Annotated in this window: 53 protein-coding genes and 1 pseudogene (1 of these 54 only partly in view); 37 read left to right on the top strand and 17 right to left on the bottom strand. The window is 62.4% G+C overall.

Annotated features, from left to right (window positions below; translation table 11 throughout):
* The first annotated feature begins 31 nt into the window (after positions 1-31).
* The 7 genes from INT12_RS10765 to INT12_RS10795 all read left to right on the top strand — a co-directional run bounded on the left by INT12_RS10765 (position 32) and on the right by INT12_RS10795 (position 7184).
* Positions 32-652 carry a DUF1120 domain-containing protein gene (locus tag INT12_RS10765; RefSeq protein WP_102618658.1) on the top strand — a complete coding sequence of 207 codons (621 nt, stop codon included), beginning with the start codon at positions 32-34 and terminating at the stop codon, positions 650-652.
* Positions 653-715: 63 nt separating this feature from the next.
* On the top strand, positions 716-1342 hold the full coding sequence (locus INT12_RS10770; protein ID WP_046384612.1) for a DUF1120 domain-containing protein: 627 nt from the start codon (positions 716-718) through the stop codon (positions 1340-1342).
* A 56-nt stretch (positions 1343-1398) separates the two neighbouring features.
* Positions 1399-2025 (top strand): DUF1120 domain-containing protein, encoded by a 627-nt coding sequence (locus tag INT12_RS10775; RefSeq protein ID WP_017848661.1) that lies wholly within the window; start codon positions 1399-1401, stop codon positions 2023-2025.
* Between the two features lie 79 nt (positions 2026-2104).
* A complete protein-coding gene (locus tag INT12_RS10780) occupies positions 2105-2827 on the top strand; it encodes a fimbria/pilus chaperone family protein (protein ID WP_017848660.1) in 723 nt (240 codons plus the stop codon).
* Between the two features lie 124 nt (positions 2828-2951).
* On the top strand, positions 2952-5390 hold the full coding sequence (locus INT12_RS10785) for a fimbria/pilus outer membrane usher protein (RefSeq protein ID WP_193040086.1): 2439 nt from the start codon (positions 2952-2954) through the stop codon (positions 5388-5390).
* A gap of 10 nt (positions 5391-5400) precedes the next feature.
* Positions 5401-6525 carry a DUF1120 domain-containing protein gene (locus tag INT12_RS10790; protein WP_193040087.1) on the top strand — a complete coding sequence of 375 codons (1125 nt, stop codon included), beginning with the start codon at positions 5401-5403 and terminating at the stop codon, positions 6523-6525.
* Positions 6526-6542: 17 nt separating this feature from the next.
* Positions 6543-7184, top strand: coding sequence for a DUF1120 domain-containing protein (locus INT12_RS10795; protein WP_193040088.1), 642 nt, complete (start codon positions 6543-6545; stop codon positions 7182-7184).
* On the opposite strand, the gene INT12_RS10800 is transcribed toward INT12_RS10795, so the two are convergent.
* A complete protein-coding gene (locus INT12_RS10800; RefSeq protein WP_102618654.1) occupies positions 7181-8446 on the bottom strand; it encodes a CynX/NimT family MFS transporter in 1266 nt (421 codons plus the stop codon). The genes INT12_RS10795 and INT12_RS10800 overlap by 4 nt on opposite strands.
* The gene (locus tag INT12_RS10805; RefSeq protein WP_017848655.1) at positions 8436-9095 is read right to left on the bottom strand and encodes a FadR/GntR family transcriptional regulator; all 660 of its coding nucleotides are present in this window, start codon (positions 9093-9095) and stop codon (positions 8436-8438) included. The genes INT12_RS10800 and INT12_RS10805 overlap by 11 nt, the downstream gene beginning before the upstream one ends.
* 159 nt (positions 9096-9254) lie before the next feature.
* Here INT12_RS10805 and INT12_RS10810 point away from each other — a divergent pair, with 159 nt between their 5' ends.
* Both INT12_RS10810 and INT12_RS10815 read left to right on the top strand, forming a co-directional pair.
* A complete protein-coding gene (locus INT12_RS10810; RefSeq protein WP_046488644.1) occupies positions 9255-9566 on the top strand; it encodes a type II toxin-antitoxin system MqsR family toxin in 312 nt (103 codons plus the stop codon).
* Positions 9563-10051 carry a type II toxin-antitoxin system MqsA family antitoxin gene (locus INT12_RS10815; protein ID WP_017848653.1) on the top strand — a complete coding sequence of 163 codons (489 nt, stop codon included), beginning with the start codon at positions 9563-9565 and terminating at the stop codon, positions 10049-10051. Before INT12_RS10810 ends, INT12_RS10815 begins: the two co-directional genes overlap by 4 nt.
* 64 nt (positions 10052-10115) lie before the next feature.
* Here INT12_RS10815 and INT12_RS10820 read toward each other — a convergent pair whose 3' ends face one another.
* The 4 genes from INT12_RS10820 to INT12_RS10835 form a co-directional block, all read right to left on the bottom strand.
* The gene (locus INT12_RS10820) at positions 10116-10880 is read right to left on the bottom strand and encodes an amino acid ABC transporter ATP-binding protein (RefSeq protein WP_003171943.1); all 765 of its coding nucleotides are present in this window, start codon (positions 10878-10880) and stop codon (positions 10116-10118) included.
* A gap of 11 nt (positions 10881-10891) precedes the next feature.
* Complete coding sequence (locus tag INT12_RS10825; RefSeq protein WP_017848652.1) at positions 10892-11989, bottom strand: amino acid ABC transporter permease; 1098 nt, start codon at positions 11987-11989, stop codon at positions 10892-10894.
* 10 nt (positions 11990-11999) lie between these two features.
* Positions 12000-13181 carry an amino acid ABC transporter permease gene (locus tag INT12_RS10830; protein ID WP_169886023.1) on the bottom strand — a complete coding sequence of 394 codons (1182 nt, stop codon included), beginning with the start codon at positions 13179-13181 and terminating at the stop codon, positions 12000-12002.
* A gap of 72 nt (positions 13182-13253) precedes the next feature.
* Entirely contained in the window at positions 13254-14285 is a 1032-nt protein-coding gene (locus INT12_RS10835; protein WP_017848650.1) for an amino acid ABC transporter substrate-binding protein, read from the bottom strand.
* Between the two features lie 345 nt (positions 14286-14630).
* On the opposite strand from INT12_RS10835, the gene INT12_RS10840 reads away from it, so the two are divergent.
* Both INT12_RS10840 and rhlB read left to right on the top strand, forming a co-directional pair.
* Entirely contained in the window at positions 14631-15287 is a 657-nt protein-coding gene (locus INT12_RS10840) for an alpha/beta hydrolase (RefSeq protein ID WP_017848649.1), read from the top strand.
* A gap of 96 nt (positions 15288-15383) precedes the next feature.
* The gene (gene rhlB / locus INT12_RS10845; RefSeq protein ID WP_193040091.1) at positions 15384-16859 is read left to right on the top strand and encodes an ATP-dependent RNA helicase RhlB; all 1476 of its coding nucleotides are present in this window, start codon (positions 15384-15386) and stop codon (positions 16857-16859) included.
* A 147-nt stretch (positions 16860-17006) separates the two neighbouring features.
* Here the strand turns inward: rhlB and moaE are convergent, their stop codons facing one another.
* The 5 genes from moaE to INT12_RS10870 form a co-directional block, all read right to left on the bottom strand.
* On the bottom strand, positions 17007-17456 hold the full coding sequence (moaE, locus tag INT12_RS10850; RefSeq protein WP_017848647.1) for a molybdopterin synthase catalytic subunit MoaE: 450 nt from the start codon (positions 17454-17456) through the stop codon (positions 17007-17009).
* Positions 17457-17458: 2 nt separating this feature from the next.
* Positions 17459-17701, bottom strand: a complete 243-nt coding sequence (gene moaD / locus INT12_RS10855) for a molybdopterin converting factor subunit 1 (protein ID WP_017848646.1) — start codon at positions 17699-17701, stop codon at positions 17459-17461.
* Complete coding sequence (gene moaC, locus INT12_RS10860) at positions 17698-18171, bottom strand: cyclic pyranopterin monophosphate synthase MoaC (protein ID WP_017848645.1); 474 nt, start codon at positions 18169-18171, stop codon at positions 17698-17700. Before moaC ends, moaD begins: the two co-directional genes overlap by 4 nt.
* Positions 18172-18318: 147 nt before the next feature.
* Positions 18319-19713 (bottom strand): PhoH family protein, encoded by a 1395-nt coding sequence (locus tag INT12_RS10865; protein WP_017848644.1) that lies wholly within the window; start codon positions 19711-19713, stop codon positions 18319-18321.
* A 349-nt stretch (positions 19714-20062) separates the two neighbouring features.
* Positions 20063-21187, bottom strand: coding sequence for a polysaccharide deacetylase family protein (locus INT12_RS10870; protein WP_193040089.1), 1125 nt, complete (start codon positions 21185-21187; stop codon positions 20063-20065).
* A 131-nt stretch (positions 21188-21318) separates the two neighbouring features.
* Between INT12_RS10870 and yaaA the strand changes: the two genes are divergently transcribed.
* From yaaA to INT12_RS10970, 20 genes and pseudogenes are all read left to right on the top strand, one after another.
* On the top strand, positions 21319-22098 hold the full coding sequence (gene yaaA / locus INT12_RS10875; protein WP_017848642.1) for a peroxide stress protein YaaA: 780 nt from the start codon (positions 21319-21321) through the stop codon (positions 22096-22098).
* An 885-nt stretch (positions 22099-22983) separates the two neighbouring features.
* Complete coding sequence (locus INT12_RS10880) at positions 22984-24300, top strand: nucleotide sugar dehydrogenase (RefSeq protein WP_017848641.1); 1317 nt, start codon at positions 22984-22986, stop codon at positions 24298-24300.
* Positions 24301-24383: 83 nt separating this feature from the next.
* Positions 24384-25865, top strand: coding sequence for a mannuronan synthase (gene alg8, locus INT12_RS10885; RefSeq protein ID WP_017848640.1), 1482 nt, complete (start codon positions 24384-24386; stop codon positions 25863-25865).
* A 38-nt stretch (positions 25866-25903) separates the two neighbouring features.
* Positions 25904-27070 carry an alginate biosynthesis protein Alg44 gene (locus tag INT12_RS10890; RefSeq protein WP_017848639.1) on the top strand — a complete coding sequence of 389 codons (1167 nt, stop codon included), beginning with the start codon at positions 25904-25906 and terminating at the stop codon, positions 27068-27070.
* Positions 27071-27078: 8 nt separating this feature from the next.
* On the top strand, positions 27079-28581 hold the full coding sequence (gene algK / locus INT12_RS10895; RefSeq protein WP_226926131.1) for an alginate biosynthesis TPR repeat lipoprotein AlgK: 1503 nt from the start codon (positions 27079-27081) through the stop codon (positions 28579-28581).
* Positions 28578-30065, top strand: coding sequence for an alginate export family protein (locus INT12_RS10900; protein ID WP_193040926.1), 1488 nt, complete (start codon positions 28578-28580; stop codon positions 30063-30065). The genes algK and INT12_RS10900 overlap by 4 nt, the downstream gene beginning before the upstream one ends.
* Entirely contained in the window at positions 30065-31654 is a 1590-nt protein-coding gene (gene algG / locus INT12_RS10905; protein ID WP_193040927.1) for a mannuronan 5-epimerase AlgG, read from the top strand. Before INT12_RS10900 ends, algG begins: the two co-directional genes overlap by 1 nt.
* Before the next feature lie 11 nt (positions 31655-31665).
* Entirely contained in the window at positions 31666-33114 is a 1449-nt protein-coding gene (locus INT12_RS10910; RefSeq protein WP_046385355.1) for an alginate O-acetyltransferase, read from the top strand.
* 8 nt (positions 33115-33122) lie between these two features.
* Entirely contained in the window at positions 33123-34232 is a 1110-nt protein-coding gene (locus tag INT12_RS10915; RefSeq protein WP_102618724.1) for a mannuronate-specific alginate lyase, read from the top strand.
* Between the two features lie 196 nt (positions 34233-34428).
* The gene (locus INT12_RS10920; protein WP_046384629.1) at positions 34429-35961 is read left to right on the top strand and encodes an MBOAT family O-acyltransferase; all 1533 of its coding nucleotides are present in this window, start codon (positions 34429-34431) and stop codon (positions 35959-35961) included.
* Positions 35962-35972: 11 nt separating this feature from the next.
* Positions 35973-37157 carry an alginate O-acetyltransferase gene (locus INT12_RS10925; RefSeq protein WP_104903880.1) on the top strand — a complete coding sequence of 395 codons (1185 nt, stop codon included), beginning with the start codon at positions 35973-35975 and terminating at the stop codon, positions 37155-37157.
* Between the two features lie 16 nt (positions 37158-37173).
* Entirely contained in the window at positions 37174-37830 is a 657-nt protein-coding gene (locus INT12_RS10930; RefSeq protein ID WP_104903881.1) for an alginate O-acetyltransferase AlgF, read from the top strand.
* 221 nt (positions 37831-38051) lie between these two features.
* On the top strand, positions 38052-39503 hold the full coding sequence (locus INT12_RS10935) for a mannose-1-phosphate guanylyltransferase/mannose-6-phosphate isomerase (protein ID WP_046384632.1): 1452 nt from the start codon (positions 38052-38054) through the stop codon (positions 39501-39503).
* 359 nt (positions 39504-39862) lie between these two features.
* The gene (locus tag INT12_RS10940) at positions 39863-40327 is read left to right on the top strand and encodes a hypothetical protein (RefSeq protein WP_017845897.1); all 465 of its coding nucleotides are present in this window, start codon (positions 39863-39865) and stop codon (positions 40325-40327) included.
* Positions 40328-40341: 14 nt separating this feature from the next.
* Positions 40342-41154, top strand: coding sequence for an SDR family oxidoreductase (locus INT12_RS10945; protein WP_193058847.1), 813 nt, complete (start codon positions 40342-40344; stop codon positions 41152-41154).
* The gene (locus INT12_RS10950) at positions 41155-41556 is read left to right on the top strand and encodes a hypothetical protein (RefSeq protein WP_017845899.1); all 402 of its coding nucleotides are present in this window, start codon (positions 41155-41157) and stop codon (positions 41554-41556) included.
* Positions 41557-41866: 310 nt separating this feature from the next.
* Complete coding sequence (locus tag INT12_RS10955) at positions 41867-43213, top strand: efflux transporter outer membrane subunit (RefSeq protein WP_319017434.1); 1347 nt, start codon at positions 41867-41869, stop codon at positions 43211-43213.
* Positions 43213-44343, top strand: a complete 1131-nt coding sequence (locus INT12_RS10960) for an ABC transporter permease (RefSeq protein WP_046484561.1) — start codon at positions 43213-43215, stop codon at positions 44341-44343. The genes INT12_RS10955 and INT12_RS10960 overlap by 1 nt, the downstream gene beginning before the upstream one ends.
* Positions 44344-44452: 109 nt before the next feature.
* Positions 44453-45103: pseudogene (locus tag INT12_RS10965) on the top strand (ABC transporter ATP-binding protein); the annotation flags it as partial.
* Positions 45100-46002: an HlyD family secretion protein gene (locus INT12_RS10970; protein WP_193040883.1), complete on the top strand. Its 903-nt coding sequence runs from the start codon at positions 45100-45102 to the stop codon at positions 46000-46002. The pseudogene INT12_RS10965 and the gene INT12_RS10970, both read left to right, overlap by 4 nt.
* Before the next feature lie 34 nt (positions 46003-46036).
* On the opposite strand, the gene INT12_RS10975 is transcribed toward INT12_RS10970, so the two are convergent.
* The 4 genes from INT12_RS10975 to INT12_RS10990 are packed head-to-tail and all read right to left on the bottom strand — an operon-like array spanning position 46037 to position 50821.
* A complete protein-coding gene (locus tag INT12_RS10975) occupies positions 46037-46897 on the bottom strand; it encodes an HlyD family secretion protein (protein ID WP_046484565.1) in 861 nt (286 codons plus the stop codon).
* Between the two features lie 10 nt (positions 46898-46907).
* Positions 46908-47108: a DUF1656 domain-containing protein gene (locus tag INT12_RS10980; RefSeq protein ID WP_017845905.1), complete on the bottom strand. Its 201-nt coding sequence runs from the start codon at positions 47106-47108 to the stop codon at positions 46908-46910.
* On the bottom strand, positions 47098-49299 hold the full coding sequence (locus tag INT12_RS10985) for an FUSC family protein (RefSeq protein WP_046484570.1): 2202 nt from the start codon (positions 49297-49299) through the stop codon (positions 47098-47100). Before INT12_RS10985 ends, INT12_RS10980 begins: the two co-directional genes overlap by 11 nt.
* 10 nt (positions 49300-49309) lie before the next feature.
* Complete coding sequence (locus INT12_RS10990; RefSeq protein WP_017845907.1) at positions 49310-50821, bottom strand: efflux transporter outer membrane subunit; 1512 nt, start codon at positions 50819-50821, stop codon at positions 49310-49312.
* A gap of 182 nt (positions 50822-51003) precedes the next feature.
* Here INT12_RS10990 and INT12_RS10995 point away from each other — a divergent pair, with 182 nt between their 5' ends.
* From INT12_RS10995 to INT12_RS11015, 5 genes are all read left to right on the top strand, one after another.
* Positions 51004-51972 (top strand): LysR family transcriptional regulator, encoded by a 969-nt coding sequence (locus INT12_RS10995; protein ID WP_017845908.1) that lies wholly within the window; start codon positions 51004-51006, stop codon positions 51970-51972.
* 753 nt (positions 51973-52725) lie between these two features.
* Positions 52726-53700, top strand: coding sequence for a 2-hydroxyacid dehydrogenase (locus INT12_RS11000; protein ID WP_046384642.1), 975 nt, complete (start codon positions 52726-52728; stop codon positions 53698-53700).
* Between the two features lie 96 nt (positions 53701-53796).
* Positions 53797-54699 (top strand): chemotaxis protein, encoded by a 903-nt coding sequence (locus tag INT12_RS11005; protein WP_193039978.1) that lies wholly within the window; start codon positions 53797-53799, stop codon positions 54697-54699.
* Positions 54700-54702: 3 nt separating this feature from the next.
* Complete coding sequence (locus INT12_RS11010; protein WP_079442883.1) at positions 54703-55185, top strand: GNAT family N-acetyltransferase; 483 nt, start codon at positions 54703-54705, stop codon at positions 55183-55185.
* Positions 55186-55293: 108 nt separating this feature from the next.
* Positions 55294-56037 carry a YkgJ family cysteine cluster protein gene (locus tag INT12_RS11015; RefSeq protein WP_104903889.1) on the top strand — a complete coding sequence of 248 codons (744 nt, stop codon included), beginning with the start codon at positions 55294-55296 and terminating at the stop codon, positions 56035-56037.
* Here INT12_RS11015 and INT12_RS11020 read toward each other — a convergent pair.
* Together INT12_RS11020 and INT12_RS11025 are read right to left on the bottom strand one after the other, a co-directional pair.
* Positions 56034-56822, bottom strand: a complete 789-nt coding sequence (locus INT12_RS11020; RefSeq protein WP_046484581.1) for a transporter substrate-binding domain-containing protein — start codon at positions 56820-56822, stop codon at positions 56034-56036. The two genes, INT12_RS11015 and INT12_RS11020, sit on opposite strands and share 4 nt — an antisense overlap.
* Before the next feature lie 168 nt (positions 56823-56990).
* Entirely contained in the window at positions 56991-57224 is a 234-nt protein-coding gene (locus INT12_RS11025) for a hypothetical protein (protein WP_017845915.1), read from the bottom strand.
* A 215-nt stretch (positions 57225-57439) separates the two neighbouring features.
* Between INT12_RS11025 and INT12_RS11030 the strand changes: the two genes are divergently transcribed.
* On the top strand, positions 57440-57671 hold the beginning of the coding sequence (locus INT12_RS11030) for an efflux RND transporter periplasmic adaptor subunit (protein WP_046384646.1). Its footprint extends 935 nt past the window's final position; 232 of the gene's 1167 nt are visible here — the first part of the coding sequence; the start codon lies at positions 57440-57442; the stop codon falls past the right edge of the window.

The raw sequence follows: 57671 nt of genomic DNA on the forward strand, positions 1-57671 counted from the left end.
CAGGGCATTGCCCAGAGAGGTTGTTCATTTCATGGATAAATATTTCCCCGCATTGTTGGCGAGTCTGCTGCTGGCGAACGTGCCCAGCGCTTTAGCCAGCAGCCAGGCCGAGCTGAGCGTGAGCGGCGTAATTACGCCCAAAGCCTGCACGCCGGGCTTGGCTGAGGGCGGCACCATCGACCACGGAAAGGTGACCGTGCGCGACCTCAACCAAGACCGAGACACGTTGCTGCCGCGCAACACCCTGCACCTGAACGTGCGGTGCGAAGGCTCGACGCTCTTCGCCATGACCACCATCGACAACCGCCACGGCACATCGGTGATCCCCAACCACCACGGCCTGGGCACGACCCCCAACGACGAGAAACTGGGCAGCGTTTCGCTGAGTTTGAGCAACCCCATGGCGGACACCATGGCCGTGCGAACCATCGTGTCGCTGGATGGCGGCACCACGTGGACCCCCGGTACGCAGTTGGGCCACCTCAACCTGCTCGCGGTTGCCGCAATGGACAACCCCACTCAGCCAATGGCCGTGACGATCTTCGAAGCAGACATTGTGCTCTACACCCGAATTGCCCGTGCCGATGGCCTGACCCTCACCGACGAAGTCCTCGTCGACGGGCACACGACTCTTGAGATGAAGTACCTGTAACAGCGTAACCCCCTGTCCCCCTGGACCCCTGTATTCCTATCCATCCCTGGAGCTTCACCCGTCATGAAAAAGCTACTGCGTACCAGCGTTACCGGCGTACTGATCGGCTGCGCTTTCCCGGTGCTCGCCGCCTCCACCGTTGACCTGACCGTCAAGGGCCTGATTGTGCCCTCGGCGTGCATGCCGAGCCTGTCGGCCGAGACCATCGACGTCGGCCGGGTCTCGGTCAAGGACCTTAACCTGGACACCCGGACCCAACTCACCCCGGTCACCCTGCAAATGGGCATCGACTGCGAAGCCTCGACCCTGTTTGCCCTGACGGCCACCGACAACCGCACCGACTCGGCAAACAGCATCATCGAATATGGCATCGGTAAGACCAGTGCCGGTCAGCGTATTGGCGGCTACCTCATGTTCCTCGACCAGGGCGTCGCCGATAACACGCCCGTCGGGATGATCCGGTCGTCGGACAACGGCACCACCTGGAACTCTATGCGGCCAGACATGGGCTGGCAAACCAATCAATTGATCTCGATCCAAGAGATCGGCGCGGCGCGGGTGCCTGTGCCGGCCCAGAACACGCAGGTGGCGCTCTCGGTCAAGCCATTCATCCTGCCGGCCCAGGGCCTGACGATTACCGAAGACACGGTGATCGACGGTTCGGTCACGGTCGAAGTCCTCTACCTGTAACGCCACCGCCTTGCCCGATGCCCGTACCACCCGTTCAACACCAGGTAACTCAAGCCATGAACCTGCTTACTCGCTTGCCGGCCCTCACCCTTCTGTTGGCGGCGGCGCCCTTGGCCTTCGCGCTCTCGAGCGTGGAGTTGGACGTCAACGGGCGAATCACCCCCAGCGCGTGCAGCGTATCGCTGTCGGACAACGGCCTTGTCGACCACGACAAGATCCTGGCGACGACGTTGCATCCGAGTGAGTTCACCGTGCTGCCGAACCAGCAGATGGGCTTGAGCATCAGTTGCGAAGGCCTGGTGTTGTTCGCCCTGGTGGGCATCGACAACAAGCGCGAGTCATCGCTGGCGCCGGATTATTTTTATGGGCTGGGCATGAACCCCCATGCCCCCGACGAACGCCTCGGGTCGGTCAGCCTGTCGTTGCGCGGCCCGGTAGGCGATTCGCAGCCGATGCAAACCCTGACCTCATCCGACCAGGGGGCTAGCTGGAAACCCGAACCTAACATGTACCCGCGTCTGTTGATGGGCTTTGCCCGGGCCGGCGATACGCTGCCCGCGCCGATCCGGCAATTGGTGGCGTCCCTGCGGGTCGACACCTCGATCAGCCCGGCCAACACCTTGACGCTCCACGAAGAGGTGCCCCTCGATGGCTCGATCACGCTGGACCTGCGTTACCTCTGACACCGTGCCGTCGGCGCCCCGGTCACCCACCGCGCGCATGTCGGCCCATTTGAAGCGCCCTGTATAGAAGAGCCCTGTTATGAACTCGTTTTTTTCCGTTTGGCGCTGGCTGCCGCGTCTCTGCTGCGTGGCACTGGCCGTCCTCGGTGCAACCGTCGCGCGTGCCGACGGCATGGTCCCGGACACCTCGGTGGTGATCGTCAACGAGGCCGATGGCGAGGCCACGGTCTCGGTCACCAACACCGACACCAAAATGGCCTTGCTGCACGTCACCCTCGAAAACATCCCCGAGGACAGCGACACGCTGCTGTTCGTGACTCCACCCCTGACCCGCGTCGAGGCGTCCAAGAGCCAGTTGGTGCGCTTCATCCTGCAAACCCAGGCGCCGCTGCAAACCCAGCGCCTCAAACGGGTGATTTTCGAGGGCATGCCCGCCCAGCGCGACCCGGCCCAGCTCGGGCGCGCGCAAGTGGGCGTGACCGTGCGGCAGAACCTGCCGGTGATCATTCATCCCAAGGGGCTGGCGCCGAATCGCACGCCGTGGCTGGGCCTGCAATGGACCTTGAAAGCCGACCAGCTCAGCGTCCACAACCCGTCCCCGTATGTGGTGCGCCTGGCCCAGGAGCTGCAACTGCTGCCCGGCAATGCTTCGGCGATGCTGCCGCGCACCTATGTGCTGCCCGGTGAAACGCTGACCGTCACCGCCAGCGGCGCCGGCGCCGGCGCCACCAGCGTGCGCCTGCAACCGGCCACGGTGTATGGCTTTGCGGTCGCGCCCCACGACGCGCCCATAAGCCTGTGATGCAACGGCGCCCAGGGACACGACGGCGCCACTATCACGAAGTGGCCACCCACTGAAGGCCACCGGGAAGACCTGACGCGATAGGGAATCACGCCGGGGACTTCCATCATCCGAGTGCATTTGTGTGAACACAGTCATCCATTACCGTGACGGCAAAGCCGTGCCCGGCGTTTCACCGCGCCTGGCATTACTGGTGCTGACGCTCAGTCAGGGGTTGCTGACGAACCTGGCATGGGCAGAGCAGTCGTCGACAGGTTCGTTTGATCCACAGACCCTGCTCCAGCGTGGCATCGATCCCGAACTCGCCAGCCTGCTGATGCAGACCCCGCGTTTTACCCAGGGGCGCCATGCGCTCAACCTGACGGTCAACGGCCAGCGGCGCGGGCGCGTCGATGTCAGCGTGGATCAGCACGGCGCCACGTGCTTCGACCCGCCGCTGCTGGACGCCGCGCAGTTGGTGACGCCGTCTTCGGGCCCGGCAGAAGAAAGCAGTTGTTATGCCTTTCTCGAACAATACCCACAGACCGTGGTCGAGCACGACCCGGCCAACCTGAGCCTGAACCTGGTGGTGCCCACCCAGGCGCTGCGCCCGGTCACTCAGGACATTTCCGGCTATCAGACCGGCGGTTTCGCGGCGCTGCTCAACTACGACGTGAGCGGCCTGTACAACCACTACCGCGATGATTCCAGCCGCTTTGGCTCGGCCAATACCGAGGTCGGCTTCAATGCCGGCGACTGGATCGTGCGCAGCCGCCAGGTACAGACCTGGCAGGACAGCCGCTCAAGCACCACCCATCTGGACGCCTACGCCCAGCGCACCTTCGCCAGCCACCAGGCGGTGTTGCAGGCCGGGCAGATCAACCTCTACAACCCGGTGCTCGCGGGTGCGCCAATCACCGGCGTGCAGGTGCTCACCGAACAGGCCCTGCAGGATCAGAACCAGGGCGCGACCATCAACGGCATCGCCAACGGCCCGGCGCAGGTGGAAGTGCGCCAGAACGGCGCGTTGATTCACTCCACAGTGGTGCCCGCCGGCCCGTTCAGCTTGAGCAATGTGCCGCGCCTCAACGGGCGCTCCGACGTCGAAGTCACCGTCAAGGAAAGCACCGGCGAGGAACGGCGCTTTACCGTGCCCGCCGCCATGCTCGGCCTGGGGCTGCCCGCGCCCGGCTACTCGGTGGCGGCCGGGCGGGTGCGCAATATCGGCGACGGCCCGGGCGCCGAACCCTGGGTGCTGAGCGCCGGCTGGAGCGCCGCGCCGCATCCGCAGCTCAGCTTCGGCAGCGGGCTGTTGGCGGCCGCGGATTATCGCTCGGCGGGCCTGAGCCTGGGCCTGTTGCCGCTGCCGGACAGTCAGGTGCAAGTGGCCGTGGTCGCCTCCGAAGCCTCGCGGCGCACCCAGGAACGCGGGGTGCAGACCGACCTGTCGTGGTCGCACAAACTGAGTGAGCGCTGGGCCTTCACGGCAGCCAATTCCTGGCGCACCCAGGGCTACCGCGACCTCACCGAATCGACCTACATCGTCGACACCCGCGAGCAGCAACGCGCGCGTTACCGCGACCAGCAGAGCGCCACCAGCTCATGGTCGCACCCGTGGCTGGGCGCCTTCAGTGCGGGGGTTTCCCGTTCGTCCTCGTTCCAGGGCGACAGCAGCAGCCGCGCCCTCGCCTCCTGGGGTACGCAGGTCGCCGGTATGTCGATTTCCACCACCGCCGAATGGCACATGGGCGGGCGTCGTTACAACGACGACAGCCTGTACCTGACGGTCAGCCTGCCCCTCGGCGAAAGCCGCCGTGGCCGCGCCTGGGTGCGCAATTCCGGCGGCGAGCACCGCACCGGGATGGGGCTCAACGAGCAGATCAACGACCACTTGGCGTATCGCGTCGGCGTCGAACATGACACCCGCGACCGCGAAGTCGAATCGTCCCTGGGCGTGTCGGCCCTGCCGTTCTACAGCCAGCTGGATTTCAACTACACGCGCGCTGACGCCGAGCGCTCCAGCTACCAGGGCGGCGCACGCGGCGGGATGGTGCTGCACGCCGACGGGTTGACGTTCTCGCCCTACCCGGTGCGCGACACCTTTGCCGTACTGGCGGTGGGCGACATGCCCGGGATCAAGGTCAACACCCCCAGCGGCCCGGTGTGGACCGACTGGCAAGGCCAGGCCGTGGCGCCTCAGCTCAGCGCCTATGGGCGCAGCCCGCTGGAAGTCCACACCCGTTCGCTGCCGCGCAATGCCGACATCCACAACGGGCTTGCGGTGGTATCGGCAGGCCGCGGCGCGGTGGACCGCATCGAGTTCGGCGTGTCGCTCACCCGGCGTGCGCTGTTGACCCTGGACACCCCGATGCCACGCGGCTCGACCGTGACCACGGAGGACGGCGAGTTCATCACCCTGGTCCAGGAAGGCAACCAAGTGTTCTTGCCCGACGTGCTCGACACCCGCCCGCTATGGATCAAGGCCCCTGACCAGCCGCGCTGCCACTTGCGCTTTGAACTGCCGGCCAAGGCCGACCCCCACGTGTATTTCGAAACCGCACCGGCCCGCTGCCAGCGACCTTGAGGACCCCAATATGAAGCTTCAACACAGCCTGGCAGCCCTGCTGCTGTTCGCCGGCACGGCCCTGGCCGAGAACGACTGCCGCCTGGACCTGAGCGAATCGCGCCTGGATTTTGGCCTGATGAACCGCGCCGTCGCGTCAGCACCGGCAGCGGAACACCTGCTCGGCGAACGGCGCCTGTCCTTGACCTTGAACTGCCCGCAACCGGGCGACATGAGCCTGTTCTACCGCGCCCTGGCTGCCGGCACCGAGCGCTTGCGCTTGGGCGACGGCGGCAGTTACCGCGTGCAAGTGCATGACGCGGTGCTCGATGGCCACGCGGTGCAACTCGGCTTGCTCGCCGGCCCAGGCCAGGCGCCCGCGCAAATCGGCACGAGCCTGGCCTGGCGCGCCGACCACGGCATCGTCCCGCTGCACGACGGCCAGCCCGCCACCGGGCGCAGTTTTGCCGCGCAACTGCAGGTGAGTGCGTGGGCGCGAGACGAAGCGATCCGCGTGCGCGATGCCGAAACCTGGGAAGCCTCGGCGCAGGTGGACGCGCCCACCTCCGGGCGTTCACGGGAATTGCAGCTGCAAGCGCGCTTCGCACCGACGGCCTGCACGCCTACCCTGGCCAACAACGGCACGGTGGACTTCGGCAAGTTGTCGGTCAGCGACTTGCACCGCGACAAAGACACCGCCCTGCCCGCCCGCGCGCTGAGCCTCACGGTCAGCTGTGACGGCCCGACTCCGTTTGCCCTGGTCATGCACGACAACCGCGCCGGCTCAGCCACCGGTGGCATCGATGAAACCGCCTACGGCCTGGGCCTGGATGCACGCGGGCAGAAAGTCGGCCGTTATTACCTGCTGGTCGACCCGGCCCAGGCCAGCGCCGACAACCTGCCCCAGCTGTATCGCACCGACTCGACCACAGGCGGCGCCGCCTGGAGCAGCGCCAGCGCCAGCGCGATCCCGTTGGGCGCGCGCAGCCTCCTCGGGTTTACCGCCACGGCCGGCAGCACCGAAGGCCCGAATGCCCTGCAAAACCTCAGCGCATTACTCAGCCTGAAAGCCTTCATCGCGCCGCTCGACAGCCTGGACCTGCGCAGCGAAGTGCGGCTAGACGGTTCGGCGACCCTGGAAATCACCTACTTCTAAGCCCCTCGGAGCCTCCCATGATTGCTCGCTACCTGATCCTCGTGCCCCTGTTGTTCAGCCAACCGGCGCAGGCCGCCACCCCCGTCGACCTGAACGTCAACGGCCGGATCATCCCGGTGTCCTGCGCGCCAAGCCTGTCGGCCAACGGCGTGGTGGATTTCGGCAAGATCGCCCAGCAAGACCTCAACCTCACGACCGGCACGCGGCTGCCGGTCAAGTCCCTGAACCTGACGGTGATCTGCAACGGCCCGGTGCGTTATGCCTTGCGCATGCACGACAACCGCGACGGCTCGGCCCACGTCAACAGCGAGATTTATTACGGGTTGGGCCTGGACAACAGCGCGAACAAGATCGGCGTGTACTCGCTGACGTTCGATCCGCAGCAGACCGTGGTGGGTGGCGTGGCCGAGGTCTACGGCACCGAGTCCACCACCGGCGGCGTGGCCTGGCGCGCGGCCAACCGCAACCCGATCAACATCGGCGCCAAGAGCCTGCTGGGCTTCACCGACACCGCGGGCAGCACCGCCGGCCCCATGGCGATCCAGAACCTGACCAGCACGCTGAGCCTGGAGACGGTGATCAACGCCAAACAGAACCTGGACCTGAGTACCGACATCCTCATGGACGGTTCGGCGACGCTGGAGGTGGAGTACCTCTAGACTTTCTCGCTGCGGACCTCGACATACCGCGCGCGCCCCGCACCGAGGCCGGCGACGATGGCGCCCAGGCCGATCACCGCGAAGACCCAGCCGGTGGCGGCCCAGCCGCCGGTCCAGTCGTGAATCAGGCCCACCGCGAGCGGGCCCAGGGACGCCAGGGTGTAACCGAAGCCCTGAGCCATGCTCGACAGGTTGGCGGCCACGTGGGCATCCCGCGAGCGCAGCACGATCAAGGTCAGCGCCAGGCTGAACGTACCGCCCTGCCCCAGGCCCAGCAGAATCGCCCAGCCCCACAGCCCGTCGAGGGGCGCGTACAGGCAGCCCATCAGCCCGCCGAGGGTCAGCAGCATCACCACCACGATGGCCAGGCGCTGGTCCTTGCCGCGCGTGGCCAGCCAAGGCGCGGTGAGGGCGCTGAGCAGTTGCACGATGATCGAACCGGACAGCGCCAGCCCGGCATCGGTGGCGCTCAGGCCGCGGTCGATGAGGATCGACGGCACCCAGCCGAACACGATGTAGGCCAGGGACGATTGCAGGCCCATGTACAAGGTCACTTGCCAGGCCAGCGGATCGCGCAGCAAGCCCTTCACCCGGTAGGCGACGCGATGCGCGCCATGCTTCTGCCCGATTTGCGGCAACCAGCACAGCGCGGCCAGCAACGCCGGCACCATCCAGAAGCCCAACCCGATGCTCCAACGGTTGCCGAAGGAGTCGCTCAAGGGCACCGAGGCCCCCGCCGCCAACGCCGCGCCCAGGCACAGCGCCATGGTGTAGACCCCAGTCATCGCGCCCGCCTGCCTGGCGAAGTCGCGCTTGACGATACCGGGCAACAACACGCCGATGATGCCGATGCTGGCCCCGGCGATCAGGCTGCCAACAAACAACCCGACCTCACCGAATGCACTGCGCAGCAGAATACCACCGGCCAGCGTCAGCAAAATCCCCAGCACTACCCGCTCGGCACCGAAGCGCCGCGCAAGGAGCGGCGCCAGCGGCGCGAACAGGCCCAGGCACAGCACCGGCAAGGTGGTCAGCAGACCGGCCCTGGCCGCCGACAAGCCCAGGCTGGCCGAGACCTCACTGAGCAGCGGCGACAGGCTCGACAGCGCCGGGCGCAGGTTCAGCGCCACCAGCACCAGGCCCAGCAGCAACAGCCATGGCCGGCTCGTCGGCGGGGGGCTGTGCTGGACTGCATCGTCGTCGGCCTCGGCGTCGATCAGCAATTCTTCCAACTCAGGCGTGCGTGGGGCGTCAGGGTTCATTGATCAACTGCCGGCAAAGGGATTTGGCGCGCTCCGGGTCTTGCTGCGCTACGGCATCAAGCAGGGCGGTGTGCAGGTCGAACACCGCCTGGCGACGTGGCGAGATGTTCAGGGTCTGGCGCAGTTGCGCGCCGATGATGCTGGAAAAGTACCGGTACAACTCGCTCAACGCCGGGTTGTGCGCCGCGTCCACCAGCCGTTGGTGGAATACCAGATCGGCGCTGATGTAGGCCTCCAGCTCACCGTGATACAGCGCGGCGCTGGCATCAAGCGCCTCGCGCAACCGGTGCAGGTCTTGCTCGGTGCGACGCAGGACGGCCAGACCGATGGCCTCCACTTCCAGGATCTGCCGCGTCTCCTGCGCCTGTTCCAGGCTGCAATGGGATAACGCGCGCATGGCGCCCAGCGGGTCCGTCATCGAACGCAGGTAACTGCCGTCGCCCTGGCGGACCTCGATCAATCCAGAGAATGCCAGCACCCGCATGGCCTCGCGCACGGTATTGCGGCTGATGCCCAGTTCCGCCGCCAGCTCAGGCTCGGTGGGCAGGCGCTCACCGATGGCCCACGTGCCTTGGGTGATGCGCTGGCGCAGCTGCTCGAGGGCTTGGTCGACCAGGGAGCGTTTGATCAGCGGGGAGATGTCTGTCATGAGGTTTGCGCTTTCGTCCAATCATAGGATGAATTTACCTACAGCCTATTCGGACTTGCCTACAAAGGCAACGCACTAGGGTTTTCAGGCAGGGAAACGGAGCAGTATTTTCGATTGTTAAAATTACCCTTAAAGGGTAATTTCAGCCTTAGGTGTCTTATGGAAAAGTACACACCTCATTACGATTTGGCGGTGATAAAGGCGGATGTCATCAGGTTGGGTAGCAGAGCATTCACCGCAAGCGCGCGGGAGGGGGCTCGACAACTTGAGTTGAACATCGGCCAGATGCGACTCGCGGTCTGCGCCCTTGAGAATCGAATGTTGTACAAGTCAATGACGACCTATTCAGACCACCGCGTGTGGCAGGACGTCTATCTGATCAAGATTTACGCTACGGAGATTTACATCAAAGTGACTTACCGCCCAGGCGGTGGTCCTCCCGTAATCTCCTTCAAGGAGAAAACCTTATGAAAACCCAACAATGCATGAGCTGCGGAACCCATGACGCAATGCAGCATTTCGAAGGTCGCAGCTTCACGATCAACACACGCGGCATGATCCGGGATATCCCTGATATTGCAGGCTGGGAATGCCAGGCCTGTCACGAGGTCGAATTCGATTCGGACACCGATAGCGCAGAGCGTTATTCCGATGCCAGCGATAAGTTGTTAATGGATGCCAGGACAATCATCGCCGCCGAAATGAAACGAATTCGCCGCAAATTGCATCTGACGCAGAAAGACGCGGTGAGGCTATTGACCGGCCGCGGCCATAACGCATTTTCCCGCTACGAAAGGGCTGAGATCTTTCCGCCCGCGCCACTGCTCACATTGATGCGTCTACTGGATAAACATCCGCATCTATTGGCCGAAATAGAGGCACTCAATGCCGGCGAAGACCTGAACCATCTGCTGATCGCAAAAGATGCGCAGCTTGCAACTCAAGCGTCCGCGTAAAAACAGCAGGCAAAAATAAACCCGGCCTGGTGCCGGGTTTATCGCTTCAAGCATCAACCATCGATCAATGCAGAATCTGGCTCAAGAACAACTTGGTCCGGTCATTCTGCGGGTTGTCGAAGAAGTCATTCGGCGCCGCCTGTTCCACGATCTCGCCCTTGTCCATGAAGATCACGCGGTTGGCCACGGTGCGGGCGAAGCCCATTTCGTGGGTCACGCACAGCATGGTCATGCCGTCTTCGGCTAGGCCGATCATGGTGTCGAGCACTTCCTTGACCATTTCCGGGTCGAGGGCCGAGGTCGGTTCGTCGAACAGCATGATTTTCGGCTTCATGCACAGCGCCCGGGCAATCGCCACGCGCTGTTGCTGGCCACCGGAGAGTTGCCCCGGAAACTTGTGGGCCTGCTCCGGGATACGCACGCGCTCCAGGTAATGCATGGCGATTTCTTCGGCCTTGCGCTTGGGCATCTTGCGCACCCACATCGGTGCCAGCGTGCAGTTCTGCAGGATGGTCAGATGCGGGAACAGGTTGAAGTGCTGGAACACCATGCCGACTTCGCGGCGGATCGCTTCGATCTGCTTGAGGTCGTTGGTCAGCTCCACGCCATCGACCACGATGCGGCCCTGCTGGTGTTCTTCCAGGCGGTTGAGGCAGCGGATGGTGGTGGACTTGCCCGAACCCGACGGGCCGCACAGCACGATACGCTCGCCCTGCTTGACGTTGAGGTTGATGTCTTTCAATACGTGGAACTGGCCGTACCACTTGTTCACGCCCTGCATCTGGATAATGCCTTCAGGGCTCACAGGCTGTTTGATCGCTTCGCTCATAACATCAACTCCTAACGCTTGTGGCCTGTGTCGAGCTTATGTTCCAAATGAATGGAATAGCGCGACATACCAAAACAGAAAATCCAGAACACCAGGGCGGCGAACACGTAGCCTTCAGTGGCCATGCCCAACCATTTCGGGTCGGCGGCGGCTTGCTTGACGCTGTTGAGCAGGTCGAACAAACCGATGATGATCACCAGGCTGGTGTCCTTGAACAGCGCGATAAACGTGTTGACGATGCCGGGGATCACCATCTTCAGGGCTTGCGGCAGAATCACCAGGCCCATGCTGCGCCAGTAACCCAGGCCCATCGCCGCGGCCGCTTCGTACTGACCTTTGGGAATCGCCTGCAAGCCACCGCGCACCACTTCCGCCACGTAGGCCGACTGGAACAGGATCACGCCGATCAACGCCCGCAGCAGCTTGTCGATGCCCATGCCTTCGGGCAGGAACAACGGCAGCATCACCGAGGACATGAACAGCACCGTGATCAACGGCACGCCGCGCCAGAATTCGATGAAGGTCACGCAGACCACACGAATCGCCGGCATGTTCGAACGCCGCCCCAGCGCCAGCACAATCCCCAGCGGCAAGGCACCGGCGATGCCGACGGTGGCGATGACCAGGGTCAGCATCAGGCCGCCCCATTGGCTGGTGGCCACGCTGGTCAGGCCGAAAATACCGCCACGCAACAGGAAGAAGGCAATGATCGGGTACAACACCAGAAAGCCCAGGCCGTAGATCGCCTTGCGTGGAAAACGCGAGATGAACAACGGCGCCACGCCCACGATGGCCAACCACACGGTCAGGTCTACGCGCCAGCGCAGGTCGCCGGGGTAGTAGCCGTACATGAACTGCCCGAAGCGCTGTTGGATAAACACCCAGCAGGCGCCTTCTTTGGTGCAGTCGGCGCGAGTGGTGCCGACCCAGTTGGCGTCGAGAATGGCCCAGTGCAGGATCGGCGGCACGACCAGGTAGATCAGGTAAAACGCCAACAAGGTCAGCAGGGTGTTGAGCCAGCTGGAAAACAGGTTGGCGCGCATCCATGCCATCGGCCCGAAGACTTTGCTCGGCGGTGGCATATCAGGTTTGAACGTATGCGAACTCATGCTCGTTTCCTCACCGCTCGATCAGCGCAATGCGCTTGTTGTACCAGTTCATCAGCAGGGAAATGCTGATGCTGATCGCCAGGTACACGCTCATGGTGATGGCAATGACTTCGATGGCCTGGCCGGTCTGGTTGAGCACCGTGCCGGCAAACAGCGAAACCATTTCCGGGTAACCGATACCGGCGGCCAACGACGAGTTTTTCGCCAGGTTCAGGTATTGGCTGGTCAGCGGCGGAATGATCACCCGCAGGGCTTGCGGGATGATGACCTTGCGCAGCGTCGGCCCGGGGCGCAGGCCCAGGGAGCGTGCGGCTTCGGTCTGGCCGTGGCTGACGGACTTGATGCCCGAGCGCACGATCTCGGCGATAAACGCCGCGGTGTACACGGTCAGCGCCAGGGTCAGCGCCAACAGTTCAGGGATCAGCACCCAGCCGCCGACGAAGTTGAAGCCTTGCAGCTTGGGCATTTCCCAGTGCAACGGCATGCCGAAGATCAAGGCGCACAACGCCGGGATCACGATGAACAGCGCCAGACCCGCCCAGAACTTGTGGAAGGGAACGCCGGTCGCTTCAAAGCGCTTGTTGGCCCAGCGGGTCATCAGCACGACGGCCACGATGGCCACGACCACGCTGGTCACGAACGGCCAGAACCCGTCGGCGGCCAGCGCGGCCGGCATGTTCAGACCACGGCTGCTGACGAAGAACGTGTCGCCGAAGTTATGGCTGTTGCGCGGCCCCGGCATGGTCAGGAACACCGCGAAGTACCAGAACAGGATTTGCAGCAACGGCGGGATGTTGCGGAACACTTCCACGTACACCGTCGCCAGCTTGTTGATCATCCAGTTGGGCGACAAGCGGGCCACGCCGATGATGAACCCGAGCAGGGTCGCCAGGACCACGCCGATCACGGTCACCAGCAAGGTATTGAGCAGCCCGATCACAAACACCCGGGCATAGCTGTCCGATTCGGTGTAGTCGATCAGGTGCTGCGCGATGCCGAAGCCGGCACTGCGCTCAAGAAAGTCGAAACCCGAGGTAATGCCTCGGTGCTGAAGGTTGGTCTGGGTATTGTTGAAGAGGTACCAGCCCAGCGAGACCACCGCCACAATCGTGATGATCTGGAAGAGCCACGCACGCACTTTGGGGTCGCTGAAGCTGAGCTTCTGCTTGGGTGCGCCGATTTTATTTTGCATGAAGTGCCCCGGAAAGAATGGAACAGAACATCACCCGGCGGTTGGCCCACCGGGTGATAGAACCATCAGCGATCAGCGCACAGGGGGTGCGTATTGAATGCCGCCGTTGTTCCACAGCGCGTTCAGGCCACGGTCGATTTCCAGTGGCGTGTTCTTGCCGAGGTTTTTCTCGAACACTTCACCGTAGTTGCCGACCTGCTTGACGATCTGTACGACCCAGTCTTTCTTCACTTTCAGGTCTTTGCCGTATTCGCCGTCGGCACCGAGCAGACGCGCAACGTCCGGGTTCTTGGTGGACTTGGCTTCAGCTTCGACGTTTTTGGAAGTGATACCGGCTTCTTCCGCGTTGAGCATGGCGTAGCCAACCCAGCGCACGATGGCCAGCCACTCGTCGTCGCCATTACGCACGACCGGGCCCAGCGGTTCCTTGGAAATGGTTTCCGGCAGAACCACGTAGTCTTTCGGCGAGGCCAACTTGCTGCGCTGGGCGAACAGTTGGGACTTGTCGGAGGTCAGCACGTCGCAACGCCCGGATTCCAGCGACTTGGCGCTTTCGTCGGAGGTGTCGAAGGTGATCGGGGTGTATTTCAGACCGTTGCCACGGAAGTAGTCGGAAACGTTCAGCTCGGTGGTGGTACCGGCCTGGATGCAGATGGTTGCACCGTCCAGTTCCTTGGCACTTTTAACGCCCAGCTTGTTGTTTACCAGAAAGCCGATGCCGTCGTAGTAAGTGATGAAGCCCGGGAATTTCAGGCCCATGCCCGCATCGCGGGAGCTGGTCATGGTGGTGTTACGGGACAGAATGTCGACTTCGCCGGATTGAAGCGCGGTGAAACGCTCCTTGGCGTTCAACTGGCTGAATTTGACCTTGGTCGCGTCGCCGAACACGGCAGCGGCTACCGCGCGGCAGAAGTCAGCGTCGATCCCGAGGATCTTGCCGCTGGCATCCGGTACCGAGAAACCCGGCAAGCCGTCACTCACGCCACATTGCACAAAGCCTTTCTTCTGCACGGCGTCCAGGGTGGCGCCGGCTTGGGCGAAACCACTGACACCCAATACAGCGGCCGCGGAAACGATGGCCAGGGTGGATTTCAATACCTTCATTCAAACCTCCAGTTGCTCTTGTTGTGTCGGAGCTAGAACCTCAGCGCACCCTTATGAGGCGATATTGACCCGTGTTGGCTTTTATTAGGGTCAAGCAGCATGAGGCAGTCGCAGTAATTCCAGTTGCTATCCCACAAACGGCAGTCACTGATAGTGTTACCGTCCCAGGAAAGATCTGACATCGACCTACACATAGCAAAGCGCGTACCAGAGTGGCTGCTGAGTCGATTCAGCCCAAGGTCAATGGCAAAAGATTCAACCTTGCGACATTCTCGTAACAGATCAAACTATTGCGCACCGTTCCGTCGCACTCAATCGGAGCGCACGCACATTAATGGAGCAGACATGAGCAACCCCTTGATTCTTCAGCCCACCAAGCCTGCAGACGCCTGCGTAATCTGGCTGCATGGCCTGGGTGCCGATCGCTACGACTTCCAGCCGGTGGCCCAAGCGCTGCAGGAAAACCTGCTGACCACCCGCTTCGTCCTGCCTCAAGCACCGACCCGCCCGGTGACCATCAACGGCGGCTATGAGATGCCCAGTTGGTACGACATCAGGGCGATGAGCCCGGCGCGGTCCATCAGCCTGGAAGAGCTGAAAGAGTCGGCCAAAATGGTCACGGATTTGATCAAGGAACAAAAAAGCAGCGGAATAGACGCCTCGCGGATTTTCCTGGCGGGTTTCTCCCAGGGTGGCGCCGTGGTGTACCACACCGCTTTCCATAAATGGCAAGGCGCCTTGGGTGGCGTGATTGCCCTCTCCACTTATGCGCCGACCTTCGACGACGAGCTGGAATTATCCGCCAGTCAGCAGCGCATTCCGGTGCTGTGCCTGCATGGCCAGTACGACGAGGTGGTGCAGAACGCAATGGGACGCAGCGCTTACGAGCACTTGAAGACCCGTGGTGTCACCGTGACATGGCAGGAATACCCAATGGGTCACGAAGTGTTACCTGAAGAGATCAGCGATATCGGTACGTGGTTGGCCGAACGACTGCGCTGAACACCGCCGTTTATTTAGCCACATGACAGACGCACTACGCCGCGCCCGATTCTTGCATTACACTGGCCGGCGTATATTCCTTAACCAATTAATGAGATCACCGTGCTCAAAGCACTCAAGAAGATGTTCGGCAAAAGCGAGGCTGAGCCGCTCGCGCCAGTTCCCAGTGCTCCCGTCCCGACCCCCGGCAGCCGCCACGACGGTAAACAGCCTGGCCTGGCCGCGCCTGTGACCGCGCCGAAACCGCTCGAGGTGACGCCAACCGAACCGCCGAAACCGGCCGAAGTCGCTGCGGCAGCCGCGCCTGCGCCAAAAGCCGCACGTCGTGAACGCGCGCCCAAGCCGCCCGTCACGCCGTGGAAACTCGAAGATTTCGTCGTCGAACCCCAGGAAGGCAAAACCCGCTTCCACGATTTCAAGCTCGCACCGGAACTGATGCACGCCATCCAGGACCTGGGCTTCCCGTACTGCACACCGATCCAGGCGCAGGTGCTGGGCTTCACCCTGGCCGGCAAAGACGCCATCGGCCGCGCCCAGACCGGCACCGGCAAGACCGCCGCGTTCCTGATCTCGATCATCACCCAACTGCTGCAAACGCCGCCGCCGAAAGAACGCTACATGGGTGAGCCGCGCGCGCTGATCATCGCCCCGACCCGCGAGCTGGTGGTGCAGATCGCCAAGGACGCCGCCGACCTGACCAAGTACACCGGCCTCAACGTCATGACGTTTGTCGGTGGCATGGACTTCGACAAGCAGCTCAAGCACCTCGAAGCGCGCCACTGCGACATCCTGGTCGCCACTCCGGGCCGCCTGCTCGACTTCAACCAGCGCGGCGACGTACACCTGGACATGGTCGAAGTGATGGTGCTGGACGAAGCCGACCGCATGCTCGACATGGGCTTTATCCCGCAAGTACGCCAGATCATTCGCCAGACCCCGCCGAAAAACGAGCGCCAGACCCTGCTGTTCTCCGCGACCTTCACCGAAGACGTGATGAACCTCGCCAAGCAGTGGACCACCGAGCCGTCCATCGTCGAGATCGAGGCGCTGAACGTCGCCAGCGAAAACGTCGAGCAACACATCTACGCCGTGGCCGGTGCCGACAAGTACAAGCTGCTCTACAACCTGATCAACGACAACGGTTGGGAGCGCGTGATGGTATTTGCCAACCGCAAGGACGAAGTGCGCCGTATCGAAGAGCGCCTGGTGCGCGATGGCGTCAACGCCGCGCAACTGTCAGGCGACGTGCCGCAGCACAAGCGCATCAAGACCCTGGAAGGCTTTCGCGAAGGCAAGATCCGCGTGCTGGTGGCCACCGACGTGGCCGGGCGCGGGATTCACATCGACGGCATCAGCCATGTGATCAACTTCACCCTGCCCGAAATGCCCGACGACTACGTACACCGTATTGGCCGCACCGGCCGTGCCGGGGCAGCGGGTGTGTCGATCAGCTTTGCCGGGGAGGATGACTCGTATCAGTTGCCGTCGATCGAGACGCTGCTGGGCCGCAAGATCAGCTGCGAGACACCGCCGACGCACTTGCTCCGGGCTGTAGAACGCAAACGCCCCTAAGCTCAAATGCGGTCAAAAGTGTGGGAGGGGGCTTGCCCCCGATAGCAGTGGGTCAGTCAACAGAGATGTTGAATGTGCCACTGCTATCGGGGGCAAGCCCCCTCCCACATTTGATTTCAGCTGATTTTGAGATAGGTGTTCGGCTGGCTACTTCCAGCGATCCGCTGCGGCGTGGTCGCTGTCGCGCCCGTCCACCCAACGCGCACCTTCGCTGGTGCTTTCTTTCTTCCAGAACGGCGCACGGGTCTTCAGGTAGTCCATCACAAACGCGCAGGCATCAAACGCAGCCTGGCGATGCGCGCTAGCAGCGGCGACGAAGACGATGGGCTCGCCCGGTTCCAGCGCGCCGATGCGGTGCAGCACTTCCAGCTTGAGCAGCGGCCAGCGTTGTTCGGCTTCCACGGCGATCTTGGCCAGGGCCTTTTCGGTCATGCCGGGGTAATGCTCCAGGAACATCCCCGCCACGTCGTGGCCGTCATTGAAGTCGCGGACATAGCCGACAAAACTCACCACCGCGCCAACGCCGACATTGGCGGCGTGCATCGCGTTGACTTCGGCGCCGGGGTCAAACGGCGCGGGCTGCACACGGATGGCCATGCTCAGCCTCCGGTCACGGGTGGGAAGAAGGCGACTTCATCACCGGCTTCGAGCGGCTCGTCGACGCTGCACATTTCCTGATTGCGCGCACACATCAAGCTGGTCTCGTTGAGCACGTCAAAGCCCGCATCGCCAACCAATGCCTGGCGCACCGCGTCGACGGTGGCGAAGTCGCCTTCCATCTCCAGGGAATCCAGGCCGATCGTTTCGCTGTAGCGGGCAAAAAACAGTACGTTGATGCTCATGCCTGGTCCGCCTTGAAATGCCCGCTTTTCCCGCCGAGCTTTTCCAGCAGGCGGATGTTTTCAATGGTCATGCCGCGGTCCACGGCCTTGCACATGTCGTAGATGGTCAACGCAGCGACACTGGCGGCCGTCAGCGCTTCCATCTCTACGCCGGTCTGGCCCGAGAGTTTGCAGCGCGCCACGATGTGTACGGAGTCTATGCCCTCGGCGTTCAGTTCGACCTTGACGCCGGTCAACATCAGCGGATGGCACAAGGGGATCAAATCACTGGTTTTTTTCGCCGCCTGGATCCCGGCGATACGGGCCACGGCAAACACATCGCCCTTGGGATGGGCACCATCGACAATCATTTTCAGTGTCTCGGGCAGCATACGCACCCGCGCTTCAGCCACCGCCTCTCGGAACGTCACGGACTTGTCGGTGACGTCGACCATATGGGCGCGACCTTGGGAATCGAGATGAGTCAGCACAGGGATACTCCTGATCAGGAGCGTCGATTGTAAACCCTGTAGGAGCGAGCTTGCTCGCGAAAAACCAAAGAACAACGCGGGGCTCCAGAGACCCCGCGTTATCGTAGACATTCTTCGCGAGCAAGCTCGCTCCTACATGGACCGCGTTTACAAGTGAGATTCGGCGTATTCGGCCAGGATCGAACGTGGAACTCCCTGCAGCGCGATATGCACGCCGTTCGGGAAGTCTTTGAAGCGTTCCGTCAGGTAAGTCAGCCCGGAGCTGGTCGCGGACAGGTAAGGGGTGTCGATCTGCGCCAGGTTGCCCAGGCACACCACTTTGGAACCGGCGCCGGCACGGGTGATGATGGTTTTCATCTGGTGCGGCGTGAGGTTCTGGCACTCATCGATCAAAATCAGGCTCTGCTGGAAGCTGCGACCTCGGATGTAATTGAGGGATTTGAACTGCAACGGCACTTTGCTGAGGATGTAGTCGACGCTGCCATGGGTGTTTTCGTCATCCATGTGCAAGGCTTCGAGGTTGTCGGTGATCGCCCCCAGCCACGGCTCCATTTTTTCCGCTTCGGTGCCGGGCAGGAAACCGATTTCCTGGTCCAGGCCCTGCACGCTGCGGGTGGCGATGATGCGGCGATAGCGTTTGGTCACCATGGTCTGTTCGATGGCGGCGGCCAGGGCCAGGATGGTTTTGCCCGAGCCGGCGGCACCGGTCAGGTTGACCAGGTGGATGTCCGGGTCGAGCAGCGCATACAGCGCCAGGCTCTGGTAGATATCACGCGGTTTCAGGCCCCAGGCTTCCTGGTGCAACAGGGGTTCCTGATGCAGGTCGAGGATCAGCAGCCTGTCGACCTGGATCTCTTTGATCCAGCCCACGAAGCCCTGTTCGTCGATGATGAACTCGTTGACGTGTACCGCCGGCAGGTTGTCGATCAGTTGCACCTGGTGCCAGGTGCGACCGTGGTCCTGACGGGTTTCGACCTTGCTGACGCGGTCCCAGAACGAGCCGGTCATGGTGTGATAACCACGGGACAGCATCGACACGTCGTCGACCAGTTGGTCGGTACTGTAGTCCTCGGCAGCGATCCCACACGCTCGTGCCTTGAGGCGCATATTGATGTCTTTGGTCACCAGCACCACGCGCATGTCCTTGTCACGAGCGTGCAGGTCGATCAATTGGTTGATGATTTTGTTGTCGTTGAGGTTTTCCGGCAGCAGGCTGTTGGGCTCGCTGCGCTTGCTCATCAAAATCGACAACAAACCCTTGGGCCCGCTTTTGCCGCGCTGGATCGGCACGCCGACTTCGACGTCCTCGGGTGACGCTTCACCCAGGGTTTTGTCGATCAGGCGGATGGCCTGGCGACATTCGGCGGCCACGCTGTGATGCCCGCTTTTGAGTTTGTCGAGTTCCTCCAACACGATCATCGGGATGGCGACGTGGTGTTCTTCGAAGTTAAGCAGAGCGTTCGGATCGTGGATCAGTACGTTGGTATCAAGCACATAAAGGATTGGCTGGTCGGAAGAAGGGTTACGTCCATGATCATCCATACTCGGTCACCTTTGTGGGAGCCAGTCGACGCAATACCACAACAGTGCTGCGCCTCGATTCGACCACCGACTGCACCTTGCGTGACGTCAAGTGCAGTGCCCACATGAGGAGTCTTGGAAGACGCCACCTGTGTTGCAGGTTTCGGCGATCTGACTTCGTAATACCGCAAAACCCATGACAGGAAAAAGCACTTTGACGTTTTTTTGAAGTTTATTTTTCAGGATGACGAATAGCACTAGCCGAGTGCCAGCTACCCCGTTAAAGTCGGAAGTCGGCCCGCATAGAAATATCGTACAAAATCACCCCGAAAATGCCGCATCCCCAACGGGAGCGGGCACTTCAGCCTCTTCAGCGAAACGCCTCCCGGCAGTCCTGCCAACCCAGCCCGCTTTGCGCCGTTGCCTGCAATACCATCGGCAATGCGACCCGCGCCTTGTCCTGGGTGTCGTGAAACACAATCACCCCTTTGCGCCACAACAACATCAATGTCAGCACCCGCTGCGCCGACTCATCGGCCTTGAGCTTGCCTGGCTCGTCCTGGGAGTCGATATCCCACAACGCCACCTGCAAACCCTGGGACTGGAAGAAACCCTGGCTGTCCGCGCGGCGCTGGCCGTAGGGTGGACGGAACAGCGGCACGTAGTTTTCCGGCATCAGGTTCTGCGCCAGCGCGGCGCTGCGGATGATCGAACTTTGCCAGTCGACCCAATGGCTGTGGGAACGGTACTGCCAACCTTGAGTGCCTACGCACTGCCCCTGATACAGCGCCTGCACATCCGCGACGGAACTGCGCTCCACACGGTTTTGCAGGCTGCTGCCGAGGGCGAAGAACGTGGCATTCATCTTCTGCTTGCGCAGGTAATCGGTGAGCCAGTCGGTATTGCCACTGACCGGTGCCGGGCCGCCGTCGAAGGTCAGCAGGAACAGGCGGTCGTTGAATTCGTCGCCATTGCGCTCATGGTCACCGAAACGTGCGATTTCGCTGCTGATCTGCGGGAACAGCGCGGCTTTGCGCAGCAGCTCGTCCAGGTAACGCTCGTGGAAATTGTGGCTTGGGCCGGCCCAGCCTATATAGAAGGAGTTGTCACTGACCTCGAACTTGCCGGCCTGCTCGCGCAGGTCGTCCATGTTTTCCACCAGGTAGCAGAACGACGCATCCTCCTCGCAACTTTCCTGGGCAGCGGTGTAATTCTCCAGAAGGCGCCGCCAGAGCTGGCGACGCAGATCGTCGATGGCCGCCAGGTTGATGATCTTCAGGCCCAGGCGCTGTTTGAGCGCCGCTTCATCCAGGGCTTCGCTGCCGATCAGGCTGTGGGCGAACATCAATATTTCAGCGCGCGAGGCCACGTCGAACAGCGCAGGGCTGCTGAGTTTTTCCGGCCAGGTGCCGCGATCCAGGCTGGCCACGTCCACCGGCGCCGCGTGGGCGCTCAGGCAAAACAGGCACGCCGACAATAAAAGCGCTATTCGCACACAGGGTCTCCCTCTCCAGAATCACCGGCCATCATAACGGATCGCGCCTATCGCCATCATAGGTGGAGTCAAAGTGCCCAACCCCCTAGAATCCCGCCCACGTTACAAGCACGATTACAGGAGCCAACTTCATGCTGATGGTGATTTCCCCCGCCAAGACCCTCGACTTCGAGTCCAGGCCTGCGACCCAGCGCTTTACCCAGCCGCAGTACCTGGACCATTCCCAGGAGTTGATCGAGCAACTGCGCCACCTGAGCCCGGCGCAGATCAGCGAATTGATGCATGTGTCCGACAAGATCGGCGGCCTCAACGCCGCGCGCTTCGGCAGCTGGACCCCGGCGTTCACAGCGGCCAACGCCAAGCAGGCGTTGCTGGCGTTCAAGGGCGACGTGTACACCGGCCTCAACGCCGACACCTTCAGCGACGCCGACTTCAGCTACGCCCAGGACCACCTGCGCATGCTCTCGGGCCTGTACGGCCTGCTGCGCCCTCTGGACCTGATGATGCCGTATCGCCTGGAGATGGGCACCAAACTGGCCAACGCCCGTGGCAAGGACCTGTACGCCTTCTGGGGCACCCGGATCAGCGAGTGGCTCAACCAAGCCCTGGCCGAACAAGGCGATGACGTGCTGCTCAACCTGGCGTCCAACGAGTACTTCTCGGCGGTCAAGCGCACGGCGCTGAATGCGCGGATCGTCAATACCGAGTTCAAGGACCTGAAGAACGGCCAGTACAAGATCATCAGCTTCTACGCGAAAAAGGCGCGGGGCATGATGAGCCGCTTCGTGATCGAAGAGCGTATCAACGACCCGGCCCAGCTCAAGCAGTTCGATGTGCAGGGTTATCGCTTCAATGCCGAGCAGTCCAAGCCGGACAACCTGGTGTTCCTGCGCGATCACGCACCGGAATAAGGCCCTGCTCCGCCCTCATAGACGCTAAAGATCAAATGTGGGAGGGGGCTTGCCCCCGATGGGGGGATCAGTCATACATGGATAGACTGACACACCGCCATCGGGGGCAAGCCCCCTCCCACATTTTTGTCTGCATTTCACAGCGGAAATCGTCAATTATTTGGCGTCAAAAAATATCCTGACGCATCTCTAACAATTATTTCACTCGACATTCGTCATTTTTTTTCGTAGTGGCACCACTTTTTTAAATCACTAGTGGCACAAAACTATTCCCGCGCGCCAACTCCCCGTAACTACTGGCCCAAATAGCAAGTGCTATCAATATAGTACCAGTGCCATCTTTGCTGATATTTCAAGAAATTTCCGGAAACAGGATGAGCGGCCAGGAACTTAGCCCTAAAGCACCGCTCATACCACCGGTAACGGAATTCTCTGTTTCTGTAAGAGATGACTTACATGGCGACCAACGGAAGTAGCAAAGTTGTCACATTAAACTTTGACTCTGGGCTCATATTACCAACCGATTAGTTAAGAGCGGCGATAAGGATCGATTGCCACACACTATAAGGCCAAGGCCGTGCTTACCCCAATGGGTCAGTGACATAACCCAAGGCATTGATAACTATAGGCTTACAGCCTTTTATCAAGGCCCTGTTGCACTGGCGCCAGGCCCTTCTCCCAGGAAGGCCGGCTGCATTTCAGGGCAAGCACCAATAACAAGGCCAAGTTGCGCACAACTTGAGTGCAATCATTAGTCACTCGTTATTCAACATGCCTGCACGCGGCAAGTCGGCGTCTATTCGCCTAACTTTCGCGGCATCAGTGACGCTTGCAAACATGAACTCCGGCCATTTAATGGCACGATTTAATACAGAGGTAAATGCGATGCGTATCAGCATATTTGGTTTGGGTTACGTTGGCGCAGTCTGTGCCGGTTGCCTGTCTGCCCGCGGCCATGAAGTGGTCGGCGTAGACATCTCCAAGGAAAAAATCGACCTGATCAACGCAGGCAAATCGCCGATCGTTGAACCGGGCCTGGGCGAACTGCTGAGCCAGGGTATCGAGACCGGACGACTGCGCGGTACGACCGACTTCGCCGAAGCCATCCGCGCTACCGACCTGTCGATGATTTGCGTCGGTACGCCGAGCAAGAAAAACGGCGACCTGGAACTCAACTACATCGAATCGGTATGCCGCGAGATCGGCTTTGTCCTGCGTGACAAGCCCACCCGCCACACCATCGTCGTGCGCAGCACCGTATTGCCGGGCACCGTGGCCAATGTGGTGATCCCGATCCTCGAAGACTGCTCCGGCAAGAAAGCCGGCGTCGACTTCGGCGTTGCGGTCAACCCAGAGTTCCTGCGTGAATCCACCGCCATCGCCGACTACGACCTGCCACCGATGACCGTCATCGGCGAATTCGACAAAGCCTCCGGTGATGTCCTGCAATCGCTGTACGAAGAACTCGACGCGCCGATCATCCGCAAGGACATCGCCGTTGCCGAAATGATCAAGTACACCTGCAACGTGTGGCACGCCACCAAGGTGACCTTCGCCAACGAGATCGGCAACATCGCCAAGGCCGTCGGCGTCGACGGGCGCGAAGTGATGGAAGTGGTCTGCCAGGACAAGACCCTCAACCTGTCCCAGTACTACATGCGCCCGGGCTTCGCGTTCGGCGGCTCGTGCCTGCCCAAAGACGTGCGCGCCCTGACCTACCGCGCCGGCTCGCTGGACGTGGAAGCGCCGCTGCTCAACTCGCTGATGCGCAGCAACGAATCCCAGGTGCAGAACGCCTTCGACATCGTCGCCGGCCACGACAAACGCAAAGTCGCCCTGCTGGGCCTGAGCTTCAAGGCCGGCACCGATGACCTGCGCGAAAGCCCTCTGGTGGAACTGGCGGAAATGCTGATCGGCAAGGGTTACGACCTGAGCATCTACGACAGCAACGTCGAGTACGCCCGTGTCCACGGCGCGAACAAGGACTACATCGAAGGCAAGATCCCGCACGTGTCGTCCCTGCTCAACTCGGACTTCGACGAAGTGATCAACAACTGCGACGTGATCATCCTCGGCAACCGTGACGAGAAGTTCCGGGCCTTGGCCCATAACGCACCGCACGGCAAGCAAGTGGTCGACCTGGTGGGCTTCATGTCCAAGGCCACCAGTGTGAGCGGCCGTACCGAAGGTATTTGCTGGTAACAGCAACCGCAAGTTTCGGGCTGCCGGCGTCCTGATCCCCAGCGCTTGCAGCTCGAAACCTCCTTCACCTGCGGATGACGCCTATGTCCAAGTTAAAACACGTACTGCTCCAATCCGCCGGCTGGCTGTTCTTCTTGAGCCTGCTGATGGGACTCGCCCTGCTGTTGCCGGCGAGTACGTTCGACTCCGAGTCGAAGAATTTTATTTTCCTGATTGGCGCCGTCGGTATCTGGCGCTACTCGATGGGTGCGACGCATTTCTTTCGCGGCATGCTGTTCCTGTACGTGGTCTACCCCCACCTGCGGCGCAAAGTGCGCAAGTTGGGCAAGGCCGCGGACCCGTCCCATGTGTTCCTGATGGTCACCAGTTTCCGGATCGATGCGCTGACCACCGCGCAGGTCTACAGCTCGGTGATCCGCGAAGCGATCGAATGCGGCTTCCCCACCACCGTGGTCTGCTCGCTGGTGGAAATGTCCGATGAACTGCTGGTGAAAAGCCTGTGGGAACGCATGAACCCGCCGGGCCATGTGAAGCTCGACTTCGTGCGTATCGCCGGCACCGGCAAGCGCGACGGCCTGGCCTTCGGCTTCCGCGCCATCTCCCGCCACTTGCCGGATGACCGCGCCGTGGTTGCAGTGATCGATGGCGACACCGTGCTCGCCGAAGGCGTCGTGCGCAAAACCGTGCCGTGGTTCCAGCTGTTCGGCAATGTCGGCGGCCTGACCACCAACGAGTTCTGCGAAGTGCGCGGCGGCTACATCATGAGCGAATGGCACAAACTGCGCTTCGCCCAGCGCCACATCAACATGTGCTCGATGGCCCTGTCCAAGCGCGTGCTGACCATGACCGGGCGCATGTCGGTGTTCCGCGCCAGCGTGGTCACCGACCCGGGCTTTATCGCCGATGTGGAAAGCGACTCGCTGCAACACTGGCGCCTGGGCCGCTTCAAGTTTTTGACCGGCGACGACAAGTCCAGCTGGTTCAGCCTGATGCGCCTGGGCTACGACACCTTCTACGTGCCGGATGCCGCGATCAACACCGTGGAGCACCCGCCGGAAAAGAGCTTTATCAAAGCCAGCCGCAAGCTGATGTTCCGCTGGTACGGCAACAACCTGCGCCAGAACTCCCGCGCCCTGGGCCTGGGTGTACGTCGCCTCGGCCTGTTCACCAGCGTGGTGCTGTTCGACCAGCGCGTGTCGATGTGGACCTCGCTGCTCGGTCTGACCGTGGCGATCATCGCCACCTTCAAGTACGGCGGTGCGTTCATCCTCGCGTACCTGCTGTGGATCGGCATCACCCGCCTGATCCTGACCGTGCTGCTGTCGTGCTCCGGGCACAGGATCGGCCCGGCGTACCCGGTGATTCTCTATTACAACCAGATCATGGGCGCGCTGGTGAAAATCTACGTGTTCTTCCGCCTTGATCAACAGTCCTGGACCCGCCAGGACACCAAACTGACCCGCGATTTGGCCAGCTTTCAACGTTGGTTCAACACCTGGTCGTCTCGGACCATGACCTTCTCCGCCGGCAGCATTTTCGTCGCCGTGTTGCTGATGATGGTCTGACCCTGCCAAGCCTGAATTAACTCTAGGAAATTGCCCTGATGAACAGCCAAGTAAACGCCAACGTTGTCCACGAATCCGAAGCCCAACGCCAGCACGCCCGGGTCAAAATCCCGGCCAAGTTGCGCTTTTTCAACACTGACCGCACGCCGACCGAAGCGCGGGTCATCGACCTGTCCGCCGGCGGCCTGGCGTTCACCGCCACCCAGCCGCTGATCGTTGGCGAAGTGCACAAGGGTCGCCTGCAATTTGTCATCGACAACCTCGGCCTGGCGATGGATGTGGAGCTGCAGATTCGCTCCTACGACCGCCAGAGCGGGCGCACCGGCTGCCAGTTCCAGAACCTCGACGCGCAGGATATTTCCACGCTGCGTCACCTGATCACGTCGCACCTGTCGGGCGATATCGTGACCATGGGCGACGTACTCGCCACCCTGCAACGCGACAACTTCACCAAGGCGCGCAAGGTCAAGGACGGCGGCAGCAACATGAGCGTCTTCGGCCGCCTGCGCGCCGTGACGTTCAGCCTGGCGATCTTCCTGGTGGGCCTGGCGGCATTCGGTTTCGTCTTCAAATCGCTGTACGGCATGTACTTCGTCAGCCACGCCCAGGCCGGCCTGGTCAGCGTGCCCGGCATGAACGTGACCATGCCCCGCGACGGCACCGTGCAAAGCCTGCTCAAAGGCGACGCGGTGGCGGCCAAAGGCGCGCCGCTCGCGACCTTCAGCACCAGCATGCTCGACGTGCTCAAGGGCCACCTGGACGAAGACCAACTGCAACCGGCCAAGGTCGAAGAACTGTTCGGCAAGCAAATGACCGGCACCCTGACCTCGCCTTGCGACTGCATCGTGGCCCAGCAAATGGTGGCCGACGGTCAATACGCAAGCAAAGGCGACGTGATCTTCCAACTGGTGCCACGCGGCAGCCTGGCCAACGTGGAAGCACGCTTCTCCTACCGCCAGTTCGCTGACGTTCGCCCAGGTACGCCGGTGAACTTCCAGGTCGCCGACGAAGAACAGACCCGCACCGGCACCATCGTCAGCAGCACCAGCCTGAACAGCGCCGACCTGTCCTCCGACATCCGCGTGCAGATCAAGCCGGACGCACCGCTGGACAGCGCCTACGCCGGCCGCCCGGTGGAAGTCACCAGCGACCGTGGCCCATCGCTGAACTGGCTGATCGATAAAGCCATGGCTGCCGGACTGTAAGCGAGGACATGCCTGTGACGACTCTCCTGAAAACACCGCAATCCCTGTGGGAGCGGGCTTGCTCGCGATGGGATCAGTGCGGTTTGCCTGACGGACCGCACGGCCTGCATCGCGAGCAAGCCCGCTCCCACAAGGGCCCTGTCGCGTTGCTGGCACTTGCGGTCAGCCTCGCCGGTTGCGCCGGTCTGCCCGACCAGCGCCTGGCCAACGAAGCCCTCAAGCGGGGCGACACGCTCACCGCGCAGCAGAATTACCAGCAACTGGCGACCCTGGGTTACAGCGAGGCCCAGGTGGGCCTGGCCGATATCCAGGTCGGCACACGCGACCCGGCGCAGATCAAACAGGCCGAGGCCACTTACCGCGCCGCTGCGGATATTTCTCCGCGCGCCCAGGCCCGCCTGGGGCGCCTGCTGGTGGCCAAGCCCGGCGCCACCAACGCCGAACACCATGAAGCCGAAGGCCTGCTGAAAAAAGCCTTTGCCAATGGCGAAGGCAACACCCTGATCCCGCTGGCGATGCTGTACCTGCAATACCCGCACAGCTTCCCCAACGTGAACGCCCAGCAGCAGATCAACAAATGGCAGGCCGCCGGTTACCCGGAAGCCGGTCTGGCCCAGGTGCTGCTGTATCGCACCCAGGACACCTACGACCAGCATCTGGATGATGTCGAGCGCATCTGCAAGGCCGCGCTGAACACCACCGACATCTGCTACGTCGAACTGGCCACGGTCTACCAGAAAAAAGCCGAGCCAGAAAAACAGGCCGAACTGCTCAAGCAAATGGAAGCCGGCTACAGCCGCGGCACCGTCACCGCACAGCGCATCGACAGCGTGGCCCGCGTATTGGGCGACGCAACGCTGGGCAAGACCGACGAGAAAACCGCCCAGGCGCTGCTGGAAAAAATCGCCCCCGGCTACCCCGCATCCTGGGTCAGCCTGGCGCAATTGCTCTACGACTTCCCGGAACTGGGCGACGTCGACCAGATGATGAAGTACCTGGACAACGGCCGCGCCGCCGACCAGCCGCGCGCCGAGCTGTTGCTGGGCAAGCTCTACTACGATGGCAAGTGGGTGCCGGCGGACGCCAAGGCCGCCGAAGCGCATTTCGAGAAAGCCCTGGGCCGCGAAGTGGCCGCCGACTACTACCTCGGCCAGATCTACCGCCGTGGCTACCTGGGCAAGGTCTACTCGCAAAAAGCCCTGGACCACCTGCTGACCGCTGCGCGCAACGGCCAGAACAGCGCCGACTTCGCCATCGCGCAATTGTTTTCCCAAGGCAAGGGCACCAAGCCCGACCCATTGAACGCCTATGTCTTCAGCCAATTGGCTAAAGCCCAGGACACACCAGAGGCCAATGACCTGGCCACGCAGCTCGAAATCCCGCTGACGCCGGAACAACGCGCCGAAGGCCAACGCCTGGTGCAACAGGAACTGGCCGCGCGCGGCACCCTGGCCCAGAGCACGCTGCAACTGCACGCCCTGCAAGAAGAAGACGGCGAGGAATCCCTATGAAGCTCAATCCATTCGTGCAGGCCGGTATCGGCCTGACCTTCGCCCTGCTGTGGTCGTGCCCGACCCTGGCCGCGCTGACCGAAGCGAAGAACTTCGGCCTGGAAGTCAAAGTCACCGGCCAGTCCGAAGACGACCGCGACCTCGGCACCCAAAAGGGTGGCGACGTCAACGGCATCGGCCTCGACCTGCGCCCGTGGGTCTACGGCGAAAGCGGCAACTGGAGCGCCTACGCCATGGGCCAGGCCGTTACCTCGAGCGACATCATCGAGACCGACACCCTGCAGCAGTCCTCGGATGACACCACCGAGCAGTCGAGCAACAGCGACCGCACAGCGAAGAAAAACTACCTGGCCCTGCGCGAGTTCTGGGTCGGCTACAGCGGCTTCACGCCCTACCCCGGCGAGCTCCTCAAGTTCGGCCGCCAGCGCCTGCACAATGACGACGGCCAATGGCGCGACACCAACATCGAAGCGCTGAACTGGACCTTCGACACCACCCTGCTCAAGGCCAACGCCGGCGCCGCCGAACGCTTCAGCGAATACCGCACCGACCTCAAGGAACTGTCGCCCGACGAAAAAGACCGCCAGCACTTCTACGCCGACGCCGCCTACCAGTGGACGCCAGGCCAGTGGATCGGCCTGCGCGGGCACCACACCCATGACGACGGCAAGCTCGACTATTCCGAACCGGGCATGCCCATCGACCCCTCGGACAAGCGCGAGAACGGCGACCTGACCTGGCTCGGCATCGAGGCCAACAGCGACGCCTACAACTGGCGCAACACCAACACCGTCAACTACTGGGCCAGCGTCACCGGTATGCAGGGCGACCGCGACACCGTCAACGCGTTGAACGCCGACGGCACCCGCCCGAGCAACGCCAAGCGCAGCGAAGACGTGAGCGGCTGGGCCACCGATCTGGGTATCCGCCTGCGCCTCGACCCGCAGTGGCAAGTGGGTGCGGCCTATGCCCGCGCCAGCGCCGAGTACGAACAGAACGGCCTGCAAAGCAACCGTTCGAACTTCACCGGCACCCAGTCCCGCCTGCATCGCTTCGGCGAAGCGTTCCGCGGCGAGATGAACAACATGCAGTCCATGAGCCTGTTCGGCTCCTGGCAACTGCGCGAGGACTACGACGCCAGCCTGGTGTACCACAAGTTCTGGCGCGTCGACGGCAACAAGCCGGTGGGCAGCAACGGCATCGACGCCGTGCAGAACAACACCGACGACGTGACCGGCGCGATCCTGTCCAGCACCTCCCTGCCCCTTGAAGACGGCAAGAAAGACCTGGGCCAGGAGATGGACCTGGTCGTCACCAAGTACTTCAAGAAAGGCCTGCTGCCGGCCGCGCTCAGCCAGTCGATCGACGAACCGTCGGCCCTGGTGCGCTTTCGTGCCGGCGTGTTCAAACCGGGCGACGCTTATGGCAGCCAGGTCGACTCGTACATGCATCGCGCCTTTGTCGACGTGATCTGGAAGTTCTGATGGGAGCCCGCGCAATGATTGCTCACCCCTTCACAGGCAGATGCTTGCTGGTGACCGCGATGCTGATGGCCAATGCCACAGCCTTCGCCGATACCGCGCAGCCGGTCAAGGCGCCGACCATCGCCAAAGAACTGCAACAGGCCAAGACCTACACCATTTCCAGCCCGCCGACCGCGCCGCTGGAAATGCCCAAGCCGGCCCTGCCGGACCTGTCGGGCTACACCGCCGCGGCGATGGAAAAGAAAATCGTCAGAACCAAGCCGGGCAAAATCAGCATCCGCCGCATGATGCAGGAAGACGCGCTGAAGGACTTCATCGGCGGCGACAACAAGATGGCCGAGTGGGTGGTGCGCCAGCACGGCATTCCCCAGGCGATCTTTATCGACGACGGCTACATGAACCTCAAGGACCTGCTGGGCAAAGTGCCCAAGCAGTACCTCAGCGAAACCTCGCCGGGCGTGTTCCTCGCCAAGTTGCCGATCGTGGTCGGGCGCAAGGGCATCCTCGATATCGACAAGCACACCAAAGAACTGCGCCTGTCCCAGGAAGCCGGTTCGTTCCTGATCAACGACGGCCAACTGTTTGTGCGCGATACCAAGATCACCGGTTGGAAAGAAAAGGCCAACGGCCCGGCGACCTACCAGTCGCCCAATGAGTTCCGCCCGTTCCTGCTGGCCTGGGGCGGCACCGAGACCTACATCGCCAACACCAAAATGGCCAGTTTCGGTTACGCCAACAGTAAGTCGTATGGGGTGAGTATTTCCCAGTACACGCCGAACATGGCCAAGGTGCTCAAGCGCCCTGAGCCGACCGGCTGGATCATCGACTCCGAGTTCTCGGACATGTGGTACGGCTTCTACTGCTACGAGACCACGGGCTTTGTGATCAAGGGCAACACCTACAAAGACAACATCGTCTACGGCATCGACCCCCACGACCGTTCCCACGGCCTGATCATCGCGGACAACACCGTCTATGGCACCAAGAAGAAGCACGGCATCATCATTTCCCGGGAAGTGAACAACAGCTTCATCTTCAACAACCGCAGCTACGACAACAAGCTCTCGGGCCTGGTGATCGACCGTAACAGCGTGAACAACCTGATCGCCGACAACGAGATCTACCGCAACCACACCGACGGCATCACGCTCTATGAGAGCGGCGACAACCTGTTGTGGGGCAACAAGGTGATCGCCAACCGTCGCCACGGCATCCGCATACGCAACAGCGTCAACATCAAGCTGTACGAAAACACCTCGATGGCCAACGGGCTGACCGGCGTCTACGGCCACATCAAGGACCTGACCGACACCGACCGCGACATCGCCCTCGACCCGTTCGACACCAAGGTCTCGCTGATCGTGGTCGGCGGCGAACTGGCCGGTAACGGCAGCGGGCCGCTGTCGATCGACTCGCCGTTGAGTATCGAGCTGTACCGCGTGTCGATGCTGGCGCCGACCAAATCCAGCGGCATCAGCTTCTCCGGCGTGCTGGGCGATCGCCAGGAAGAAATTCTCGACCTGCTGGTACGCCAGCAGAAAGCCGTGCTGATCGACCCTGTCGAACGCCAGACCGAAATGCAGGACTGAGGATGACCCTTATGCACCCACACATGATCAAACTGTTGAGCCTCTCGGGTCTGACCCTCGGCCTGCTCGCGGCCAGCCAGGGCGTGCGCGCCGACGAGATCAAGGCGCCGACTTTCAGCGCCGAACCGTGCTGCAGCCTGTGCCCGGCGGCCCACGACGCGAAGAACTACACCACGCGCTACCAGCAGAACTTCACCACCCTGGTGCAAGCCCAGGGCGACTGGCTGTTCCGTACCCAGGAAGACCTGCGCACCGAATTCGACACCAGCCCCGCCGGCTACAAACGCATGCAACAGCTGCACGATGCGTTCAAGGCCAAGGGCGTGGAACTGGTGGTGGTCTACCAGCCGACCCGTGGCCTGGTGAACCGCAACAAGCTCAACCCTGAAGAGAAAGCCGCGTTCGATTTCGACAAGGCCCTGGGCAACTACAAGAGCATGCTCGGCCGTTTCGCCAAGATGGGCTACGTGGTGCCGGACCTGTCGCCGTTGACCAACGAGCAGTTGCCCGATGAATTGCCGGCCCACGATTTCTACTTCCGCGGCGACCAACACTGGACCCCTTACGGCGCCCAGCGCACCGCGAAAATCGTCGGTGCCAAAGTGCGCGCGATGCCCGAGTTCGCCGAGATTCCCAAGCGCGAATTCGAAACCAAGCGCTCCGGGCGCATGGGCAAGACCGGCACCCTGCACAACATGGCCGGGCAACTGTGCGGCACCAGCTACGCGATCCAGTACATGGACCAGTTCACCACCGAGCCCAAGGGCGAAGCCGGCGACGGCGACCTGTTCGGCGATTCGGGCAACCCGCAGATCACCCTGGTCGGCACCAGCCACAGCGGCAAGAACTACAACTTCGCCGGCTTCCTCGAACAGGAAATCGGCGCCGACATCCTCAACGTCGCCTTCCCCGGCGGCGGCCTCGAAGGCTCGATGATCCAGTACCTGGGCAGCGACGAGTTCCAGAAGACGCCGCCGAAAATCCTGATCTGGGAATTCTCGCCGCTGTACCGCCTCGACCAGGAAACCATCTACCGCCAGATGATGGCGCTGCTGGACAACGGCTGCGAAGGCAAGACCGCGCAGATGAGCGCCAGCGCCACCCTGAAACCCGGCAAGAACGAATTGCTGGTCAACAGTTCGAACAAAGACCTGCGCAACGCCAACCATCAGGTCGACATCCGCTTCGCCGACCCGTCGGTGAAAACCTTGCAAGCCACCCTCTGGTACATGAACGGGCGCCACGAGGACATCAAGATCGAAAAACCCGAAACATCCGATACAGACGGGCGTTTCGCCTTTGAACTGCGCACCGACGAAGACTGGGCCTCGCAGAACTTGCTGGCCGTGGAAGTGCAGGGCCCCGAAGCGGGTGCTGCCGCGCAGAAAGTCGAAGCGAAAATTTGCACACGCAACGTATTCCCAAGCGGCGGTCAGAAGACTGCCTCACTCGGGCAATGAGGTTACCTATGCAGAAGTTATTGATCCCCACATTGCTGGGCCTGGCGATCTTCGCCGGTTCTGTGAATGCCGCCGCGCCACTGCGTCCGCCCCAGGGTTATTTCGCCCCGGTGGAAGCGTTCAAGACCGGCGACTTCAAGGACGGCTGCGACGCCATGCCGGCGCCATACACCGGCTCGCTGCAGTTTCGCAGCAAGTACGAAGGCTCGGACAAGGCCCGTTCCACGCTGAACGTGCAATCGGAAAAAGCCTTCCGCGACAGCACCGCCGACATCACCAAGCTGGAAAAAGACACCAGCAAGCGCGTGATGCAGTTCATGCGCGACGGTCGCCCGGAACAGTTGGAATGCACCTTGAACTGGCTGGCTACTTGGGCTCGGGCAAACGCGTTGATGTCCAAGGACTTCAACCACACCGGCAAATCCATGCGCAAATGGGCGCTGGGCAGCATGGCCTCGGCCTATGTGCGCCTGAAGTTCTCCGACTCGCACCCGCTGGCCAACCATCAGCAGGAGTCGCAACTGATCGAAGCCTGGTTCAACCGGCTGGCCGATCAGGTGGTGAGCGACTGGGACAACCTGCCGCTGGAAAAAACCAACAACCACTCCTACTGGGCCGCCTGGTCGGTGATGGCGACGTCCATCGCCACCAACCGTCGCGACCTGTTTGACTGGGCGGTGAAGGAATACAAAGTCGGCGCCAACCAGGTCGACGACCAGGGCTTCCTGCCCAACGAACTGAAGCGCCAGCAACGCGCGCTGTCGTACCACAACTACGCCCTGCCGCCGCTGTCGATGATCGCCAGTTTTGCCCTGGTCAACGGCGTGGACCTGCGCCAGGAAAACAACGGCGCGCTCAAACGCCTGGGCGACAAGGTGCTGGCCGGGGTCAAGGACCCGCAGATCTTCGAGCAGAAGAACGGCAAAGAGCAGGACATGAAGGACCTCAAGGAAGACATGAAATTCGCCTGGCTTGAACCCTTCTGCACCCTCTACACCTGCGCGCCGGATGTGCTCGAGCGCAAACATGGGATGCAGCCGTTCAAGACCTTCCGCCTCGGGGGCGACCTGACCAAGGTCTACGACCCGACGCACGAAAAAGGCAACAAAGGCAGCTGACGAAACGCGGTTAGAAATGTGGGAGGGGGCTTGCCCCCGATAGCAGTGTGTCATTCAACACAGATGGCGACTGTTACACCGCCATCGGGGGCAAGCCCCCTCCCACATTTGAGCAATACAGCCGCCCCCGAATTCGTGGGGGGGGGTTTGGGGGGGCTGCGGCCCTTGACTGTTGGTTAAACATGGAGAGATCGGGATGGTTTTCTCGTCCAATGTGTTCCTGTTTCTGTTCTTGCCGATCTTTCTCGGCTTGTACTACTTGAGCGGGCAACGCTATCGCAACCTGCTGCTGCTACTGGCCAGCTACGTGTTCTACGCCTGGTGGCGAGTGGACTTCCTGGCGCTGTTCGCCGCCGTCACGCTGTGGAATTACTGGATCGGCCTCAAGGTCGGTGCCGCCGGCGTGCGTACCAAGCCGGCGCAACGCTGGCTGCTGCTGGGCGTGGCGGTCGACCTGTGCATCCTCGGCTACTTCAAGTACGCCAACTTCGGCGTCGACAGCATCAACGTGATGATGAAGTCGGCGGGCCTGGAGCCGTTCATCCTGACCCACGTACTGTTGCCGATCGGGATCTCGTTTTACATCTTCGAGTCCATCAGCTACATCATCGACGTGTATCGCGGCGACACTCCGGCCACGCGCAACCTCATCGACTTTGCCGCGTTCGTGGCGATCTTCCCGCACCTGATCGCCGGCCCCGTCCTGCGCTTTCGCGACCTGGCCGACCAGTTCAACAACCGCACCCACACCCTCGACAAGTTCTCCGAAGGCTGTACGCGGTTCATGCAGGGGTTCATCAAGAAGGTCTTCATCGCCGACACCCTGGCGGTGGTGGCCGACCATTGCTTCGCCCTGCAAAACCCCACCACCGGTGATGCCTGGCTCGGTGCGCTGGCGTACACCGCGCAGTTGTACTTCGACTTCTCCGGCTACAGCGACATGGCCATCGGCCTGGGCTTGATGATGGGTTTCCGCTTCATGGAAAACTTCAAGCAGCCGTACATCAGCCAGTCGATCACCGAGTTCTGGCGGCGCTGGCACATCAGCCTGTCGACCTGGCTGCGCGACTACCTCTACATCACCCTGGGCGGCAACCGTAAAGGCACGCTGATCACCTACCGCAACCTGTTCCTGACCATGCTGCTCGGTGGCCTGTGGCACGGCGCGAACATCACCTACATCGTGTGGGGCGCCTGGCACGGCATGTGGCTGGCGATCGAAAAAGCCATCGGCCTGAACACCTCGCCGCGCAGCTTCAACCCGATCCGCTGGGCCTTGACGTTCCTGCTGGTGGTGATGGGCTGGGTGATCTTCCGTTCCGAAAACCTGCACGTCGCCGGGCGCATGTACGGCGCGATGTTCAGCTTTGGCGAATGGTCGCTGTCGGAACTCAACCGCGCCAGCCTCACCGGCCTGCAAGTGGCAACCCTGGTGGTGGCGTATGCAACCTTGGCGTTCTTTGGCCTGCGCGACTTCTACAGCAACCGCCCTGCCGAGAAAACCAAGGCGGCCGACCCGAGCCTGATCAAGGCCGTACCGGGCGACGACCCGGGCAGCATCCACCAGCCAGGTTTCACCGTGGGCAAAGACGCCGCCGTGCAACCGGCCTACTGGACCGCTGACTGGCCACGCTACGCCATGCGCGCGGCGGTGCTGCTGCTGTTCGTGGCGTCGATTCTGAAACTGTCGGCGCAGAGTTTCTCGCCGTTCCTTTACTTCCAATTCTGAGGGAGCCGACCATGACCCGATCATTGCGCGTCCTCTATATCGGCCTGTTCCTGGTGGTGCTGCTCGCCCTGGGCGCCTGGTCGTTGCGCGGTTTCTTCGGCTTCAGCACCAATGCCGACGCCACCGTGCTCAACGGCCGCTGGACCAAAGCCGTCGAGACCCACTACGACGAACAGTTCCCGATCAAGCGCCTGGGCACCAACCTCTGGGCCGCGCTGGACTACAAGCTGTTCAATGAAGGCCGCCCCGGCGTAGTGCTGGGCCGCGATCACTGGCTGTACAGCGACGAGGAGTTCAACCCCGCCGTCAACGAAGAGCAGAACCTGGAGGGCAACTACGCCCTGGTCGAAGGCGTGCGCCAGCAGCTCAAGGCCCAAGGCATTCAACTGGTGCTCGCCATCGTGCCGGCCAAGGTGCGCCTGTACCCGGAACACCTGGGTGACGTGAAACCGGCGAGCATCCACGCCAACCTGTACCAGGCCTTCCACGCCCGTGTCGCCGCCGACAAGATCCTCGCCCCCGACCTGCTTGGCCCGCTGCAACAGGCCAAGCTCGGCGGCCAGCAAGTGTTCCTGCGCACCGACACCCACTGGACCCCGGACGGTGCCGAAATCGCCGCCAAGCAACTGGCCAAGGCGATCGCCGACAAGGCCCCACTGAGCGGCGAACCGCAGCGTTTTGTCACCGAGGCCGAGAAAACCGCACCGCACAAGGGCGACCTGCGCCTGTTCCTGCCGCTCGACCCGCTGTTCGAAAACCTGATGCCGCCCAAGGAGCCGCTGGAAAAACGCGTCACGCACCTGGCCGAAACCAAAGGCGACGACGCGCTGTTCAGCGACAGCGAAACCCCGGTGGCACTGGTCGGCACCAGCTACAGCGCCAACCCCAACTGGAACTTCGTCGGGGCGCTCAAGCAAGCCCTGGGCAGCGACGTGATCAGCTACGCCGAAGACGGCCATGGCCCGATCCTGCCGATGCTCAGCTACCTCAAAAGCGATGACTTCAAGAACCGCCCGCCCCAGGTGCTGATCTGGGAGTTCCCGGAACGCTATCTGCCCGTCAACAACGAAATCGGCGATGCCGACCCGCAGTGGGTTGCGCAACTCAAACAAGCCGGTGCGCGCCAACAGAACATGGCACTGAACACTCCAGCTAAACACCCAAAATCCGAGACGCCCGAACGGGCGCAAAACTGAAAGAGAGGTAACTCACATGACTTTCACTACTACTCCGCGTCGTCTCGCCAAGACCCTGGCCCTGGTTGCCGGCATGAGCGTTGTATCGATGTCCGCCTTCGCCGGCGGTGACGCCGCCTTGTACGGCCCTGTCGCCCCGAAAGGCTCGAGCTTCGTGCGTGTCTATAACGCCTCCAATCAGGAAGTCAGCGCCACCGTCGGCGCCACCAACCTGAGCGAAGTGGCCCCGTTGGCCAGCAGCGACTTCAGCTTCATGCCCGGCGGCGACTACAGCGCCAAGGTGGGCAGCCAGACCGTGTCGGTCAAGCTCGCCGCCGACCACTACTACACCCTGGTCAACAACAGCAGCGGCCAGCCGCAGTTGATCGAAGAACCGCCGTTCAAGAACAAACAGAAATCCCTGGTGCGCGTGCAGAACCTCAGCGACAAGGCCCTGACCCTGAAAACCGCCGACGGCAAGACCGACGTGGTCAAGGCCGTCGCCGCCAAAGGCCGTGGCGAGCGTGAAATCAACCCGGTGAAGGTCAGCCTGGCGCTGTACGACGGCGACAAGAAAGTCGGCGACGTGAAACCGGTAGCCCTGGAGCGTGGTGAGGCGGCGGTGCTGTATGTCACCGGCTCCGGTTCAAGCCTGTCGCCAGTGTGGGTGAAACGCCCCGTGTCGACCCGCTAAACATTTCTCGGACTGACAGCAACCCACTGTAGGAGCGAGCTTGCTCGCGAAAATCGCCACTGATGACGCGGGCATTCTGGATGTACGCGGTGTCTGGAAGTTCTTCGCGAGCAAGCTCGCGCCTACAGAGGGCAGAGGCGTCAGTTCGGACCGAGACAAAAACAAGAGTGGAACGACAAACCTTCGTAGCTCTGACCCAAATCGATTCAAGGAGAAACAGCATGATCCCAGTAATCCTTTCCGGTGGTAGCGGCTCACGTCTTTGGCCGCTTTCGCGCAAACAGTTTCCTAAACAGTTCCTGGCCCTGACCGGCGAGCACACGCTGTTCCAGCAAACCCTGGAGCGCCTGGTATTCGATGGCATGGACACCCCAATCGTGGTCTGCAACAAAGACCATCGGTTCATCGTCAACGAGCAACTGAGCGTGCGCAAGCTGGAAGCCCAGCGCATCCTGATGGAACCCTTCGGCCGCAACACCGCGCCAGCCGTGGCGCTGACCGCGATGATGCTGGTCAACGAAGGCCGCGATGAGCTGATGCTGGTGCTGCCGGCCGACCATGTGATCGACGACCAGAAAGCCCTGCAACGCGCCCTGGCCCTGGCCACCGTGGCCGCCGAGCGCGGCGAGATGGTGCTGTTCGGCGTGCCGGCGACCCGTCCGGAAACCGGTTATGGCTACATCAAGTCCGCCAACGATTCGCTGCTGCCCGAAGGCGTGAGCCGCGTGCAACAGTTCGTGGAAAAACCCGATGAAAAACGCGCCGTCGAGTTCGTCAAAAGCGGCGGTTACTTCTGGAACAGCGGCATGTTCCTGTTCCGCGCCAGCCGCTTCCTCGAAGAGCTGAAAAAGCACGACCCGGACATCTACGACACCTGCGTGCTGACCCTCGAACGCAGCGAGCAGACCGCCGACACCGTGACCTTCGACGAAGCCACCTTCGCCTGCTGCCCGGACAATTCCATCGACTACGCGGTGATGGAAAAAACCCAGCGCGCCTGCGTGGTGCCGCTGAGCGCGGGCTGGAGCGACGTGGGTTGCTGGGCGTCGCTGTGGGCGGTCAACGATAAAGACGTCAACGGCAACGTCACCAAAGGCGACGTGGTGATCCAGGACAGCAAGAACTGCATGATCCACGGCAACGGCAAGCTGGTGTCGGTGATCGGCCTGGAAAACATCGTGGTGGTGGAAACCAAGGACGCGATGATGATTGCCCACAAGGACAAGGTCCAGGGCGTCAAGCAGATGGTCGCCACCCTCAACGAACAAGGGCGCAGCGAAACTCAGAACCACTGCGAAGTCTACCGTCCGTGGGGCTCCTACGACTCGGTCGACATGGGCGGGCGCTTCCAGGTCAAGCACATCTCGGTCAAGCCGGGCGCGTGCCTGTCGCTGCAGATGCACCACCACCGCGCCGAACACTGGATCGTGGTCAGCGGCACCGCCGAAGTCACCTGTGACGAGAACGTGTTCCTGCTCTGCGAGAACCAGTCCACCTACATCCCGATCGCCTCGGTACACCGCCTGCGCAACCCGGGCAAGATCCCGCTGGAGATCATCGAAGTGCAATCGGGCAGCTATTTGGGCGAAGACGATATCGAGCGGTTTGAGGATATCTACGGTCGCTCGACGCCGGTGGAACGTGGCGTGTCGGTGAAAACGATCGCGCAGTAAAACAGTCCTGCAAGAAGCCCTCGCCCAAGCCATTGCGTCCCCTATCCGCAGTGGCTTGGGTGGGGGCTTTTTGTTTGGGATTTGTGCTGGTTGTGAGGGCCTCATCGGGGGCAAGCCCCCTCCCACATTTGAATGTATTCACAGATCAAAGGTGGGAGGGGGCTTTTTGTTTGGGATTTGCGCTGGTTGTGAGGGCCTCATCGGGGGCAAGCCCCCTCCCACATTTGAATGTATTCACAGATCAGAGGTGGGAGGGGGCTTGCCCCCGATGAGGCCCGCCCGGCCACCGCAGCACTCAAGGTAGCCAATCCCACCTACGCTTAAGTTAGGATGCTCGTTCCCTATTCGAGGTGGTCTCCATGTTCTTCGGCGTTCTCCTGATCATCACCTGGCTGGTCCTGTTGCTGCGCTACCCGGCCAAAGCCCTGCCCGTATCGCTGGCCGCCGCTGTGGGCCTGGGGCTGGTGGGCGTGTGGGTGGTGTGGCTGGACAATCGTGAAGCGTCGCAACTGGCGCGCCTGGAGCTGCGCATTGTCTACGCCCCGCAGGACTGCCCGGCCGACCGCCCACTGAAGCTGACCCTGAACAACGGCAACGACGTACCGCTGACCGAACTGCGCTGGCGCGTCGCTGCCTATGCGCCGGGCGATACGGTCAACCTGGCCGACAACGTCTATGCTGCCCCACGCTATCGCGGCCCCGGCGAGTTGCAGGCCGGCGCCACCTGGGACGACTGCCTGCCCACCCCGCCGCTGCGCCCTGGCTACCGCCCGCAAACCCTGGAATTTCGCGCCGAGCATTTGCAAGGCAGCTTCTCGGACTGACAAAGGACCGATCCATGCCCAACGTACTCATCACCGGTTGCTCCAGCGGCATCGGGCGCGCCTTGGCCGAGGCCTTCAAATCCGCCGGCTTCGACGTGTGGGCCAGCGCCCGCCAACCGGAAGACGTCGCCCGCTTGTCCGCCGCCGGCTTCAATGCGGTGCAACTGGACGTCAATGACAGCGCCGCCTTGCAGCACCTGGCCGAGCAGTGGGGCGAGCTGGATGTGCTGGTCAACAACGCCGGCTACGGCGCCATGGGCCCGTTGCTCGACGGCGGCACCGAGGCGCTGCAGTGTCAGTTCGAAACCAACGTGTTTTCCATCGTCGGCGTGACCCAGGCGTTCTTCCCCGCACTGCGTCGCGGCACAGGTTTGGTGGTGAATATCGGCAGCGTTTCCGGGGTGCTGGTGACGCCATTCGCTGGCGCCTACTGCGCCTCCAAAGCCGCCGTGCATGCCTTGAGCGATGCCCTGCGCATGGAACTGGCGCCGTTTGGCGTGCGGGTGATGGAAGTGCAACCGGGCGCAATCGATACCCGCTTTGCGAAAAACGCCGGTGCCCAGGCGGAGCTGTTGATCAACGAACAATCGCCGTGGTGGCCGTTGCGCGAAGGCATCCGCGCGCGCTCCCGGGCCTCCCAGGACAACCCGACACCGGCCAGCCGATTTGCCAGCCAGGTCCTGAACGCCGTGCAACAACCGACACCGCCCCGCTTATTGCGCGCGGGCAATGGCAGTCGGGCACTGCCGTTGATGGCGGCGTTACTGCCCAAAGGGTTGTTGGAAAACGTATTGAAGCGACGCTTTGGTTTGAATAGGAGTTTGTAAATGATCGACTACAGCGACTTTTTCGAAGAAGTGATCCAGACCCACGTCGAGATCGAACAGTGGTTCGCCGGGGTGGCGCCTGAAGGCACGCTGCAAAGGCTGCTCGCGCGCTTCTCGCCGGAGTTCAGCATGATTGCGCCCTCCACCGGCACACGCATGAACGCCGCGGGGGTCAATTACCTGTTCACCCGCCTGGGCGGCCAGCGGCCAGGGTTGAAGATCACCTTGAGCGAACTGAGCGGCATTGACCGGCATGCACGCGGCGCCGTCGTCAGTTACCGCGAACATCAGATCGACGACAGCGGCACCCAGACCGATCGCCGCGCCACAGTGGTCTTCGAGAAACAGGCCAGCGGCGCACTGCTGTGGCGCCATTTGCACGAGACGTACTGCCAGGCCTGAACCGCCAGGCAACACCCCGCCAGTATGCGCGCAAGCCTCCCCTCGCTTGCGCGCACAGCCCATCGCCCTGAGTCCCCCGCTCATTGGCGGCAATACAATTTCGCTACAGAACTGAACGGACACTCTCGCTAGAGTGACGCGCTGACTTCTGACTCAACACGCTCAGACCTCATACCTCGCTTGTCGTTGATCGCTGTTCGCGTCGATTTGACACAGCCGTTCCGGTACCTCTTGGGTGACCCCTATCAAGCCTTTAAACAAATCGCGCGCCTGTCGGACGCTGCTCACACTGTCACTGGGGTTAACTGCGGTGACAGGCTGTTCGGTCGCACCTCTGCCCGCGTTGAAACCGCCCGCGCCAGAGGCATGGCGCAATGCACCGTCCCCTCTGGCGCCGGCTAAGCCTGACCTCAATCGGTGGTGGCACGCCTTCAATGATCCTGAACTCGATACCCTGGTGGATCAGGCATTGCACAACAACCTCGACGTCGCCGCCGCAGTCGAGCGCCTGCGGGCTGCGCGAGTGCTGAGCCAACATTCGCAAGCGCCCTATCTGCCCTCGCTCGGGATCAAGACCCACGACGCGATAAGCCCCGACACCAGCAGTTCGTACTTCCTGATCGGCTTCGATGCACAGTGGGAACTGCCACTGTTCGGCGCCAGGCAGAGCGCGGATCGCATCACCGAGGGCAACCAGGCGCTGGTGGCCGCCGACTTGCGCAGCGTCCAGGTGTCGCTGGTCGCCGAAGTCACCCGGCATTGGGTTGAGCTGCGTTCGGCGCAACACGCCGAACGCGCGCTGACGGCCATTCGTGACGCTCAGCAGGAAAAACTGGCGCTGCTGCGTGTGCGCGAGCAACTTGCCCTGGCGCCGCACGCTGACGTGGCGGGCGCCGAGGCGGAACTGGCACGGGCCGAGATGCAGCTGAGCGGGCCGCAACAACGGATCCACCGCCATGCCCAGCAGTTGGCGCTGTTGTCGGGTCGGCCGGAGCCCGACCCGCGCTGGCTGCAGCCCGGACCGCAGCCCACGCTCGGCCAGTGGCAACTCAACAACGTGCCGGCGGACCTGCTGCGCACACGCCCGGAAATTGCCAACGCCGAGGCCGAGGTTCTTGTGGCCGCCGGGGAGTTGGGGATGAGCCGCGCCGATATCTACCCGCATCTCAGCCTGGGCGCTTCGTTGCAGTGGTCGCTGAACATTGCCAGCAACCGCAAGCGCACGCCCAGCGGCAACAGTATTTTCTCGGCCGGGCCGGGGATCAGCATCCCGTTGTTCGACTGGGGCCAACGTATCGCCACTGCCCGCGCGAAAGACCACCTGTTGCAGGCAGCGGTTCTGACTTATCGCCAGGCGGTGTTGCAAGGCGTTGCCGAAGCCGAAATCGCCCTGGGCGACCTCGAACAAACGCGCCTGCGCGAGCACGCCTCGCGCCAGGCCCATAAGGCGACGCAGACGCGCCTGGAGGCCTTGCAACAACGCGAGCGCCTGGGGCTCATGAGCCCACTGGAGCTGACGAGCGCCCGCGTGCAGGCACTGCAAGCCATGCGACAGGCCGACAGCACCAGCACCGAACGGGACATCGCCTACATCGCGCTTTATAAAGCCCTCGGCGGCGCACCGTTACCGAACCCGACAGTGAAGGATGCTGACTGATGGTGGCGCTTGCCCGTCTGACACTGATCCACGAATGGCGGCGCTTCCTGCCCGCGATGATTGCCGTAGGCTTCGCGGGGCTGCTGCAGTTGCTCCAGGCCGCGCTGGTGCTGGGTATTTTCGGCAGTGCCAGCGTCTATATCACCGGCTCTACGGCGGACCTCTGGGTCGGTTACCCCGGCACGCAAAGCGTCAACCTCGGGAGACCGATCGATGCCGGCGTGGAAATGCGCCTGCGCATGGACGCCGACGTCCTGCGTGTCGAGTCGTTTCGCTGGGTCGACGCCGATTGGCGCGGTGCGCGAGATACCGGTGGCGTGTCGGTGTTTGTCAGCGGCATCGACGTCGGGCCAGACGGCCTGATGTTTGCGCGCGCCCTGCCGACGGCACTGCGCGCCCGCCTGGCCGAGCCCGGTGCGGTGATCGTCGACCGCGCCGATCTGAGCACCCTGGGCGTGAACCTGGGGGACGCCGCGACCATCAACGGGCAACGTGTGCGCGTGGTGGGCGTCACCAGCGGCCTGCGCGCGCTGGGTGGGGTCAATGTGCTGGCGTCGCTGGCCACCGCCCGGCAGCTCGACACCACCACCGCAGCAGACCGCATCACCTACCTGGTGGCCAAAGTGCGCGATCCCGCTCAGGCCGGTGCGGTTGCCGCGCGCCTGAGCGACGGCCCTGCATTCGGCAACTACTCGGTATGGACCGCACAACAGTTCGCCCAGCGCTCGCAGATGTATTGGATGTTCGACACCGGTGCCGGTGCCGGCGTGCTGTTTCTGGCCGCGATTGTGTTCCTGGTGGGCGCGGTCATCACCAGCCAGACGCTGGTCGCCGCGGTCGTCGGTTCCATCCGCGAGTACGCCACCTTGAACGCCCTTGGCGTCGGCGTGAATGCCCTGCGCAAAGTGGTCATGGAGCAGGCTTTCTGGGTCGGGGCACTGGGGCTGCTGGGCAGTTCGGTGCTCGCCGGCCTGTTCTTCGCCCTGGCGGCGCACTACAACGTGCCGGTGCAGCTTTCGCCCGTCGCGGCCCTCGCCTGCCTGTGCCTGAGCATGCTCCTGGCACTCGTGTCGGGCCTGGCGGCCATCCGCACCTTACGCCACGCCGACCCGGCCAGCCTTCTGAGATAGCACTGCCATGAGTCTCCTGACATCCGCCACACCCTTCACGCTGCAAGCCAGCAGTATCAGTAAATCGTTCACCTCGGGGCGGGTCGTAACCCCAGTGCTGCATGACATTACCCTGGCGATACGGCCCGGCGAACTGACCCTGATCTCAGGCCCGTCCGGCTGTGGCAAAAGCACGCTACTGGCGATCCTCAGCGGCCTGCAGCAGCCCGACCGCGGCAGCGCATCGGCCCTGGGGCACAACCTTTCAAGCCTCGACACGCGGGCCCTGGAGTATTTTCGTCTGCGCCACACCGGCTTCGTATTCCAGGGGTTCAACCTGTTTCCGGCGTTGACTGCGCAGCAACAGGTCGAGCTGCCCTTGAGCTACCTGGGGCTGCCGAGCACGCAAGTCCGAGCGCGCGCCATTGAGGCGCTGGAGGACGTCGGGCTGGGCTCGCGCATGCAACTGCGCCCGGCCGAATTGTCCGGCGGCGAAAAGCAGCGCGTAGCCATTGCACGCGCCGTGGCAAAGGCCCCCGAGTTGTTGTTCGCCGACGAACCGACCAGCGCCCTCGATGCGGCCAACGGCCAGATCGTGATCGATATTTTGCACCGCATCGCCCGCACGCGTGGCACCACGGTGCTGTGCGTCAGCCACGATCCGCGCCTGATCAGTAATTGCGACCGCGTGCTGACCATAGAAGACGGCCGCATTTTGAACGATCAATCCCTTCCCTTCCAACCGGCCGCTATGGTCGGAACCCAGGAACACTCTGTATGAACGCGCGCCCGCTTCGCTCTTGGCTGCTTCTGAGTACCGCACTTGTATTGCTGAGCGCCTGCTCCCGTGAAGATGCGCCTTCCACGCCGACGTCGTCGGCGCCAACCTACCTGGCCGTCGCGCGCGGCCGTATCGATGTGGAAGGCGGTTTGCTCAAGCTCGGCGCGAGTCGCGACGGCGTGGTCGCCGAGATCAAGGTGACGGAAGGCGAGCAGGTCAAGAAAGGCCAACTGCTCGCCACCCTGGACAGTGAACTGGCGCAACTGGCAGTCGCCGCCGCACTGACCGAGCAACGCCAGGTGCAGATCCAAGCCAAACAGTTGGCAAGGCAGCTCAAGTTCGCCGAGCAGCAGGCCAGCCGCCTGACCGCCGCCGCCAAGGCAGGCGCCGGCGACAGCCAGAGTGCCGATGGGGCCCACGAGGCCGCCGAGCGCTTGCGCGACGAGATTGAAAAGACTCAGACAGACGCCGAAGTCGCCGCGAGAAAGCTGACGGCGGCACGCTACGAACTGGCGCAACACAGCCTGCGTGCGCCGGTCGACGCCGAGGTGGTTCGGCGCCTGATTCAACCCGGTGCCGCAGTGTCTGCACAGTCCGGGCCGGCTTTCGTTTTGTTGCCGAACCAGGCGCGTATCGTAAGGGCCGAGCTCAACGAGTCATTCACCGGCGCGGTGCGCCCCGGGATGAAGGCCGAAGTCACCGATGACAGCGCCGATGGTTCAGTGGCACTGACCGCCCATGTGGTGCGGATCAGTGCGGTACTGGGCAACAGCACCCTGGAAGACGACGCCCTGGTCAGGGCCAATATGCGTACCGTTGAATGCATATTGGCGTTCGATCAGCCGGCGCCGCCGTCTCTGCGCGTGGGGCAGCGCCTGCTGGTGCGGTTTGGGCCGTAGCTAATCGTCACGACCCGCCCAGCCCGACAGAGGTTCAGTGCTGGATAGAGTCGACAATCACCGTGCAGGTAATCCCCGCCGCCAACAACACGCCTTCGGGCACTTCATCGATATGAATCCGCACCGGCACGCGCTGGGCCAAGCGCACCCAGTTGAAGGTCGGGTTCACGTCGGCGATCAGCTCGCGGCTCTCGGGGTTGTCGCGGTCGTAGATGCCGCGGGAAATGCTTTCCACATGGCCCTTGAGGGTTTCGCCGCTCATCAACTGCATATCGGCCTTATCGCCGACCTTGACGTGGGGCAGTTTGGTTTCTTCGAAGAAGCCATAGACCCAGAACGAGTTCATATCGACCACGGCCATCTTGGCTTCGCCGATGCGCGCGTAGTCACCGCGATGCACGTTGAGGTTGGTGACGTAGCCGTCGACGGCCGCCACCACTTGCGTGCGTTTCAAGTTCAGTTCGGCGGCTTCCAGTTGTGCCTGGGCGTGCTGGTAGTCGGCGAGGGCCGAGTCGGCGACGTTGCCGGCGTCGTCGCGGTTTTCCCTGGAGATCACCAGCGCGTCGAGGTCGGCGCGGCGGTGGGCGTTGTCCTTGCGCATTTCCCAGGTGGCTTTGCGCGAAGCGACAAGGGCTTGCGCCTGTTTGACGGCGAGGCGGTAGTGTTCGGGGTCGATCTGCATCAGCAGGTCGCCCTTTTTCACCAACTGGTTGTCACGCACCGGCACGTTGACCACTTCGCCGGTGACGTCGGCGGCGACATTGATGATGTCGGCACGCACGCGGCCATCGCGGGTCCAGGGGGTTTCCATGTAATGCACCCACAGCGTGCGGCCAATCCAGATCGCCAGAGCCAGAACCAGCAAGGTCGCGAGCAGGCTGAAAAACTTTTTCATCGGGGCATTCTCAACGGTAGACGGTCAGCGCCAGGGCGCCGAACAGGCAAACGAACAGGCTCAGGCGCAGCAACGCCGGGTGCCAGAAAAAACGGTACAGATCGAACCCCCCCAGGAAGCGGTCCAGCGCCCAGGCCAACCCCGCCGCGATCAAAAACATCAGGGTCACGGTCGGCATGTAAATGCCGTGGAACGCGATTTCACGAGGCATGCCCAGCTCCTTTCAACATAAGCGCGCCTTGGGGCTTGTAGGCCGCCAGTGGCGATTGCGGGTCCAGCAGCGAAGTGCGGATGAAGTGCAGGTAGCTTTTCACCCGGCGCAGGGCCGAGGTATCGAAGTGCGGCGCGAAGGGTTCGTCGGTCGCCTGCACGCGGCTGATCGCATGGTCGACGGCAATCAGCCCGCGCTCCAGGTTGCTGGCGCTGGGTTGCAGGAACAGGCGCACCAGTGAGCGGCCCATCACGCGGATCGCCTGGCGCCAGGGCTGGGATTCGGCGTAGGCCGGGTGGATCGGCAGGATCGCCTGTTCCTTGCGCAACTCGATGATCGCATGGCCGACTTCAAGCACCACGAACATCCAGCGCAGCAGGTTGCGTTGCACTTGCGGCTGGCCGACAGCGAGGCCGTAGGCCTGGTGCAGCAGGTCGCGGGTGCGGCTTTCGAAACTCGACGCCAGGCCCTTGAGCTTGCCGCTGATCGCGTACACCACTTGCTCGCGCAGGTCCTGTTCCAGGCGGCGCCACAGCCAGCGGCTGTTGGGCGGCAGGATGATCGCCCCCGCCGCCGCGCACACCAGCATGCCGATGATCATCGCGATGTAGTCGTTGATAAAGTTGTAGGGGTTGTAGACCGTGAGGTTATCCGGCACCGAACCGGTGCTGAAAAAGATCAGCAGGCCCACGCCGACCCCGGCGTATTGCGGGCGTGAAGCGAGGAAGGCGCCGAGGATGATCACCGGCGCGAGCATCACGCACAGCAGCGGGAAGCCGTCGATCCAGGGAAACACGAAAAACATTTCGACGAAGCCCACCAGCGCCCCGATCAGGGTGCCGCACGCCATCTGGAACGCCATGCGTTTGGGGTTCGGTGTGGCGGCGGACAGGCCGACGGTGGCGGCGGCGATCATGGTCATGGTCGCGCCGCTCGGCCAGGCGGTCGCCACCCAGTAGCTGCCGAGCACGATCAGGATGAACGACGCCCGCACACCCGAGGCCACGCAGGCCAGCCAGTTGGTTTTGGGGATGAAGGTTTCGTCCCACTGTTCCCGCGCATGGGTGTGATCGGCCAGGGAGGCGTGGGTCTGTGCGTAGTTGTGCAGGTCGTCGACGAAGCGGTAGAGCAGCTCGTAGGCGGTATGAAAGTCCAACTGCTCGTCTTCGCTCGGGTTGCCTTGCTGGAAGATCGCTCGCAGGCTGCGGACTTTGGCGGGCAAGCCGTCCTTGTAGACGCTCAACTGGTTGACCAGCCGCGCCGCGTCGGGGCTGGTGAGGGCGCGGCCGGAGAACCCATCGAGTACCTCGGCCAAGTCCTGCAAGCCCGGTTTGATTTCGGCGACAACGTGGTCCGCGGCATCGGCACGCAGGCGTTCGAGCAACTGGTGCAAGGCGTTGAAGCGCGTGGTGATGCTCATGAATTCGCTGTTGAGGCGACTGAGCCGGCCGTTGCGCCGACGCATGTGCGGGTCTTCGAACACGGTGATGCTGCGCAGACCTTCCAGGCCCACGGCTTCGGCGATAAAGCGCACGTTGGTGCTTTCGAAGCTCTCGCGCTGGCTGCGCCCACGCAGGCCGTCGGTGACGAACAGCGCAAATACGCCAAAGCGCTGGTACAGCGCGTTGCGCATCGCCGCACTGGAGGTCTGCGGCAGGATCGCCGCGCTGACCAGCGTGGAGACCAGAATCCCCAGGGAAATTTCCAGCACCCGCCACACGGCCGCCATGAACGCCCCGTCCGGGTGGGCCAGGGACGGCAGGCCGACCATCGCAGCGGTGTAGCCGGCGAGCACGAAGCCATAGGCGCGAAAGTTGCGGTTGCGCGTGGCGCCGGCGGTGCAGATCCCCACCCAGATCGCCAGCGAGCCGAGGAACAGCTCGGTGTTCTGCGCAAACAAGGCGATCAGGAACACCATCACCGCCGACCCGGCCAAGGTGCCGAGGAAGCGATAGAAGCTCTTGGCGAACACCTGGCCGCTCTGGGGTTGCATCACGATAAACACGGTGATCATCGCGGTGCGCGGTTGCGGCAGTTCCAGGCGCATGGCCAGCCACAGCGTGGCGAACGCAGCGATCAGCACCTTGAAGATGTACACCCAGGTCACGCCGTCACTGCGTGCCCAGTCGAAAAAGCCACGGCGCCACTCAAGGGAATACAGCCAGCGCAGCGGTGCAGGCAAGGGAGTCATCAAATCCTACTCAGTGATCGAACACGGCGAGCGCCGCCGGGGTCTTGCTCGGGACAGTCTTGGTGTCTTGCGGAACATCGTTGCCGGCGCCCAGCCCGCCGCCCAGGGCGGTCACCAGGTCGGCGTGGGCCGTCAGACGCGCGGCCTGCACCTGCTGCTCGACTTGCTGCTGGCGGAACAACAGGGTCTGGGCGTTCAGCACATTGAGGTAATCGGTAAGGCCGCGCTGGTAGGCGATCATCGCGATGTCGTAGGTTTTCTGCGCCGAGGCCACCGACTCTGCGGCGAAGCCCTTTTGCTTGTCCATGGATTCGCGGCGGATCAACTGGTCGCTGATGCCTTTGAGCGCGTTGACCAGGGTCTGGTTGTAATGCGCCACGGCGATGTCATAGCCGGCGCTGGCTTCACCCAACTGCGAACGCAGGCGGCCGCCGTCGAAGATCGGCAGGGTGATGGCCGGGCCGACGTTGTAGTTGAATTTCTTGCCGGCCAGAAAACCCAGCATGCCGCCGCCGGTGGCCATGTAGCCGAGGCTGCCGACCAGATCGACGTTGGGGTAGAAACCGGCGTGCGCGACATCGATGCCACGCGCCTGCGCTGCCACCTGCCAACGGCTGGCGACCACGTCCGGGCGCTGGCCGAGCAATTGCGCGGGCAGGCTGGACGGCAATTTCAGCGGCGCGCCGAGGGACAAGGTCGGACGTTGCAGTCGCGCGCCCTCGCCCGGGCCTTTACCCGCCAACGCCGCCAACTGGTTGCGGCTCAGGGCGATCTCTTCGTCCAGGGCATCGAGTTGGCGATGGGTCTCGGGCAACGGGGTTTCGGCCTGGCTCACATCGAAATGCGTGCCAATGCCCGCGTTCAGGCGTTTATTCGCCAGATCGAGAATCTGCTGTTGCTGGGCCAGCGTGGCCGCGACGATGTCGCGGTTGGCGTAATGCAACGACAGCTGGATATAGACGCGCACTACGTTGTTCTGCAGTTCAAGCTGGGCCTGGCGTGCTTCGGCCACGCTCATGTGCGCCAGGTCGACGGCACGCTCGGTGGCGTTGCTTTCGCGGCCCCACAGGTCGAGGGCATAGCTGAAGCCCAGGGACGTATTGTTGTCCCAGGTGTTGGAACCGCTCAATGCACCCGGGCCGTAGAACTGGTCGTTCGGCCAGTTGTGGCGCTTGAGGGTGGTGTCGCTGTTGATCTGCAGCGACTCGGCCGACTCGACAATCCCGGCCATGGCCCGCGCTTCACGCACACGCGCGGCAGCCATGGCCAGGCTCGGGCTGTCGTGGGTCGCGAGTTCGACCCAGCGGTTGAGCTGGGGATCGCCATAGGCCTGCCACCATTGCGCGGTGGGCCAGCGGGCGTCCCGGGCGGCGCTCTGGATCGCCTCGTCGGTGGCCAGGGTATTGGCGTTGAGGGCCTGGTCTTGGGGGGCGATTCCTCCGGTTCCGATGCAGCCGCTGATTGCTAACGATAAGGCCCAAACACTGAGAGTCTTCAGCTCTCTGCTGATGCGACGCGGCACTGCTGCGAATTCCTGAGGTGGGTGATGCAGGGTAGGTGGTGTAATTCTAGGACGCGAGGGGAATGACGATAAGCTGGTATTCCTGTGAATCTTTATTACCGTTCAGGCGATAATCCCTTCGTAGGGATCACTGGTCGGCGTAACTTTCTGTCACAATTTGTCATCTCCCTTGAGAACACCCCATGGACACTTTGCAAAACATGCGCGCCTTCAGTTCTGTGGCCGAAGCCGGCAGCTTCACCGCCGCCGCCGCACAGCTGGACACAACCACCGCCAACATTTCGCGCGCGGTCTCCAACCTGGAGGCTCATCTGCAAACCCGCTTGCTCAACCGCACTACCCGCCGCATTGCACTCACGGAGGCGGGTAAACGCTATTTATTACGCTGCGAGCAAATCCTGGCCTACGTCGAAGAAGCCGAGGCCGAAGCCAGCGACGCCCACGCGCGCCCCGCCGGCCAGTTGAAAGTGCATACCATGACCGGTATCGGCCAGCATTTCGTCATCGACGCCATTGCCCGCTACCGCCGCACTCACCCGGACGTGACCTTCGACCTGACCCTGGCCAACCGCGTGCCGGACTTGCTCGATGAAGGCTACGACGTGTCCATCGTGCTGGCCAGCGAACTGCCGGACTCGGGCTTCGTGTCCCAGCGCCTGGGCATCACCTACAGCATCGCCTGCGCCTCGCCGGACTACGTCAAGGCCAAAGGCTGCGCGCAACGGCCCCACGATCTGCTCAACCACGCCTGCCTGCGCCTGGTCAGCCCGGTGGTCCTGCTGGATAAATGGAGCTTCAACGGCCCTGACGGCCAGGAAAGTGTCGCGATCAACACATCGCCGTTCCTGGTGAACTCGGCCGATGCGATGAAAACCGCCATCACCAGCGGCATGGGCGTCGGCCTGTTGCCGGTGTACGCCGCCATCGAAGGCCTGCGCAACGGCACGCTGGTGCGGGTGATGCCCAACTATCGCTCACAGGAACTGAACCTGTACGCCATTTACCCATCGCGCCAGTACCTGGATGCGAAGATCAAGACCTGGGTGGAATACCTGCGCGGTTCGCTGCCGGAAATTCTCGCGGCGCACCAGGCGGAATTGGTCGCGTATGAGTTGAGCGGCAGCCTGGGCGGCGTGCGGATGGCGAACTGATTTCTGCCAGACGATAGCGATCCAATGTGGGAGGGGGCTTGCTCCCGATAGCGGTAATGAAGTCATGCATGTATTGGCTGACACACTGCTATCGGGGGCAAGCCCCCTCCCACATTTGGATCTCCATGGATCAGATAGAACCCATTTGGCTCTTGCTCTTAGGAGCGGCCTTATAACCAACCTGAGCCTGGAAGCTGGACTCGGTCAAAAATGTGGGAGGGGGCTTGCCCCCGATAGCGGAAATGAAGTCATGCATGTATTGGCTGACACACTGCTATCGGGGGCAAGCCCCCTCCCACATTTGGATCTCCATGGATCAGATAGAACTCATTTGGTTCTTGCTCTTGGGAGCGGCCTTATAACCAACCTGAGCCTGGAAGCTGGACTCGGTCAAAAATGTAGGAGGGGGCTTGCCCCCGATAGCGGTAGTGAAGTCATGCATGTATTGGCTGACACACTGCTATCGGGGGCAAGCCCCCCCCCACATTTGGATCTCCATGGATCAGATAGAACTCATTTGGCTCTTGCTCTTAGGAGCGGCCTTATAACCAACCTGAGCCTGGAAGCTGGACTCGGTCAAAAATGTGGGAGGGGGCTTGCCCCCGATAGCGGTAGTGAAGTCATGCATGTATTGGCTGACACACTGCTATCGGGGCAAGCCCCCTCCCACAGAGGTTCAACGGTGTCCTGACAATTGCCGGCAGGAATGTTAGCTTGCTTGGCATTCTTCCGTAGTCGATGAGCCCGCCTGCAATGAAAAAGACTGTCCTCGCCTTCAGCCGTATCACCCCGGAAATGATCGAACGCCTGCAACAGGATTTCGAGGTGATCGCCCCCAACCCCAAGCTGGGCGACATCAATGCACAGTTCAATGAAGCCCTGCCCCATGCCCACGGTCTGATCGGCGTGGGGCGCAAGCTGGGCCGCGCGCAACTCGAAGGCGCGAGCCGGCTGGAAGTGGTGTCCAGCATATCGGTGGGCTATGACAACTATGACGTGGCCTACCTCAACGAACGCGGGGTCATGCTCACCAACACCCCCGACGTCCTCACCGAAAGCACCGCCGACCTCGCCTTCGCCCTGCTGATGAGCAGCGCACGCCGGGTGGCCGAGCTGGACGCATGGACCAAGGCCGGCGAGTGGAAAGCCAGCGTGGGCGCGTCGTTGTTCGGCTGCGACGTGCATGGCAAGACACTGGGCATCGTCGGCATGGGCAATATCGGCGCCGCCGTGGCCCGGCGCGGGCGCCTGGGCTTCAATATGCCGATTGTGTACAGCGGCAACAGCCGCAAGCCCGCCCTGGAACAGGAACTGGGCGCACAGTTCTGCAGCCTGGATCAGTTACTCGCCGAAGCGGACTTCGTCTGCCTGGTGGTGCCGTTGAGCGAAAAGACCCGGCACCTGATCAGTCATCGCGAGCTGGGACTGATGAAATCCAGCGCGATCCTGATCAATATTTCCCGCGGCCCGGTGGTCGACGAACCGGCGTTGATCGAAGCCCTGCAAACCCAGCGTATTCGCGGGGCGGGGCTGGACGTGTATGAAAAGGAACCGCTGGCCGAGTCGCCACTGTTCCAGCTGAGCAATGCGGTGACCCTGCCGCACATCGGCTCGGCGACCCATGAAACCCGCACAGCCATGGCCAACCGCGCCCTCGACAACCTGCGCAGCGCCCTGCTCGGCCACCGCCCGCAGGATCTGGTCAACCCGCAGGTATGGAAGGGCTGAGATAAGTCAACTTCATCGGCCCATTCCCCTAAAGCCTGGGCCGATGAAGTCGATAACCCTCCATAGATGATCAACCCTGATCCACAGAAGGTTTTTATGTCCACGTCTAAAGCCCGCGCAGACTCACTCTCGCTTCTGCTCTTTACCTTGCGCAGCGGCAAGTTGATGGCCATTAACCTGCTGAAAGTCAGCGAAATCATTCCGTGCCCGCCGCTGACCAAGCTGCCGGAGTCCCATCCGCACGTCAAAGGTATCGCCATGCTGCGCGGCACCTCGCTGTCGGTGATCGACCTGAGCCGCGCCCTCGGCGAAATGCCGTTGGAAGACCCGGACGGCGGCTGCCTGATCGTCACCGATGTCAGCCGCTCCAAGCAGGGCCTGCATGTGCAGGCGGTGAGCAAGATCGTGCATTGCCTGACCACCGATATCCGCCCGCCGCCCTTCGGTGCCGGCGGCAATCGCTCGTTTATCACCGGGGTCACCCAGGTGGAAGGCGGGCTGGTGCAGGTGCTGGACATCGAAAAAGTCATCCACGGCATCGCCCCGGCGCCGATTGAAATGGCGCCGACCGACTTGACCATGGAAGAGGCCGAAGTGTTGGGCAACGCGCGAATCCTGGTGGTGGATGACAGCCAGGTCGCCCTGCAACAATCAGTACACACCCTGCGCAACCTCGGTCTGACCTGCCACACCGCACGCAGCGCCAAGGAAGCCATCGACGTGCTGCTGGAACTGCAGGGCACCGCCGAGCAGATCAATGTGGTGGTGTCGGACATCGAAATGTCCGAAATGGACGGTTACGCCCTCACCCGCACCCTGCGCGAAACCCCGGACTTCCAGGACCTTTACGTGCTGTTGCACACCTCCCTGGACAGCGCGATGAACAGCGAAAAAGCGCGCGTGGCCGGGGCCGACGCGGTGCTGACCAAATTCTCCTCGCCCGAACTGACCAAATGCCTGGTGGTGGCCGCCCAGACCGTGGCGCAAAAGGGCCTGTAAGCGGTGGCCGAGTATTTCCAACTGCTACGCCGCGACCTCACCCGCGACCTGCCCGCGCCGCAGTGGCCGGCCGGTACGCAGTTGGATCACTACCGCGACGCATGGGCCCCGGCGATTCACGCGGTGTTGCGCATGACCCAGGCGCAAGGCGGCGGCCACGTCGCCGACCTGCAAACCTGGCAGCGGCAGTTCGTGACCGATGCCGAGTTCGACCCCACGCTGTGCCTGGTGGCGAGCAATGCCGAGGGCATCCTCGGCGTGGCCCAGTGCTGGACCAGCGCCTTCATCAAGAACCTGTCTGTACACCCCTGCGCCCAGGGCCAGGGGCTGGGCCGCGCCTTGTTGCTGCACGCCTTCCAGGTGTTCAAGCAGCGCGGCGAACCCTACGTGGACCTCAAGGTCCTGGAAAGCAACCGACGCGCCCGGAAACTCTATGAAAGCGCGGGCATGGTGTTCGTGCTGCGCGATGTGGTCAGCGAAGACTGACGGGCACTGGCGCACAACTTGCTTTCAGTGCTCCCGAACGTTGAAAAGAGGTGAAAACCCGTCACCGTTCGCGCGAGCCCTCTGACCTAGCCTGGTGACAGATCTGCCATGAACACTCATTTTTCCTGCGTCGGTTGTGGCAAATGCTGCACCGACCACCATGTCCCCCTGACCCTCGCAGAAGCCCGCCAGTGGGCGGCTGACGGCGGCAGCGTGATCGTTCTGGTGGAAGGTTTTCTCGGCAACGGCCTGGGCCTGCCACTGCAACAACGCGAACATGCCGAACGCCGTTCGGCGATGGTGCCCAGCGGCACGACCCAGGCATTCGTGGCCATCACTTTTGCCGCCTACAACCCCGGACGCTGCCGGAATCTTGACGAAGACAACCTGTGCCGCATCTATGAACGCCGACCGTTGGTCTGCCGCATCTATCCGATGGAGATCAACCCGCACATCCCGTTGAACCCTGCCGCCAAGGAATGCCCGCCGGAGTCGTGGGAACAGGGCCCGGTATTGATTGCCGGCGGCGAGTTGATGGACGCGGAACTGGCTGAACTGATCCGCCGCTCGCGCCAGGCCGACCGCGACGATGTGCAGACCAAAGAGGCGGTGTGTGCCCTGTTGGGGATTCGCACCACGGCGCTCAAGGGCGATGGCTTTACGGCGTACCTGCCGCAGATGGATGCCTTTACCCAGGCGATCGAGCTGGCGGAGAGCCAGCCCGGCGTGGCGAATGAGTGGGTGTTTCATGTGTCCGCGATGGACATCGCCGAACAGTTGCTGGACGCGGGGGCACAGCTTGCCACCGAGGTGCCGGCCAACTATGCGTTTATCCCGCTGCGCGCCGCCTAGTCGTTGGGCGCGACGGAAACGGCATCCAGGCGGTAGGGCTGAATGATCCGCTGGTATTCGCCGCTTTGCATCAGTTGTTCAAGGGCGCAGTTGAGGGCATTGCGCAAGGCGGTATCGGGCTTGCGCACCGCGATCGCCACGCCGCTGCCCAGGAGTTCGGCCGAAATCGCGGGGCCGAGGAAGTCAAAGTCCTGGCCATCGACGGTATCGAGCAGCGCCTCACGGATTTCCACGGTGCCTTGCAGGGTCGCATCGATATCCCCCGCCACCAGGCTGCGAGCCAGTTCGTCATTGAGCCAGAAGCTCTTGACGATAACGCCCTTGGGCGCCCACTGCGCTCGGGCGAAGGCTTCGCGATTACTGCCCAGCAACACCCCGACACGCTTGCCCTTGAGCGACCGCACGGTCGGCAGCAGGCCGGATGTTCTGCGGGCGACCAGGCGCGTGGTGAACGGATACAGCTCATCGGTGAAGTTGACCCAGCGCCGACGCGTCGACGTGGGCGCCATGCCCATGATTGCGTCGAACTGCCGGGCCTCCAGGGCCGGGAAGTTTTCCACCAGCACCTGGTCGACCCAGGTGCAGCGCACATTCAACTGCACGCACAGGGCGTTACCCAGGTCGATGTTCAGGCCGACCAACTGGCCTTGCGGGTTACGGCTCTGGAAAGGCGCGAATTGCGCAGCGACGGCGAAACGGATCTCGCGCCGTGGCGACTCACCGGCGGCAACGCTATCGGCCGCCAGCAATAACGCGAGCACGGCACAAATGTGTATCAGAGCCACAGGAAACGTCCTTTTCCGGAAAGTCCAACCTCACCCTCCCGCACCGACGGAAAACGCCGGGGCGGCACGGAGGCTGTGCAAGCTTTCAAGAAACAGTCGTGGCCCTACAATCAGAAATTTCAGCAGACGTTGTAGGCAATAGTCGACACAGCGTGCGACTTATTATTCTCAGCGTTTACCCATCGAACGACGAGTGCCCGGCGGCGCCATGCCTGGGGACTTGGTATGCCCATTCTTGGCGCCGTTCTTGTACCACGGCTGGGCGGCATTCTTGGCCCCGGCCAGTTCACCCGGCTTGAACGGAAACTTGAACGCCGGGATCTCGGTTTTTTCAACGCTTTCAGCGCTGGCCGGATCGACGAGGTCGGCCGCTTCAACAGGGGGATGTGTCGGGGAAGTCATGGAAGCTCCGGAGCAGGCAAAAATTGATGCGGGGCCAGCTTGCGGGCCACACTGGCGCGCAGTATACCTGCGCCCTCAGGATCTTTAACCACCGCCTGTACGAATGGTCGGCGTTTACTGACAGCGCTGTCAGTTAGCAGTCACCTTGCTGACCGGGTTGACGGGCTATAAAGACACCTCACTCTTCCGTTCCTCTGCCCTGGCACCTCACTTCCATGCAAATTCAACGAAAAACCGCGCTGATCGTCGGAGTCCTCGTGGTGCTGGCGATTGCAGCCTGGGCCCTGACGCGGCCGGCCAAACCCAAACTGGCGGCGCCGACAGCGATCCCGGTACGGGTGGTGAGCGTGGCGCAACAGGACATCCCGCGATTCGTCAGCGGCATTGGGACGGTGCTGTCGTTGCACAGCGTGGTGATCCGCCCGCAGGTCGACGGCATCCTCACCC

Origin of the sequence: Pseudomonas sp. K8 (genome assembly GCF_014889455.1) — a bacterium.
In the GTDB taxonomy this organism is placed as follows: domain Bacteria; phylum Pseudomonadota; class Gammaproteobacteria; order Pseudomonadales; family Pseudomonadaceae; genus Aquipseudomonas; species Aquipseudomonas veronii.

Excerpts from the sequence above, each read along its gene's own strand:
- INT12_RS10935 (WP_046384632.1), top strand. The coding sequence starts at position 38,052 with ATGATCCCAGTAATCCTTTCCGGTGGTAGCGGCTCACGTCTTTGGCCG.
- INT12_RS10960 (WP_046484561.1), top strand. The coding sequence starts at position 43,213 with ATGGTGGCGCTTGCCCGTCTGACACTGATCCACGAATGGCGGCGCTTC.
- INT12_RS10790 (WP_193040087.1), top strand. The coding sequence starts at position 5,401 with ATGAAGCTTCAACACAGCCTGGCAGCCCTGCTGCTGTTCGCCGGCACG.
- INT12_RS10945 (WP_193058847.1), top strand. The coding sequence starts at position 40,342 with ATGCCCAACGTACTCATCACCGGTTGCTCCAGCGGCATCGGGCGCGCC.
- INT12_RS10780 (WP_017848660.1), top strand. The coding sequence starts at position 2,105 with ATGAACTCGTTTTTTTCCGTTTGGCGCTGGCTGCCGCGTCTCTGCTGC.
- INT12_RS10810 (WP_046488644.1), top strand. The coding sequence starts at position 9,255 with ATGGAAAAGTACACACCTCATTACGATTTGGCGGTGATAAAGGCGGAT.
- INT12_RS10970 (WP_193040883.1), top strand. The coding sequence starts at position 45,100 with ATGAACGCGCGCCCGCTTCGCTCTTGGCTGCTTCTGAGTACCGCACTT.
- INT12_RS10925 (WP_104903880.1), top strand. The coding sequence starts at position 35,973 with ATGACCCGATCATTGCGCGTCCTCTATATCGGCCTGTTCCTGGTGGTG.
- INT12_RS10880 (WP_017848641.1), top strand. The coding sequence starts at position 22,984 with ATGCGTATCAGCATATTTGGTTTGGGTTACGTTGGCGCAGTCTGTGCC.
- INT12_RS10940 (WP_017845897.1), top strand. The coding sequence starts at position 39,863 with ATGTTCTTCGGCGTTCTCCTGATCATCACCTGGCTGGTCCTGTTGCTG.
- INT12_RS10770 (WP_046384612.1), top strand. The coding sequence starts at position 716 with ATGAAAAAGCTACTGCGTACCAGCGTTACCGGCGTACTGATCGGCTGC.
- INT12_RS10775 (WP_017848661.1), top strand. The coding sequence starts at position 1,399 with ATGAACCTGCTTACTCGCTTGCCGGCCCTCACCCTTCTGTTGGCGGCG.
- INT12_RS10795 (WP_193040088.1), top strand. The coding sequence starts at position 6,543 with ATGATTGCTCGCTACCTGATCCTCGTGCCCCTGTTGTTCAGCCAACCG.
- moaE (WP_017848647.1), bottom strand. The coding sequence starts at position 17,456 with ATGGCCATCCGTGTGCAGCCCGCGCCGTTTGACCCCGGCGCCGAAGTC.
- INT12_RS10920 (WP_046384629.1), top strand. The coding sequence starts at position 34,429 with ATGGTTTTCTCGTCCAATGTGTTCCTGTTTCTGTTCTTGCCGATCTTT.
- algK (WP_226926131.1), top strand. The coding sequence starts at position 27,079 with ATGCCTGTGACGACTCTCCTGAAAACACCGCAATCCCTGTGGGAGCGG.
- INT12_RS10800 (WP_102618654.1), bottom strand. The coding sequence starts at position 8,446 with ATGAACCCTGACGCCCCACGCACGCCTGAGTTGGAAGAATTGCTGATC.
- INT12_RS10900 (WP_193040926.1), top strand. The coding sequence starts at position 28,578 with ATGAAGCTCAATCCATTCGTGCAGGCCGGTATCGGCCTGACCTTCGCC.
- INT12_RS10865 (WP_017848644.1), bottom strand. The coding sequence starts at position 19,713 with ATGGATGATCATGGACGTAACCCTTCTTCCGACCAGCCAATCCTTTAT.
- INT12_RS11000 (WP_046384642.1), top strand. The coding sequence starts at position 52,726 with ATGAAAAAGACTGTCCTCGCCTTCAGCCGTATCACCCCGGAAATGATC.
- INT12_RS10890 (WP_017848639.1), top strand. The coding sequence starts at position 25,904 with ATGAACAGCCAAGTAAACGCCAACGTTGTCCACGAATCCGAAGCCCAA.
- INT12_RS10980 (WP_017845905.1), bottom strand. The coding sequence starts at position 47,108 with ATGCCTCGTGAAATCGCGTTCCACGGCATTTACATGCCGACCGTGACC.
- algG (WP_193040927.1), top strand. The coding sequence starts at position 30,065 with ATGGGAGCCCGCGCAATGATTGCTCACCCCTTCACAGGCAGATGCTTG.
- INT12_RS10910 (WP_046385355.1), top strand. The coding sequence starts at position 31,666 with ATGCACCCACACATGATCAAACTGTTGAGCCTCTCGGGTCTGACCCTC.
- INT12_RS11025 (WP_017845915.1), bottom strand. The coding sequence starts at position 57,224 with ATGACTTCCCCGACACATCCCCCTGTTGAAGCGGCCGACCTCGTCGAT.
- INT12_RS10825 (WP_017848652.1), bottom strand. The coding sequence starts at position 11,989 with ATGAGTTCGCATACGTTCAAACCTGATATGCCACCGCCGAGCAAAGTC.
- INT12_RS10985 (WP_046484570.1), bottom strand. The coding sequence starts at position 49,299 with ATGACTCCCTTGCCTGCACCGCTGCGCTGGCTGTATTCCCTTGAGTGG.
- moaD (WP_017848646.1), bottom strand. The coding sequence starts at position 17,701 with ATGAGCATCAACGTACTGTTTTTTGCCCGCTACAGCGAAACGATCGGC.
- INT12_RS10840 (WP_017848649.1), top strand. The coding sequence starts at position 14,631 with ATGAGCAACCCCTTGATTCTTCAGCCCACCAAGCCTGCAGACGCCTGC.
- INT12_RS10765 (WP_102618658.1), top strand. The coding sequence starts at position 32 with ATGGATAAATATTTCCCCGCATTGTTGGCGAGTCTGCTGCTGGCGAAC.
- INT12_RS10915 (WP_102618724.1), top strand. The coding sequence starts at position 33,123 with ATGCAGAAGTTATTGATCCCCACATTGCTGGGCCTGGCGATCTTCGCC.
- INT12_RS10950 (WP_017845899.1), top strand. The coding sequence starts at position 41,155 with ATGATCGACTACAGCGACTTTTTCGAAGAAGTGATCCAGACCCACGTC.
- INT12_RS11005 (WP_193039978.1), top strand. The coding sequence starts at position 53,797 with ATGTCCACGTCTAAAGCCCGCGCAGACTCACTCTCGCTTCTGCTCTTT.
- INT12_RS10995 (WP_017845908.1), top strand. The coding sequence starts at position 51,004 with ATGGACACTTTGCAAAACATGCGCGCCTTCAGTTCTGTGGCCGAAGCC.
- INT12_RS10815 (WP_017848653.1), top strand. The coding sequence starts at position 9,563 with ATGAAAACCCAACAATGCATGAGCTGCGGAACCCATGACGCAATGCAG.
- INT12_RS10835 (WP_017848650.1), bottom strand. The coding sequence starts at position 14,285 with ATGAAGGTATTGAAATCCACCCTGGCCATCGTTTCCGCGGCCGCTGTA.
- INT12_RS10805 (WP_017848655.1), bottom strand. The coding sequence starts at position 9,095 with ATGACAGACATCTCCCCGCTGATCAAACGCTCCCTGGTCGACCAAGCC.
- INT12_RS10830 (WP_169886023.1), bottom strand. The coding sequence starts at position 13,181 with ATGCAAAATAAAATCGGCGCACCCAAGCAGAAGCTCAGCTTCAGCGAC.
- INT12_RS10930 (WP_104903881.1), top strand. The coding sequence starts at position 37,174 with ATGACTTTCACTACTACTCCGCGTCGTCTCGCCAAGACCCTGGCCCTG.
- alg8 (WP_017848640.1), top strand. The coding sequence starts at position 24,384 with ATGTCCAAGTTAAAACACGTACTGCTCCAATCCGCCGGCTGGCTGTTC.
- INT12_RS10975 (WP_046484565.1), bottom strand. The coding sequence starts at position 46,897 with ATGAAAAAGTTTTTCAGCCTGCTCGCGACCTTGCTGGTTCTGGCTCTG.
- INT12_RS11015 (WP_104903889.1), top strand. The coding sequence starts at position 55,294 with ATGAACACTCATTTTTCCTGCGTCGGTTGTGGCAAATGCTGCACCGAC.
- INT12_RS10820 (WP_003171943.1), bottom strand. The coding sequence starts at position 10,880 with ATGAGCGAAGCGATCAAACAGCCTGTGAGCCCTGAAGGCATTATCCAG.
- yaaA (WP_017848642.1), top strand. The coding sequence starts at position 21,319 with ATGCTGATGGTGATTTCCCCCGCCAAGACCCTCGACTTCGAGTCCAGG.